Source organism: Pseudomonas sp. WSY_20 (genome assembly GCF_043104335.1).
GTDB lineage: Bacteria > Pseudomonadota > Gammaproteobacteria > Pseudomonadales > Pseudomonadaceae > Aquipseudomonas > Aquipseudomonas parafulva_B.
Window position 1 is genome coordinate 227,717 of the sequence record NZ_JBICKP010000022.1, and the last position, 55,058, is coordinate 282,774.

55 protein-coding genes (2 of these 55 running past the window's edge) are annotated in these 55,058 nt (G+C 62.3%); 22 read left to right on the forward strand and 33 right to left on the reverse strand.

Annotated elements, in window-relative coordinates; all coding sequences use genetic code 11:
- The 3 genes from ACF8E5_RS07700 to ACF8E5_RS07710 form a co-directional block, all read right to left on the reverse strand.
- Positions 1 to 344 carry the 5' portion of a thiazole synthase gene (locus ACF8E5_RS07700; protein WP_023532295.1) on the reverse strand. Its footprint begins 451 nt before the window's first position, so 344 of the gene's 795 nt are visible here — the first part of the coding sequence; it begins with the start codon at positions 342 to 344; its stop codon lies beyond the left edge, outside the window.
- 53 nt (positions 345 to 397) lie between these two features.
- On the reverse strand, positions 398 to 598 hold the full coding sequence (gene thiS, locus ACF8E5_RS07705) for a sulfur carrier protein ThiS (protein WP_058603078.1): 201 nt from the start codon (positions 596 to 598) through the stop codon (positions 398 to 400).
- A 102-nt stretch (positions 599 to 700) separates the two neighbouring features.
- Positions 701 to 1,072 (reverse strand): DUF423 domain-containing protein, encoded by a 372-nt coding sequence (locus ACF8E5_RS07710; RefSeq protein ID WP_027913492.1) that lies wholly within the window; start codon positions 1,070 to 1,072, stop codon positions 701 to 703.
- 63 nt (positions 1,073 to 1,135) lie between these two features.
- Between ACF8E5_RS07710 and mtgA the strand changes: the two genes are divergently transcribed.
- Complete coding sequence (mtgA, locus tag ACF8E5_RS07715; protein ID WP_058602896.1) at positions 1,136 to 1,846, forward strand: monofunctional biosynthetic peptidoglycan transglycosylase; 711 nt, start codon at positions 1,136 to 1,138, stop codon at positions 1,844 to 1,846.
- A gap of 82 nt (positions 1,847 to 1,928) precedes the next feature.
- Here mtgA and rpoH read toward each other — a convergent pair whose 3' ends face one another.
- From rpoH to ftsY, 4 genes are all read right to left on the reverse strand, one after another.
- Entirely contained in the window at positions 1,929 to 2,783 is an 855-nt protein-coding gene (gene rpoH, locus ACF8E5_RS07720) for an RNA polymerase sigma factor RpoH (protein ID WP_023532728.1), read from the reverse strand.
- A gap of 112 nt (positions 2,784 to 2,895) precedes the next feature.
- The gene (ftsX, locus tag ACF8E5_RS07725) at positions 2,896 to 3,924 is read right to left on the reverse strand and encodes a permease-like cell division protein FtsX (protein WP_058602895.1); all 1,029 of its coding nucleotides are present in this window, start codon (positions 3,922 to 3,924) and stop codon (positions 2,896 to 2,898) included.
- Positions 3,921 to 4,592 carry a cell division ATP-binding protein FtsE gene (gene ftsE / locus ACF8E5_RS07730; protein ID WP_023532835.1) on the reverse strand — a complete coding sequence of 224 codons (672 nt, stop codon included), beginning with the start codon at positions 4,590 to 4,592 and terminating at the stop codon, positions 3,921 to 3,923. Before ftsE ends, ftsX begins: the two co-directional genes overlap by 4 nt.
- A 2-nt stretch (positions 4,593 to 4,594) precedes the next feature.
- The gene (gene ftsY / locus ACF8E5_RS07735) at positions 4,595 to 6,088 is read right to left on the reverse strand and encodes a signal recognition particle-docking protein FtsY (protein WP_196185515.1); all 1,494 of its coding nucleotides are present in this window, start codon (positions 6,086 to 6,088) and stop codon (positions 4,595 to 4,597) included.
- 230 nt (positions 6,089 to 6,318) lie between these two features.
- Between ftsY and ACF8E5_RS07740 the strand changes: the two genes are divergently transcribed.
- From ACF8E5_RS07740 to ACF8E5_RS07765, 6 genes are all read left to right on the forward strand, one after another.
- A complete protein-coding gene (locus ACF8E5_RS07740; RefSeq protein ID WP_392475091.1) occupies positions 6,319 to 7,674 on the forward strand; it encodes a M16 family metallopeptidase in 1,356 nt (451 codons plus the stop codon).
- Positions 7,667 to 9,157: a pitrilysin family protein gene (locus ACF8E5_RS07745; protein ID WP_078479283.1), complete on the forward strand. Its 1,491-nt coding sequence runs from the start codon at positions 7,667 to 7,669 to the stop codon at positions 9,155 to 9,157. Before ACF8E5_RS07740 ends, ACF8E5_RS07745 begins: the two co-directional genes overlap by 8 nt.
- The gene (rsmD, locus tag ACF8E5_RS07750) at positions 9,157 to 9,759 is read left to right on the forward strand and encodes a 16S rRNA (guanine(966)-N(2))-methyltransferase RsmD (protein ID WP_058638137.1); all 603 of its coding nucleotides are present in this window, start codon (positions 9,157 to 9,159) and stop codon (positions 9,757 to 9,759) included. The genes ACF8E5_RS07745 and rsmD overlap by 1 nt, the downstream gene beginning before the upstream one ends.
- Positions 9,760 to 9,829: 70 nt before the next feature.
- Positions 9,830 to 11,173 (forward strand): pitrilysin family protein, encoded by a 1,344-nt coding sequence (locus ACF8E5_RS07755; protein WP_058638138.1) that lies wholly within the window; start codon positions 9,830 to 9,832, stop codon positions 11,171 to 11,173.
- Positions 11,170 to 12,570 (forward strand): M16 family metallopeptidase, encoded by a 1,401-nt coding sequence (locus ACF8E5_RS07760; RefSeq protein WP_392475092.1) that lies wholly within the window; start codon positions 11,170 to 11,172, stop codon positions 12,568 to 12,570. The genes ACF8E5_RS07755 and ACF8E5_RS07760 overlap by 4 nt, the downstream gene beginning before the upstream one ends.
- 87 nt (positions 12,571 to 12,657) lie before the next feature.
- Positions 12,658 to 13,665: a hydrolase gene (locus ACF8E5_RS07765; protein WP_392475093.1), complete on the forward strand. Its 1,008-nt coding sequence runs from the start codon at positions 12,658 to 12,660 to the stop codon at positions 13,663 to 13,665.
- Here ACF8E5_RS07765 and ACF8E5_RS07770 read toward each other — a convergent pair.
- Together ACF8E5_RS07770 and ACF8E5_RS07775 are read right to left on the reverse strand one after the other, a co-directional pair.
- On the reverse strand, positions 13,659 to 14,516 hold the full coding sequence (locus tag ACF8E5_RS07770; protein ID WP_196185512.1) for a sulfurtransferase: 858 nt from the start codon (positions 14,514 to 14,516) through the stop codon (positions 13,659 to 13,661). The two genes, ACF8E5_RS07765 and ACF8E5_RS07770, sit on opposite strands and share 7 nt — an antisense overlap.
- Positions 14,517 to 14,553: 37 nt before the next feature.
- Positions 14,554 to 15,219 carry a TetR/AcrR family transcriptional regulator gene (locus ACF8E5_RS07775; RefSeq protein ID WP_058638142.1) on the reverse strand — a complete coding sequence of 222 codons (666 nt, stop codon included), beginning with the start codon at positions 15,217 to 15,219 and terminating at the stop codon, positions 14,554 to 14,556.
- A 199-nt stretch (positions 15,220 to 15,418) separates the two neighbouring features.
- Here ACF8E5_RS07775 and coaD point away from each other — a divergent pair, with 199 nt between their 5' ends.
- Positions 15,419 to 15,898, forward strand: a complete 480-nt coding sequence (gene coaD, locus ACF8E5_RS07780) for a pantetheine-phosphate adenylyltransferase (RefSeq protein ID WP_023532462.1) — start codon at positions 15,419 to 15,421, stop codon at positions 15,896 to 15,898.
- Positions 15,899 to 16,007: 109 nt separating this feature from the next.
- Positions 16,008 to 16,259 (forward strand): YfhL family 4Fe-4S dicluster ferredoxin, encoded by a 252-nt coding sequence (locus ACF8E5_RS07785; protein WP_058602885.1) that lies wholly within the window; start codon positions 16,008 to 16,010, stop codon positions 16,257 to 16,259.
- Between the two features lie 67 nt (positions 16,260 to 16,326).
- On the opposite strand, the gene mutM is transcribed toward ACF8E5_RS07785, so the two are convergent.
- Both mutM and ACF8E5_RS07795 read right to left on the reverse strand, forming a co-directional pair.
- Positions 16,327 to 17,139, reverse strand: a complete 813-nt coding sequence (gene mutM / locus ACF8E5_RS07790) for a bifunctional DNA-formamidopyrimidine glycosylase/DNA-(apurinic or apyrimidinic site) lyase (protein WP_058602884.1) — start codon at positions 17,137 to 17,139, stop codon at positions 16,327 to 16,329.
- Between the two features lie 3 nt (positions 17,140 to 17,142).
- Positions 17,143 to 17,961 (reverse strand): HDOD domain-containing protein, encoded by an 819-nt coding sequence (locus ACF8E5_RS07795; RefSeq protein WP_392475099.1) that lies wholly within the window; start codon positions 17,959 to 17,961, stop codon positions 17,143 to 17,145.
- A 190-nt stretch (positions 17,962 to 18,151) separates the two neighbouring features.
- Here ACF8E5_RS07795 and ACF8E5_RS07800 point away from each other — a divergent pair, with 190 nt between their 5' ends.
- The gene (locus ACF8E5_RS07800; RefSeq protein WP_058638143.1) at positions 18,152 to 18,688 is read left to right on the forward strand and encodes a type 1 glutamine amidotransferase domain-containing protein; all 537 of its coding nucleotides are present in this window, start codon (positions 18,152 to 18,154) and stop codon (positions 18,686 to 18,688) included.
- 66 nt (positions 18,689 to 18,754) lie between these two features.
- A complete protein-coding gene (locus ACF8E5_RS07805; protein ID WP_058638144.1) occupies positions 18,755 to 19,951 on the forward strand; it encodes a class I SAM-dependent rRNA methyltransferase in 1,197 nt (398 codons plus the stop codon).
- A 34-nt stretch (positions 19,952 to 19,985) separates the two neighbouring features.
- Here ACF8E5_RS07805 and ACF8E5_RS07810 read toward each other — a convergent pair whose 3' ends face one another.
- A complete protein-coding gene (locus tag ACF8E5_RS07810) occupies positions 19,986 to 20,642 on the reverse strand; it encodes a magnesium transporter (protein ID WP_081321296.1) in 657 nt (218 codons plus the stop codon).
- Between the two features lie 475 nt (positions 20,643 to 21,117).
- On the opposite strand from ACF8E5_RS07810, the gene ilvD reads away from it, so the two are divergent.
- Positions 21,118 to 22,959, forward strand: a complete 1,842-nt coding sequence (gene ilvD, locus ACF8E5_RS07815) for a dihydroxy-acid dehydratase (RefSeq protein ID WP_058638145.1) — start codon at positions 21,118 to 21,120, stop codon at positions 22,957 to 22,959.
- Between the two features lie 93 nt (positions 22,960 to 23,052).
- Here ilvD and ACF8E5_RS07820 read toward each other — a convergent pair whose 3' ends face one another.
- Positions 23,053 to 24,108, reverse strand: coding sequence for a haloacid dehalogenase-like hydrolase (locus ACF8E5_RS07820; RefSeq protein WP_197844092.1), 1,056 nt, complete (start codon positions 24,106 to 24,108; stop codon positions 23,053 to 23,055).
- Between the two features lie 241 nt (positions 24,109 to 24,349).
- Here ACF8E5_RS07820 and ACF8E5_RS07825 point away from each other — a divergent pair, with 241 nt between their 5' ends.
- A complete protein-coding gene (locus ACF8E5_RS07825; RefSeq protein ID WP_058638147.1) occupies positions 24,350 to 25,741 on the forward strand; it encodes an L-cystine transporter in 1,392 nt (463 codons plus the stop codon).
- A gap of 47 nt (positions 25,742 to 25,788) precedes the next feature.
- On the opposite strand, the gene ACF8E5_RS07830 is transcribed toward ACF8E5_RS07825, so the two are convergent.
- The gene (locus tag ACF8E5_RS07830; RefSeq protein ID WP_058638148.1) at positions 25,789 to 26,304 is read right to left on the reverse strand and encodes a dihydrofolate reductase; all 516 of its coding nucleotides are present in this window, start codon (positions 26,302 to 26,304) and stop codon (positions 25,789 to 25,791) included.
- A gap of 54 nt (positions 26,305 to 26,358) precedes the next feature.
- Between ACF8E5_RS07830 and ACF8E5_RS07835 the strand changes: the two genes are divergently transcribed.
- Both ACF8E5_RS07835 and ACF8E5_RS07840 read left to right on the forward strand, forming a co-directional pair.
- Complete coding sequence (locus ACF8E5_RS07835) at positions 26,359 to 27,750, forward strand: DUF2868 domain-containing protein (protein ID WP_196121343.1); 1,392 nt, start codon at positions 26,359 to 26,361, stop codon at positions 27,748 to 27,750.
- Positions 27,743 to 29,107 (forward strand): GTPase/DUF3482 domain-containing protein, encoded by a 1,365-nt coding sequence (locus tag ACF8E5_RS07840; RefSeq protein ID WP_392475094.1) that lies wholly within the window; start codon positions 27,743 to 27,745, stop codon positions 29,105 to 29,107. The genes ACF8E5_RS07835 and ACF8E5_RS07840 overlap by 8 nt, the downstream gene beginning before the upstream one ends.
- Before the next feature lie 21 nt (positions 29,108 to 29,128).
- Here the strand turns inward: ACF8E5_RS07840 and ACF8E5_RS07845 are convergent, their stop codons facing one another.
- Positions 29,129 to 31,387, reverse strand: coding sequence for a heavy metal translocating P-type ATPase (locus ACF8E5_RS07845; protein ID WP_392475095.1), 2,259 nt, complete (start codon positions 31,385 to 31,387; stop codon positions 29,129 to 29,131).
- A gap of 81 nt (positions 31,388 to 31,468) precedes the next feature.
- Here ACF8E5_RS07845 and cadR point away from each other — a divergent pair, with 81 nt between their 5' ends.
- A complete protein-coding gene (cadR, locus tag ACF8E5_RS07850) occupies positions 31,469 to 31,912 on the forward strand; it encodes a Cd(II)/Pb(II)-responsive transcriptional regulator (protein WP_058638152.1) in 444 nt (147 codons plus the stop codon).
- A 127-nt stretch (positions 31,913 to 32,039) separates the two neighbouring features.
- Here cadR and ACF8E5_RS07855 read toward each other — a convergent pair whose 3' ends face one another.
- Genes ACF8E5_RS07855 through ACF8E5_RS07865 form a run of 3 tightly spaced genes read right to left on the reverse strand, consistent with a single transcriptional unit; the run spans position 32,040 to position 34,666 of the window.
- A complete protein-coding gene (locus ACF8E5_RS07855; protein ID WP_058638153.1) occupies positions 32,040 to 33,011 on the reverse strand; it encodes a thymidylate synthase in 972 nt (323 codons plus the stop codon).
- A gap of 49 nt (positions 33,012 to 33,060) precedes the next feature.
- Complete coding sequence (lgt, locus tag ACF8E5_RS07860; RefSeq protein ID WP_058602872.1) at positions 33,061 to 33,867, reverse strand: prolipoprotein diacylglyceryl transferase; 807 nt, start codon at positions 33,865 to 33,867, stop codon at positions 33,061 to 33,063.
- A gap of 16 nt (positions 33,868 to 33,883) precedes the next feature.
- Positions 33,884 to 34,666 carry a sulfite exporter TauE/SafE family protein gene (locus tag ACF8E5_RS07865; RefSeq protein WP_058638154.1) on the reverse strand — a complete coding sequence of 261 codons (783 nt, stop codon included), beginning with the start codon at positions 34,664 to 34,666 and terminating at the stop codon, positions 33,884 to 33,886.
- 127 nt (positions 34,667 to 34,793) lie between these two features.
- Here ACF8E5_RS07865 and ACF8E5_RS07870 point away from each other — a divergent pair, with 127 nt between their 5' ends.
- Entirely contained in the window at positions 34,794 to 35,540 is a 747-nt protein-coding gene (locus tag ACF8E5_RS07870; protein ID WP_392475096.1) for an NRDE family protein, read from the forward strand.
- Between the two features lie 57 nt (positions 35,541 to 35,597).
- Here the strand turns inward: ACF8E5_RS07870 and ptsP are convergent, their stop codons facing one another.
- The 4 genes from ptsP to ilvA form a co-directional block, all read right to left on the reverse strand.
- Positions 35,598 to 37,877, reverse strand: coding sequence for a phosphoenolpyruvate--protein phosphotransferase (gene ptsP / locus ACF8E5_RS07875; RefSeq protein ID WP_023532652.1), 2,280 nt, complete (start codon positions 37,875 to 37,877; stop codon positions 35,598 to 35,600).
- 22 nt (positions 37,878 to 37,899) lie between these two features.
- Positions 37,900 to 38,379, reverse strand: coding sequence for an RNA pyrophosphohydrolase (locus ACF8E5_RS07880; protein ID WP_023532670.1), 480 nt, complete (start codon positions 38,377 to 38,379; stop codon positions 37,900 to 37,902).
- A 150-nt stretch (positions 38,380 to 38,529) separates the two neighbouring features.
- Complete coding sequence (locus ACF8E5_RS07885) at positions 38,530 to 38,955, reverse strand: DUF2269 family protein (protein WP_058638156.1); 426 nt, start codon at positions 38,953 to 38,955, stop codon at positions 38,530 to 38,532.
- Between the two features lie 112 nt (positions 38,956 to 39,067).
- Positions 39,068 to 40,582, reverse strand: coding sequence for a threonine ammonia-lyase, biosynthetic (gene ilvA, locus ACF8E5_RS07890; RefSeq protein WP_058638157.1), 1,515 nt, complete (start codon positions 40,580 to 40,582; stop codon positions 39,068 to 39,070).
- Between the two features lie 133 nt (positions 40,583 to 40,715).
- On the opposite strand from ilvA, the gene rpiA reads away from it, so the two are divergent.
- Positions 40,716 to 41,390: a ribose-5-phosphate isomerase RpiA gene (gene rpiA, locus ACF8E5_RS07895; RefSeq protein WP_058638158.1), complete on the forward strand. Its 675-nt coding sequence runs from the start codon at positions 40,716 to 40,718 to the stop codon at positions 41,388 to 41,390.
- Positions 41,391 to 41,453: 63 nt separating this feature from the next.
- Here rpiA and ACF8E5_RS07900 read toward each other — a convergent pair whose 3' ends face one another.
- The 4 genes from ACF8E5_RS07900 to ACF8E5_RS07915 all read right to left on the reverse strand — a co-directional run bounded on the left by ACF8E5_RS07900 (position 41,454) and on the right by ACF8E5_RS07915 (position 45,614).
- The gene (locus tag ACF8E5_RS07900; protein ID WP_392475097.1) at positions 41,454 to 42,362 is read right to left on the reverse strand and encodes an SdiA-regulated domain-containing protein; all 909 of its coding nucleotides are present in this window, start codon (positions 42,360 to 42,362) and stop codon (positions 41,454 to 41,456) included.
- An 86-nt stretch (positions 42,363 to 42,448) separates the two neighbouring features.
- Positions 42,449 to 43,363: an SdiA-regulated domain-containing protein gene (locus ACF8E5_RS07905; RefSeq protein ID WP_196185506.1), complete on the reverse strand. Its 915-nt coding sequence runs from the start codon at positions 43,361 to 43,363 to the stop codon at positions 42,449 to 42,451.
- 163 nt (positions 43,364 to 43,526) lie between these two features.
- A complete protein-coding gene (locus tag ACF8E5_RS07910; RefSeq protein ID WP_326383330.1) occupies positions 43,527 to 44,192 on the reverse strand; it encodes a fumarylacetoacetate hydrolase family protein in 666 nt (221 codons plus the stop codon).
- Positions 44,193 to 44,216: 24 nt separating this feature from the next.
- Complete coding sequence (locus ACF8E5_RS07915) at positions 44,217 to 45,614, reverse strand: FAD-binding oxidoreductase (RefSeq protein WP_078479321.1); 1,398 nt, start codon at positions 45,612 to 45,614, stop codon at positions 44,217 to 44,219.
- A 171-nt stretch (positions 45,615 to 45,785) separates the two neighbouring features.
- Between ACF8E5_RS07915 and serA the strand changes: the two genes are divergently transcribed.
- Both serA and ACF8E5_RS07925 read left to right on the forward strand, forming a co-directional pair.
- Entirely contained in the window at positions 45,786 to 47,015 is a 1,230-nt protein-coding gene (serA, locus tag ACF8E5_RS07920) for a phosphoglycerate dehydrogenase (RefSeq protein WP_058638161.1), read from the forward strand.
- 202 nt (positions 47,016 to 47,217) lie between these two features.
- On the forward strand, positions 47,218 to 47,706 hold the full coding sequence (locus tag ACF8E5_RS07925) for an ABC transporter substrate-binding protein (RefSeq protein ID WP_058638162.1): 489 nt from the start codon (positions 47,218 to 47,220) through the stop codon (positions 47,704 to 47,706).
- Positions 47,707 to 47,753: 47 nt separating this feature from the next.
- Here the strand turns inward: ACF8E5_RS07925 and ACF8E5_RS07930 are convergent, their stop codons facing one another.
- On the reverse strand, positions 47,754 to 48,377 hold the full coding sequence (locus ACF8E5_RS07930) for a 2OG-Fe(II) oxygenase (RefSeq protein WP_058638163.1): 624 nt from the start codon (positions 48,375 to 48,377) through the stop codon (positions 47,754 to 47,756).
- Positions 48,378 to 48,497: 120 nt separating this feature from the next.
- Between ACF8E5_RS07930 and ACF8E5_RS07935 the strand changes: the two genes are divergently transcribed.
- Entirely contained in the window at positions 48,498 to 49,250 is a 753-nt protein-coding gene (locus ACF8E5_RS07935; protein ID WP_058638164.1) for a DUF2059 domain-containing protein, read from the forward strand.
- Here ACF8E5_RS07935 and ACF8E5_RS07940 read toward each other — a convergent pair whose 3' ends face one another.
- Entirely contained in the window at positions 49,251 to 50,177 is a 927-nt protein-coding gene (locus tag ACF8E5_RS07940) for an alpha/beta hydrolase (RefSeq protein WP_326383332.1), read from the reverse strand.
- Positions 50,178 to 50,299: 122 nt separating this feature from the next.
- Between ACF8E5_RS07940 and ACF8E5_RS07945 the strand changes: the two genes are divergently transcribed.
- A complete protein-coding gene (locus ACF8E5_RS07945) occupies positions 50,300 to 50,869 on the forward strand; it encodes a DUF6436 domain-containing protein (RefSeq protein WP_392475100.1) in 570 nt (189 codons plus the stop codon).
- On the opposite strand, the gene ACF8E5_RS07950 is transcribed toward ACF8E5_RS07945, so the two are convergent.
- The 5 genes from ACF8E5_RS07950 to ACF8E5_RS07970 all read right to left on the reverse strand — a co-directional run.
- A complete protein-coding gene (locus ACF8E5_RS07950; protein WP_078479324.1) occupies positions 50,848 to 51,414 on the reverse strand; it encodes a sugar O-acetyltransferase in 567 nt (188 codons plus the stop codon). The genes ACF8E5_RS07945 and ACF8E5_RS07950 overlap by 22 nt on opposite strands.
- Before the next feature lie 160 nt (positions 51,415 to 51,574).
- On the reverse strand, positions 51,575 to 52,360 hold the full coding sequence (locus ACF8E5_RS07955; protein WP_058638167.1) for a MetQ/NlpA family ABC transporter substrate-binding protein: 786 nt from the start codon (positions 52,358 to 52,360) through the stop codon (positions 51,575 to 51,577).
- A gap of 175 nt (positions 52,361 to 52,535) precedes the next feature.
- Entirely contained in the window at positions 52,536 to 53,366 is an 831-nt protein-coding gene (locus ACF8E5_RS07960) for a sigma 54-interacting transcriptional regulator (protein ID WP_058638168.1), read from the reverse strand.
- A 61-nt stretch (positions 53,367 to 53,427) separates the two neighbouring features.
- On the reverse strand, positions 53,428 to 54,009 hold the full coding sequence (locus tag ACF8E5_RS07965) for an alpha/beta hydrolase (RefSeq protein ID WP_058638169.1): 582 nt from the start codon (positions 54,007 to 54,009) through the stop codon (positions 53,428 to 53,430).
- 156 nt (positions 54,010 to 54,165) lie between these two features.
- A protein-coding gene (locus ACF8E5_RS07970) for a sulfate/molybdate ABC transporter ATP-binding protein (RefSeq protein WP_058602853.1) crosses the window boundary here: on the reverse strand, positions 54,166 to 55,058 show its 3' portion. Its footprint extends 97 nt past the window's final position; only the last 893 of its 990 coding nucleotides appear in the window; its start codon lies off the right edge, out of view — the gene reads right to left on this strand; it ends in the stop codon at positions 54,166 to 54,168.

The following is a 55,058-nucleotide window of genomic DNA, read 5'->3' on the forward strand; positions in this document are numbered from 1 at the left end:
GTTTTCTGGTCGGCCAGCACTTCCAGCTTGACCAGGTTATGCCCATCGAGCAGCTCCCGGGCCAGGCGGCAGGTACGCACCGCTTCGACGGCGTCATAGCAGCCGGCAGTATTGGGCAGAATGGTGTAGCGGTCCGGTGGCAGTACGTCCAGCAGGTTCGGCTCGCCCGGGTTCTGACCAATGTTCGTGCGGCGCACCGCCACAGTCACGATCTCGGCACCCGAGGCCTCGATGGCCTGGCGGGTTTGCTCCATGTCACGGTACTTGCCGGTGCCTACCAGCAGGCGCGACTGGAAGGTACGCCCGGCCAGGGTGAAGGGCTTGTCGCTGCGAACGTTGCTCATCGTTGTTCCTCGGGAAAAGGTTGCGGGGCCTGCCGTTGGGTTGCCGACAGCGGTCAGCCGCCGCCAATCGCGTGCACCACTTCGACCTGGTCGCCATCGCTCAGCGCGGTGGTGACATGCTGACTGCGCGGCACGATGTCCTGATTCAGCTCTACCGCCACGCGGCGGCCAGCCAGCTCAAGGCGTGCCAGTAGCCCGGCGACGCTTTCGCCAGCAGGCAATTCGTAGGGTTCACCGTTCAGTTGGATACGCATGCTCACGGCCACCATTGTTCTTTGGGGCCCGCATTCTAGCGCCGAAAGGCCGCGCAACCCAAGGCCACCGCACGCCATTAGTCGTTAATGTGGACTGGGCAGTCAGCCCAGTCGCCACGCGGCGAGCCCAAGGCAAAGCCACCCTGCCAGGAAGCACAGGCCACCGATGGGCGTGATCATGCCCAGCTTGCTGATGCCGGTCAGCGTCAGCAGGTACAGGCTGCCGGAGAACAGCACGATACCCAGCACGAACAGATAACCCGCCCAACCCACCAGCCGACCAGGCAGATGGACCGCCAGCAATGCCACGCCAAACAGCGCCAGCGCGTGAACCAGTTGGTAGGTGACACCGGTGTGGAAGATAGCCAGGTAGTCAGCGCTGAGTCGATTTTTCAGGCCGTGGGCTGCAAAGGCGCCCAGGGCCACGCCGGTAAAGCCGAAAAAAGCGGCAAGCATCAGGAAGCTGCGAAGCATGAGACGACTCCTCCAATCGGGTCTGTATAATGGCCCTTCCCAAACGTCCGGCCAAGCCACCCTATGCTGCGAAACCTTCTCCGACGTCTTCTGCGCGCCCTGCTCTGGTTTGCTGCCGTCAGTATCGTGCTGGTTTTGGTGTTTCGCTGGGTGCCCCCGCCCGGTACGGCGTTGATGCTCGAGCGCAAGGTGCAATCGTGGGTGAGCGGCGAACCGATTGATCTGCAGCGCGAATGGGTGGGTTGGGACCATATCTCCGATGACCTCAAGGTGGCGGTCATCGCTGGCGAAGACCAGAAGTTCGCCAGCCATTGGGGGTTCGACATACCCGCCATCCAGGCAGCCCTGGCTTTCAACGAGCGTGGCGGTAGCGTGCGCGGAGCCAGCACCCTGACCCAACAGGTGGCCAAGAATCTGTTCCTGTGGCCGGGGCGCAGCTGGCTGCGCAAGGGGCTGGAAGCATGGTTCACCGGCTTGATCGAGCTGTTCTGGACCAAGCAGCGCATTCTTGAGGTCTACCTGAACAGTGCCGAGTGGGGCCAGGGTGTGTTCGGCGCCCAGGCAGCCGCTCGCCATCACTTTGGTGTGGAGGCCAGTCAACTCAGCCGGCAACAAGCCGCGCAACTGGCCGCGGTGCTGCCCAGCCCTCTCAAGTGGAATGCTGGGAAGCCAAGCACCTACGTGGCCAGCCGTGCTGGCTGGATTCGCCGCCAGATGAGCCAGCTGGGTGGGCCAAGCTACTTGATGCAATTGGACACATCACGCAGGCCCTGAGCCTGGCACCGCGTACAGGGCAGACATGAAAAAGCCGCTGTTCCTTTGCGGGGCAGCGGCTTTCTTGTCGAACAGAGAACGATCAGGCTGCGATCAAGGCCTTGACCTTGTTCATCGCGTTCTTCTCCAACTGGCGAATACGCTCGGCCGACACGCTGTATTTCTCGGCCAGCTCATGCAGGGTAGCTTTCTCTTCGGCCAACCAGCGCTGGTACAGAATATCCCGGCTACGGTCATCCAGACCCTGCAAGGCCTCATGAAGGTTGCTGGTGGAGTTGTCGCTCCAGTCTGCATCTTCAAGCTGTACTGCCGGGTCGTAACGGTGGTCTTCCAGGTAATGCGCAGGCGACTGGAAGGCACTGTCGTCATCGGCTTCGGCTGCCGGATCGAACGCCATGTCGTGACCGCTCAGACGGCTTTCCATCTCGCGGACTTCACGAGGCTCGACCCCCAGGCTTTCGGCAACCCGGTGCACTTCGTCGTTATTCAACCAGGCCAGACGCTTTTTCTGGCTGCGCAGGTTGAAGAACAGCTTGCGCTGGGCCTTGGTGGTCGCCACCTTGACGATACGCCAGTTGCGCAGGATGAACTCGTGAATCTCGGCCTTGATCCAGTGCACGGCGAACGACACCAGGCGCACGCCCATTTCAGGGTTGAAGCGCTTGACGGCCTTCATCAGGCCAACGTTGCCTTCCTGGATCAGGTCGGCCTGGGCCAGCCCATAACCGGCATAGCTACGGGCGATATGCACGACGAACCGCAGGTGGGCCATTACCATCTGCCGAGCAGCTTCGAGGTCCTGCTCGTAATAGAGACGCTCAGCCAGATCACGCTCCTGCTCGACAGTCAGCAGCGGGATGCTGTTGACCGTATGCACGTAGGACTCCAGGTTTGCACCGGGGACCAGGGCATACGCAGGTTGCAACGATGTGGTCATTCAAGAACCTCCGACTTACTGAACTCGCGCTTTTCAGGCGCTGCCTACATAGACCTGGGGCCCAGGTACAAGTTCCAACGGGCACGCCCAGGCCAATGCTGGCCAATAAAAACTATCGCGGCGCCAGCTCGTTCAAGTGGCGGGCGACTGCAATCCATGCACCGATATACCCCAACAGCACCGCTCCGATCAAGAGCGACAGACCATCGGAGGCAGGTACGCCACCCAAGGCGAAATCGCTGCCATACAGACCGGACAGGCTCACCACGGCCTCGTTCAGCCACCCTAGGCCAAACGCCAGGATGGCCCAGGCCAACAGGCCCGCGCCCAGGCCGTACAAGGCCCCCATGTACAGGAAAGGCCGGCGTACGTACGCATCGGTGCCCCCCACCAGCTTGATCACTTCGATCTCGACACGGCGGTTCTCGATATGTAGACGAATTGTGTTGCCAATTACTAAAAGCAGCGCAGAAATGAGCATGACGGCCAGCCCGAAAACGAACCGGTCCCCAAGCTTGAGGATGGCCGCCAGCCGCTCGACCCACACCAGGTCCAGCTGCGCTACATCGACGCGCGGCAACTCCGACAGGCGCTGACGCAACGCTTCCAAGGCCGGCTTGTCGACTTCGGTCGGGGTCACCACGACCACGCCGGGCAGTGGGTTGTCGGGCAACTCACGCAGCGCCTCGCCCAGGCCCGATTGCTGCTGGAACTCCTGCAGCGCCTGCTCGCGACTGACATACTGCGCCTCTGCTACGCCAGGCATGCCCTTGATTTCATCGCGCAACGCCTCGCCGTCACGGCTGCTGGCATCGAGCTTGAGGTACAGGGATATCTGCGCGGCGCGCTGCCAGGACCCGCCCAACTGCTCGATGTTCTTGAGCAACAACGACAGCCCCATGGGCATGCTCAGCGCCACGGCCATCACCATGCACGTGAAGAAGCTGCCAATGGGCTGCTTGCCCAGTCGCCGTAAGCTATCCGCCAGGCTGGCGCGATGGCTCTCGAGCCAGGCATGCATGAGCGATCGCAGGTCCGGACCGTCATCGTCGGAGCCTGCGCCACGTTTCTTCGCAGGCTGTGGGTCGGCAGGTTTAGGCGCGACGCGCTCGGAGACCTTCGGTGATCGTGTCGTACTCATTGTCCGGCCTCCCCGTCGCCGATCAGACGCCCGCGCTGCAAGGTGAGCATGCGGTGACGCATGCGCGCGATCAGGGCCAGGTCGTGGCTGGCGATCAAGACCGTTGTGCCCAATCGGTTGATGTCCTCGAACACCCCCATGATTTCCGCAGCCAGGCGCGGGTCCAGGTTACCCGTTGGCTCGTCGGCCAGCAGCAGGGCTGGCTGGTGCACGATGGCGCGGGCGATACCCACGCGCTGCTGCTGGCCGGTCGACAGGTCGGCAGGGTACAGCTCGCCTTTGTCGACCAGAGACACCCGCTCCAGCGCCGAGTCCACGCGCTTGGCGATCTCGGCCTTGGACAAGCCCAGTATCTGCAGGGGCAAGGCAATGTTGTTGAAGACCGTGCGGTCGAACAGCAACTGGTGGTTCTGGAACACCACGCCTATCTGGCGGCGCAGAAACGGGATCTGCGAATTGCTGATCTGGCCCAGGTCCTGCCCGGCCAGCATCAGTTTGCCGCTGGTAGGACGCTCCATGGCCAGCAGCAGGCGCAGCAGCGTACTTTTACCTGCGCCCGAGTGCCCGGTGACGAACAGGAATTCGCCCCGACGCGCCCGGAAACTCAGCTCGTGCAGCCCCACGTGGCCGTTGGGGTAGCGCTTGGCAACCTGTTCGAATCGAATCATGGTCAGTCTCGCTCGGCGAACAGGGCCTTGACGAACGGCTCGGCCTCGAAGGTGCGCAGGTCATCGATCCCTTCACCAACACCGATGAACCGGATAGGCAGCTTGAATTGCTTGGCCAGGGCGAAGATGACACCCCCCTTGGCGGTACCGTCGAGCTTGGTGAGCGCAAGGCCGGTCAGCTCCACGCTCTGGTGGAAATACTTGGCCTGGCTGATGGCGTTCTGGCCAGTACCGGCGTCGAGCACCAGCAGCACTTCGTGCGGTGCATCGGGATCGAGCTTGCCAATGACGCGACGGACCTTCTTCAGCTCCTCCATCAGGTTGTCCTTGGTGTGCAGGCGCCCGGCGGTATCGGCGATCAGCACATCCACGCCCCTGGCCTTGGCTGCCTGCACCGCGTCGAAGATCACCGAGGCGGAGTCGGCGCCGGTGTGCTGCGCGATCACCGGGATGCGGTTACGCTCACCCCACACCTGCAATTGCTCGACCGCCGCGGCCCGGAAGGTGTCGCCTGCAGCGAGCATCACTTTCTTGCCTTCCATTTGCAGCTTCTTGGCCAGCTTGCCGATGGTGGTGGTCTTGCCAGCGCCATTGACGCCTACCACCAGGATCACATAAGGCTTGTTCTGCGCCGCCACGACCAGCGGCTGCTCGACAGGCCTGAGCAACGCGGCCAGTTCTTCCTGCAAGGACTTGTACAGCGCATCGGCGTCGGCCAGCTGCTTGCGAGCCACCTTCTGCGTCAAGTTCTGAACGATGGTGGACGTGGCCTCCACCCCGACGTCGGCGGTCAGCAGGCGAGTCTCGATCTCGTCGAGCAAGTCGTCGTCGATGACTTTCTTGCCCAGGAACAGGCTGGCCATGCCTTCGCCAATGCTGGCGCTGGTTTTCGACAATCCCTGCTTGAGGCGGGCGAAAAAGCCTGCTTTCACAGGCTCGGCCTGGGCGGCCTCGACGGGCGGGGCAGCCTCGGCCTCGACGTGCAGATCGACCTTGGCCGGCTCTGCAATGGGCTGGACCGCTGGCGCAGGCGCCGGGCGATCCGGAATGACCGGTGGCGCCTTGGCTTGCAGATCGGGCACCAGCGCCACGGGTTCTTCTGCAACCGGCAGCACCAGGTTGCTCACGGGGGCAGGGATTTCGGCTTCAGGCGCGACCGCTTGAACAGGCGCGGGCACGTGCGGTGCAGGATCGACTACCGGCGCCGGTGCCTCGGGCACGGCGACCTCTGGCAAGGGCTCAGCCGTCACGGGAGCAGGGGGTATAGGCTCCGCACGCGGCGCAACGACCGGGGCCGCAGCGGCGTGCTCGTCCAGCGGCGCAGGCACCTCCGCTCGCTCGGAATCAGCTGGTGCGGGCGCTTCGACAGCTGGGGATTTTTCCGCCGGCACGTCCGCTTGCGCAGGTGGCTGCGGCTTCTTGCGGAACCAGCCGAACAGGCCTTTCTTCTCGCCAGCCTCGGCCGGCGCTTTTTTGTCGTCGTTGGAACCAAACATGGAAGACGGCTATCTCAGGGTAGCGATGGCCCGCTAGGGCGCATCAGGAATTCTTTCTACGCAGAACAGACTATCTAGAAGCCGGCTGGTTCATGCGCAACGTTTTGTCTTGATGTCCTGCAGGCCAGAACGGCGACAGGCATGGTCGCCAGGCAACCGGATCAGTATCCTAGCACCTCCTGGCCTGCCGACGCTAAACCCAGCGGGCCGCCGAACAGGTTAAACACCGTATGAATGCTCTAGCCCGCCGCGCCGCTGGCCTGTTGCTCGGCACGCTGTGCCTCCCGCTTGCGGCCTTCGCCGCCGATGTGCAACCCACTCACGAATTCATCCTGGATAACGGCCTCAAAGTGGTCGTGCGCGAAGACCATCGCGCGCCAGTGGTGGTCTCGCAAATCTGGTACAAGGTCGGCTCCAGCTACGAGACGCCTGGCCAGACCGGCCTTTCCCATGCGCTCGAGCACATGATGTTCAAGGGCAGTGCCAAGGTCGGCCCCGGCGAAGCCTCGCGTATCCTGCGGGACATGGGCGCCGAAGAGAACGCGTTCACCAGCGACGACTACACCGCCTACTACCAGGTGCTGGCGCGTGATCGCTTGCCGGTTGCCTTCGAGCTGGAGGCCGATCGGCTGGCCAGCCTGCGTCTGCCAGCCGACGAGTTCAGCCGTGAAATCGAGGTCATCAAGGAAGAGCGCCGCCTGCGCACCGATGACCAGCCCAATGCCAAGGCGTTCGAGCTGTTTCGGGCCATGGCCTACCCGGCCAGTGGCTACCACACCCCGACCATCGGCTGGATGGCCGACCTGGAGCGCATGAAGGTCGAGGAGCTGCGCCACTGGTACACCTCCTGGTACGCGCCCAACAACGCCACGCTCGTGGTGGTGGGCGATGTCACCGCCGAGGAAGTCAAGGGCCTGGCCCAGAAGTACTTCGGCGCTATCCCTCGCCGGGACACACCTGCGGCCAAGCTGCCGCTGGAGCTGGCTGAGCCCGGCCAGCGTCAGTTGACCCTGCACGTGCGCACCCAGCTGCCAAGCCTGATCTACGGCTTCAACGTACCCGGCCTGCCCACGGCCAAGGACCCTCGCACGGTGCATGCCTTACGTCTGATCTCGGCCTTGCTCGACGGCGGCTACAGCGCACGCATGCCCGCACGACTGGAGCGCGGGCAGGAACTGGTGGCCGGCGCCTCGTCCAGCTACAACGCCTTCACGCGCGGCGACAGCCTGTTCCTCATTTCAGCCACACCCAACGTGCAGAAGCAAAAAACCCTGGCAGACGTAGAAAAGGGCATCTGGCAACTGCTGGATGAACTCAAGACTACTCCGCCCACGGCAGAAGAGCTCGAGCGCGTGCGCGCCCAGGTCATCGCCGGGCTGGTGTATGACCGCGACTCAATCAGCAGTCAGGCAACCACCATCGGCCAGCTGGAAACCGTCGGGCTGTCCTGGAAGCTGATCGACAGCGAGCTGGACGAACTCAAGCGCGTTACCCCTCAGGACATCCAGCAAGCTGCCCGTACCTATTTCACCCGCGAACGCCTGAGCGTTGCCCATGTTCTGCCCGAGGAGTCCGCTCATGAGTGACCGTCGCTTGCACCGCCCCCACTGGCTGGCCACGGGTATCTGTACCTGGGCATTGACGGCTGCGCTGGCCGTACCGGCACTGGCCCAGGACGCTGCCAAGGCTGGCAATGCACAAGCCCGGCAGGCCAACACTCTACAGTCCCTGGCCGAGCTTGATGGCAAGGCGCCCACCACCCGCCAGTTGAACATCCAGCACTGGAACACGGCTGAAGGCGCGCGGGTGCTGTTCGTCGAGGCCCGCGAGCTTCCGATGTTCGACCTGCGCGTGACCTTCGCTGCCGGCAGCAGCCAGGACGGTGACACACCAGGCCTGGCGGCGCTGACCAACGCCATGCTCAACGAAGGCGTACAGGGCAAGGATGTGACGGCCATCGCCCAGGGCTTCGAGGGCCTGGGCGCAGATTTCGGTAACGGCTCGTACCGCGACATGGCCGTCGCCTCGCTACGTAGCCTCAGTGCCAAGGACAAGCGCGACCAGGCCTTGAAGCTGTTTACCGAAGTCACAGGCAAGCCCACCTTCCCGGAGGATGCGCTCAAACGGCTCAAGAACCAGATGCTGGCCGGCTTCGAATACGACAAGCAGAATCCCGGCAAGCTCGCAGGCAAGACGCTGTTCGCCAACCTGTACGGCGAACACCCTTATGCGCATCCCAGCGATGGAACACCGCAAAGCATCACTGGCATTACCCTGGAGCAGTTGCGAGCGTTTCACGCCAAGGCCTACACGCCTGGCAATGCCGTCATCGCACTGGTGGGTGACCTGAACCGCAGCGAAGCCGAGGCAATTGCCGCGCAGGTTTCAGCCGGTCTGCCCAAAGGCCCGGCCTTGCCTGCTCCAGCCCAACCGACGGAGCCCAAGGCAGGCTTCACCCACATCGAGTTTCCGTCTCAGCAGACCCACCTGATGCTCGCAGAGCTGGGTATCGATCGCCAGGACAAGGATTGGCCAGCCCTGTCACTGGGCAATCAGATCCTCGGTGGCGGCGCGTTCGGGACGCGGCTGATGAGCGAGGTGCGGGAAAAGCGCGGCCTGACCTACGGGGTCTATTCGGCCTTCAGCCCAATGCAAGTGCGCGGCCCGTTCATGATCAACCTGCAAACCCGCGCCGAGCTCAGCGAAGGGACATTGAAGCTGGTTCAGGGTATTCTGGCCGACTACCTGCGCAGCGGTCCTACCCAGCAAGAACTGGACGATGCCAAGCGCGAGCTGGCCGGAAGCTTCCCGCTCTCCAATGCCAGCAATGCCAGCATTGTCGGCCAACTGGGCGCCATCGGCTTCTACAACCTGCCATTGAGCTGGCTGGAAGATTTCATGCAGCAGTCCCAGGCCCTGACCGTCGAACAGGTTAAAGACGCCATGAACAAGCACCTGTCTGCCGACAAGCTGGTCATCGTCACGGTTGGCCCGAAGGTGCCGCAGAAGCCACTGCCAGCCCCCACTGATAAACCCTCCGGGCAACCGCTCGGGGTACCGGAGCACTAATGCCAAGATCCAACCCTCCCGCTCGCCAGCAACCGGGCCAGAGCAAGGGCCAGGGCCACCTGCGTATCATCGCGGGCCAATGGCGCAGCCGTCGCCTGGCCGTGCCCGACGGCGAGGGCTTGCGCCCTACGCCTGACCGGGTACGCGAGACGGTTTTCAACTGGCTGGCACCCTACATCGAGGGCGCGCACGTGCTCGATGCCTTCACCGGCAGCGGAGCCTTGGTGCTGGAGGCCCTGTCTCGCGGGGCTGAAGATGCCGTGGCGCTGGACAGCAATCCTGCGGCCATCGCCAACCTCAAGAACAACCTCGAGCTCCTGCGCTGCCCACGGGGGCAGATCCTGCAGACCGATGCCTTGCGTTATCTGCAAGGCCCTGCAAAAAAGCAGTTCGACCTGGTGTTCCTTGATCCACCCTTCCATCAACAGTTGCTGGCAGACACCTGCAATCTGCTTGAACAGCACCAGTGGCTGAGCGAGCAAGCATGGGTATACACCGAGAGCGAAGCGGCTCCATCGACCTTGCAGTTGCCTGCCAACTGGCGCCTGCACCGGGAGAAAAAAACCGGACAGGTGTACTACGCGCTGTGGCAACGGGGCTAGTTATATAGCGCAGGCCAGGTCTTGCATTGACTGATGCTGCTCGGGTCTCTAGCCACCCGAGCACCTCAGCATGACCGTATCACTCTCTGCGCCTTCACTGGCCGATGATGTCTCGGCGGCGCTTGCCTCTCTTACAAGCGCCAGCCCCTCCCCTCTCCAGCATTTCACGCTTGAAAACGGTCTGTCCGTCTACCTAAGGCAGCAGAGCCGAAATGCCCTCGCCGCCGTCCAGCTCTGGTACAACGTCGGTACCCGCCATGAGCCGGCAGGGCAGACCAACCTCTCGCACTTGCTCGAACACGTCATATTCGAAGGCAGCCGCAAGCTGGAGCCTGGGCAGTACGCCAAAGTCGTTGCCCGCCTTGCGGGACAGGCCAATGCCAGTACTCACCTCGACGCCACCTCTTTCGACATGCTGCTGCCTGCATCGCGCCTGCCCGTTGCGCTCGAACTGTTGGCAGATGCCATGACCACAGCCACATTCGGGTTGCCCGAGTTGGCACGAGGCGCCAAGGCAATCGCTGACGAACGACGCCTGAAGGTAGACGCCCAGCCCGTCCAGCAAGCCTACGACCGTCACTTGGCTTTGGCACACGGCAGCAGCCCTTATGCCACCCCAAGCTTCGGCTCGCCGGTGGATCTACAGAACATCGACCTTCCAACGCTGCGGCAGTGGTACATCACCCATTACCGGCCTAACAACGCCACGCTCGTCGTGGTGGGCAACGTAGAACTGGAAACGTTGAAACAGCAGGTCGAAAGGTACTTTGCGCACGTGGAGCGCGGCCAGCTGACAGACTCGCCTTTTCCTCGCTCAGACGCGCCATTGGCTGAACGCAGCCAGACCGTCAGCTTGCCGGGGCTTAGCCATGGTCTGTTGATGTCCTTCAACGTCCCCAGCTGTGCCACAGCCATCAATGCACTCACGAGCAAGACCCTCGAACTGATCTGTGAAGTACTGGCCGAGGGCTCCAGCGCTTGGTTGTATGCCGAACTTGTCAGGGGCCGGGGTCTGCTGACAGGCGTTGCCGCAACCTACGACCTCCTCGTACGTGGCGACACCGTAATCACCTTCTCAGCCTATGTGAACACGCTGAATGCGACCCTCGAACAAGCTGCTGATGCTATCTACAAGCAGATAGCACGCCTGCATACCGAAGCCTTGTCCGACGAGCAGTTGCAGCGGATAAAACTGCGATTGCTCGCCCGCCAGCTTTTCTCTCTCGACAGCCCAATTGCCCAAGCCTCACAAATCGGCGCCATGGCCGCGACAGGGCAGCCAGCAACCCTGATCGACGAACATGCGCGCCTGATCTCGATCATCGATAGCGCTCAGGTGCAGCAGGTAGCGCGCACTTATCTGGGCCGTGAGCGGCTGACCACCACCTCTCTTTTACCAGGAGCGCAAGCATGACCGACGATCAGATACGCCAAGCAGCACCTGTGCTGTGCCAGGGGCCTGCCATCGATGCTGCGCGTCAAGCGATGGCAAGGCTGACCTCGACCCAAACGGTCGAGCTCGACCAGCCTCCTGCCCTCCTGGCCACGGCTGAGCGATGGGAGACGGCGCAAGGTACGAAGGTCAGTTTCATAGCTGCGCACGATCGGCCCATGATTGATCTGGTGCTGCGATTCCGGGCAGGTAGCGCTCTTGATGGCGATCACCCAGGGCTGGCTGCGCTGACGCTCTACAGCCTTGATCAGGGTACCGAAACCCTCAGTGCGGCGCAGTTTGCCGAGCACATGGCTGCAAGGGGCGCCATCGTGGGACGCTCGTTGAGCGAAGACAAAGCCACGATCACGCTAAGGTGCCTAAGCACATCCGGCTTGCTGCGAGCTGTTTCGCAAACGCTGGCGCAGATGCTGGCCCGCCCAGCGTTTCGCGCAGAGGACGTGGCGAAGATACGTGATCGAATAGCGCTCTACCAAGGCCGGCAAAACCTCAATCCGCTGGCACGCCTGATCAATACGACCACCGGTCATGTATTCAGCGGCCATCCGTACGCTTCGCACGCCGATGCAGCGATCATCGGCCCCTTGACCACTGATCAGGTGCGGGCCTTTCATGCAAAGGCTTACTCGGCCAGTAACCTCGCTATAGGACTGGTTGGCGACCTGAGCCGAGACGAGGCGGAACAGCTGGTCAATGACCTGATACGTGATTTGCCGCAGCAGTGGGCATCGCAACCACCGTCCATGTTAGGTGAGCAGTCGCCTCTGTCACGCCATATTGCGCACCCTGGCAGTGCAACTCAGGCAATGCTGACCCTGGCCATCCCCGTGCTACCCAACGCCCCGGTCTATGCTGCACTGGAGTTGCTGACCGAGATTCTTGGCGGCAACTACGAGGCGCGCTTGCCTCAGGAACTGCGCCATGTGCGAGGGCTGACCTACACGGTCACTACCAAACTGAGGCACTTGGATGCGGGAGCACTGTTGCACGTACACTGGGACGTCGCCCCGCAATACCGGGAAGCTTCACATGCCCTTGTCGCAGGCATGCTGGATTGCCTCCATGAACTTGGACCAACTCAGGTGGAGTGCGACATGGCCGTTAACCAGATCGCTGCTCGGCTGCACCGGGAACTGGCCGACAGCGCAAAGCTGGCAGCGACATTGGCCACGCACAGTCATCAGGGCCTGCCCGCCGATTACCTGACCACCCATCTGGACAGGCTTGCTTCATTGACCCCTGCCCACCTTCGTGAAGTAGCGCAGGTGTGGTGGCGCAACGCACCTCAGGTATTCGTCACCCTCGGCCCCGACGCCGAGCAGTCCCCCTTGCCTACGCCGGAGCCAGCACAGCGATAGGCGAGCAGGAGCACAGGCGAGTCAGTGAGAGCTGATACAGGCGCTGTTTCATGGCACTCTAGCCGGGCACATCACGAGTTACCCAGCATGCCAAGCTCCAGCGCCCTGTTTAATCCTGCCAAAGGCCTTTCCAACCCCCACCTGCAAACATTGTGGGGTCCCCTCTGGCGCAAAATCCCAGCGCTGCAACGCGACCGCGAACGCATCTGGCTGGCGGACGGGGATTTCATCGACCTCGACTGGCATGGCCCGCACCAGCCCCATGCGCCGCTGGTGCTAGTGCTTCATGGGTTAACGGGGTCATCGTCCTCACCCTATGTCAAAGGCCTGCAACAGGCGCTGCACGCACTGGGCTGGGCCAGCGTCGCAGCGAACTGGCGGGGCTGTTCTGGGGAGCCGAACCTGCTGCCGCGCAGCTACCACTCTGGCGCCAGCGAGGATCTGGCTGAAATCATCAGCCACTTGCGCGCCAAAAGGCCCCTGGCCCCCCTGTACGCGGTCGGCTACTCCCTGGGAGGCAATGTCCTGCTTAAATACCTGGGCGAACAGGGTGACGACAGCCAGTTGCAGGCAGCAGTTGCCGTCTCCGTGCCTTTTCGCCTGGACCAGTGTGCCGATCGTATCGGCCTAGGGTTTTCGAAGGTGTACCAGGCACATTTCATGCGCGAGATGCTCGCCTACGTGCAGATCAAGCAGCGCTTGTTCAAAGACCAAGGCCACCCAGAACGTCTGGCGAAGCTGGAGCAGCTCGGGCCACTGCGTGGCTTGCGCACGTTCTGGGATTTCGACGCCAAGGTCACTGCACCGCTGAATGGTTTTCAGGATGTGCACGACTATTATCGCCGCGCTTCAAGTGGCTTCTACCTGGGCCAGAACCGTACCCGGACCCTGATCATCCAGGCCAGCGACGACCCCTTCGTCTCGCCCCTGAGCTTACCAACGGCAAACGAGCTGGCCCCGGGGACCGAGCTGGAGTTGCACGCCCATGGCGGCCATGTCGGGTTCGTCGACGGCAGCCTGCGAAAACCGGGCTATTACCTGGAGCGCCGGATTCCGCAGTGGTTGCGCGAAGGTATGCAGAGGACGGCTTACTGATCGCCCGTTGCCACTGCATGCTCAGGGCGGGTGATCCATTCACTCCATGAGCCTGCATACAGTTTGCCGAGCGGGTAGCCTGCTAACGCCAACGCGAACAGGTTATGACACGCCGTTACCCCCGAACCACAGTACGCAACCAGTTGCTCAGGCGCACGCCCCTGCAGTTGCTGCTCGAAACGTTGTCTGAGTTGCTCGGGCGGCAGAAAACGGCCATCGCTGCCAAGGTTTTCGGTGAAAGCGGCGCAGCGTGCTCTAGGGATATGCCCTGCCACTGGGTCGATGGGTTCCATGTCGCCACGAAAACGTGGCAATGCGCGCGCATCCAGCAGGGTCAGGTCTGCGCTGTCCAGGCGCTGATCCAGGCCATCGGCATCGATCAACATCGCATCATCGGGCTGGCCGCTGAAGTTGCCTTCGCGCCGGACTGGGGGATCCAGGCTTAATGGCAGGTGCGCGGCGTGCCAGGCGGTCAGGCCGCCGTCCAGGAGGGCAACGCCACTGCGTTTGCCCAGCCAGGCCAGCAGCCACCAACCTCGCGCGGCATAGGCGCCGGTACCGTCGTCGTACAGCACCACTTCGCTCTCGTTATCCACGCCCCATTCGCGCAGGCGGGCTACCAGCTTTTCTGGATCGGGCAGCGGGTGACGCCCTGTCACTCCCTTGCTGACCGAGCCGCTGAAGTCTCGTTCAAGGTCGGCAAAGTGCGCCCCTTCGATATGACCCAGGGCGTAACTGCGCTGACCGTAATCCACATCCTCAAGGGCGAAGCGACAGTCGAGAATGACAAGGTTTGGTGAATCCAGCCGCTCAGCCAACTGCTGCGGGGTGATCAACTGCGCAAGTGACATGACAATCTCCTGATCGATGTAATCCCAGGCCCTGGCGCTAGTGCTCAAGCGCCTGAATGAACGGTACGTGAAACTCGCGGCACAAGGCTTGCACCGCATTGCGCGCAGGCTCGGTGACGAACCCCAGCTCAAGGGCCAGCACTTGATACACGCCCCGCTTGAACGCTTCTTCACCCAGGTGCGCTGCATGCTCCCGGGTCGTGCTGAGAAAGCGCACCCATGAGGTGAGCACGATCCAGGCGTTGATGGTCAGCGACTCCTGCTGCGCGGGGTTCATCGCCAGGATACCCGCCTCGACGAAACCGCGGTAAATGGCCTTGCCCTGACGCATGCAGCGCGCGGAGAAGCGTCGATAACGGGCTGCCAGCTCAGCATCGCTGCCCAGCAGATGCTCCAGATCGCGGTGCAGAAAACGGTAGTTCCACATCGCAGCCAGCAGTGCCTGCAGGTAGAACCGCTTGTCCTGCACCGCCAGCGGGCGCCCCTGCGGCGGGCGCAGAAAGCTGTCTACGTGCGCTTCGTAATGGCCGAACAAAACCGCAATAATCGCCTGCTTGTTGGGGAAGTGGTAATACAGATTGCCGGGTGAGATGCCCAGATGCGCCGCGATATGGTTGGTGCTGACGCTGCGCTCGCCCGACTGATTGAACAGCTCGAGGCTGCTCTGGACGATTCTCTCGCGGGTCTTGATGGGCCGGGCCATGTCCAGCTTCCTGTATACGGAGCAGTGAAAACCGCCATGGTACGAGGTATTGCCGAGGTGTTGCACGGTACCCAAGCGCTGCGGCCTCGCACCATCGGCTGGCCCAAAGTATAGTGCCTTGGCCGGCCGCATGACTTGGCCGGGCGCAGTCGCTGCGCTACCATCCGACTCCCCAACGCACTCCAGCCAGGATGACGCGATGAACCGAGTGTTGTACCCGGGTACTTTCGACCCCATTACCAAAGGCCATGGCGATCTGGTCGAGCGCGCCTCGCGGCTGTTCGACACCGTGATCATTGCAGTGGCCGCCAGCCCCAAGAAAAACCCTTTGTTCCCGCTGGAACAACGCGTGGAGCTGGCCCGTGAGGTCACCAGGCACCTGCCCAATGTCGAAGTCATCGGCTTTTCCTCGCTGCTGGCGCATTTCGCCAAGGAGCAAGGTGCCAATGTGTTCCTTCGTGGTTTGCGTGCAGTGTCGGACTTCGAATACGAGTTCCAGCTGGCGAACATGAACCGTCAACTGGCCCCCGACGTCGAGAGCCTGTTTCTTACGCCGTCAGAGCGGTACTCGTTCATCTCGTCGACCCTGGTTCGCGAAATCGCCGCACTGGGGGGCGATATCAGCAAATTTGTGCACCCGGCCGTGGCCGATGCGCTGACTGAGCGCTTCAAGAAATAAAGCCGCTGTTCCAGATCGTCGCGCCTGCGTGCACTGCAGGCGCGAATGCGGCACAATTGTGCCCATTGCGTTGAACATGCCCGGGCGTTGAGCCCCGGCCGGAGCCCCCATGTCCCTGATCATCACCGACGATTGCATCAACTGCGACGTCTGCGAACCCGAGTGCCCCAACGAGGCCATCTCCCAAGGCGAAGAGATCTACGTGATCGACCCCAACCTGTGCACCCAGTGCGTGGGTCATTACGACGAGCCGCAGTGCCAACAGGTCTGCCCGGTCGACTGCATCCCGCTGGATGAGGCGCACCCGGAAAGCCAAGAGCAGCTGATGGCCAAGTACCTGAAGATCACCGGCAAGGCCTGACGCTGCCGGCCATCGGCATGCCCGCGCCTTGCTCCTCCGTGGCGATCATCCCGAAGCGCGCAAGGCCTCAGCGCTGGCAGCGCGGGCAGAACACGCTGGCGCGTTGACCCAGCTTCACATCCCGTAGTTCGGTGCTACATACCTTGCAGGGCAAGCCGCCGCGCCCGTAGGCGAACAGTGTCTGCTGGAAATACCCTGGCTGGCCGTCACCGCCGATGAAATCGCGCAGCGTGGTGCCGCCCAGCTCGATGGCCGCCGCCAGCACGCGCTTGATCTCGATGGCCAGCTTCAGGTAACGCGCCCGCGAAATGCCACCGGCCGCGCGGCGCGGATCGATGCCGGCAGCGAACAGCGCTTCGGTCGCATAGATGTTGCCTACGCCAACGACCACGGCGTTGTCCATGATGAAGGGCTTGACCGCCATCGACCGACCGCGGGACAGCTGGAACAGTCGCTCACCGTCAAACAGGTCGGTCAGTGGCTCGGGGCCAAGTCGCAGCAGCAACGCATGATTGAGCGGGTCCTGGCTCCAGAGCATGGCGCCAAAGCGGCGCGGGTCGGTGTAGCGCAGCATCAGACCGGATTCGAGCTCGATGTCCACGTGCTCGTGCTTGCCAGCCGGCAAGCCCGCCTCCACCAGCCGTAGATTGCCCGACATGCCCAAGTGGCTGATCAGGGTCCCTACTTCGGCATTGATCAGCAGGTACTTGGCCCGGCGTTCGACCGTGACGATGCGTTGCCCGGAGAGCCGCACGTCCAGGTCCTCCGGGATCGGCCAGCGCAAGCGGCGGTCACGCACGACCACGCGGCTGACGCGCTGACCTTCGACATGCGGTGCAATGCCGCGCCGGGTGGTCTCTACCTCGGGTAACTCAGGCATGTATCAGTGCCCACCTAGTTCTCGGATGTTCTGTTTGAGGTTATCGAAGTCGTATTCCGACAAGCCTATGTAATCGAGCACCAGCGGCCCCACTACGTTCCATTCCTGATCCACCGTCTGGTTGCCCAATACCCGGTAGGAGGCACAGATGTGCTCGGCCATCTTGAGCACCGCCAACAGGTTTTTCATCTGGCTTTGGTTGTTGCGGGCGCTGTCATCGCGAAACACTGCCAGCGCGTTGTGGTGGTTGGCGATGGCGCCGGTCAGGTGTTCGGGCAGGCGCCAGGACTTGGCCGTGAAATAGCCGACGACGGCATGATTGGTGTTGAAGGCGCGGTTCTCGGTGTCCACCACGCGGGTCTGCTCGTTGGTTTTTGCATAGGCCTCTTCGAGCACATCCATGTACGTGGGGAAGCGCTTGAGCATCAGCGGAACGCCGCAATCGTGGAACAGCCCAAGGGTATAGGCTTCGTCGGCGGGCTGGATACCCGTGCGCTTGGCCAGCGTCAGACAGGTCATTGCCACATCCTGCGCGGTATCCCAGAACCGGTTGAGGGTGACGATGGTTTCATCGCTCATTTCACCCTTGATCGACTGCGCGTTGATCAGGTTGATGATCGAACGACTACCCAGCAAATTCACCGCACGCTGGATCGAGCCAATCTTGTTGGACAGGTCAAAGTGCGCCGAGTTGACCAGCTTGAGCAAGGCCCCCGACAACCCGGGGTCCTGAGCGATCAGTTTGGCGATGGTTTCCAGGTCCGGGTCAGGCATGTACTGCTCGAACTGCAAATCGACCATGATCTGCGGCTGCGGCGGAATGGTGATGCCTTGCAAGGCTTGCTGGATCTGTTCGGCGGTGAGTTCTTGGGACATGCGTGCACACTCGTATGGGACTGCCGATTCTACCGCGATGCACCCCACAGAACTAACCGCTGGATCAGTGAACTTGAACTTTCATGAGCGCGGGTGGGCCTGTTTCTCATATTCATCAAGTAAAGGAGCAAGGCCCATGGGTACTGAACTGAACGGCAAGCGCGTGGCTATCCTGGTGACTGATGGCTTCGAGCAGGTGGAATTGACAGGCCCGCGTGACGCCCTGCAGCAGGCGGGCGCCCAGGTGCACGTGCTGAGCGAGAAGCAAGGCACGGTGCGCGGCTGGAACCACGACGAGCCCGCGGACGAATTCAAGGTCGACGGCACCTTCGACAGCGCCAGCGAACTCTACGATGCCGTGGTCCTGCCAGGCGGCGTACAGAACTCGGACACCATCCGCCTGGTTGAAGGCGCGCAGAAAATCGTCAAAAGCCATGACGCGGCCGGCAAACCGATTGCCGTGATCTGCCACGGCGGCTGGTTGCTGATTTCGAGCGGCTTGACCCAGGGCAAGCGCATGACCAGCTTCAAGACCCTGCAGGATGACCTGCGCAACGCTGGCGCCGAGTGGGTCGACGAAGAAGTAGTGGTTGACGGGAACCTGATCAGCAGCCGGCAGCCCGATGACATCCCTGCCTTCAACAAGGCACTGATCCAGGCCCTGTCGTCCTGACAGCTGGCGCTCAGCATTAAGGTTGGGTAGGGGTTATACTCCCGCTCTTTTTTCCGGAGCGACGTCATGTCCCTGCCCAGCCTTCGCCTCAAAGCCAATGCCGACCGCCGCCTGCGCGCAGGCCATCTGTGGGTCTACAGCAACGAGGTAGACGTTGCCACCACCCCGCTGCAAGGCTTGCAGGCCGGCCAGCAAGCCGTGCTCGAAGCCGCCAACGGCAAGCCACTGGGCATCGTTGCCCTGAGCCCCAATAACCTGATCTGCGCCCGCTTGCTGTCACGCGACGTCAAGCTGCCACTGGACAAGTCACTGCTGGTGCACCGCCTGAACGTGGCCTTGTCACTGCGCGAGCGCCTGTTCGACAAGCCATGCTATCGCCTCGTCTATGGCGATTCCGATTGGCTGCCGGGGCTGGTCGTCGATCGCTTCTTCGACATCCTGGTGGTGCAACTGGCATCGGCAACCATGGAAGCGCACAAGGATGAGGTGATCGCGGCGCTGGTCCAGGTGCTCAAGCCAAGCGGCATCCTGTTCAAGAACGATTCGGCGGCCCGTGATGCCGAAGGCCTGCAGCGCTATGTCGAAACCGTTTACGGTGAAGTCCCGGATTGGGTTCCGCTGGAAGAAAACGGTGTTCGTTTCGAAGCCCCGGTCCGTGAAGGCCAGAAAACCGGCTGGTTCTATGACCACCGCATGAACCGTGCACGCCTGGCCCCCTATGTTCAGGGCAAGCGCGTACTCGACCTGTTCAGCTACATCGGCGGTTGGGGTGTGCAGGCGGGTGCCTTCGGCGCCAGCGAAGTGTTCTGCGTCGATGCATCGGGCTTTGCCCTGGATGGCGTTGAGCGCAACGCCGCGCTCAACGGTATTGGTGAGAAGCTGACCTGCGTCGAGGGCGACGTCTTCGAAGCCTTGCGCGAACTCAAGGCAGCCGAGGAGCGCTTCGACGTGATCATTGCCGACCCGCCCGCCTTCATCAAGCGCAAGAAAGACCTGAAGAACGGCGAGGCGGCTTACCGCAGGCTCAACGAGCAGGCCATGCGCATGCTGAACAAGGACGGCATTCTGGTCAGTGCTTCTTGCTCGATGCACCTGCCCGAAGACGATCTGCACAACATCCTGCTGACCAGTGCCCGTCACCTGGACCGCAACATGCAGCTGCTCGAGCGCGGTGGTCAGGGCCCTGACCATCCGGTGCACCCGGCGATTGGCGAAACCCGCTACATCAAGAGCATCACCTGCCGGTTACTGCCCAACAGCTGAGCCATGACGGGGGCCTGGGTGGCCCCCGATCGTTTCAGAGTTCAAGCACCTGGGTCGCGATACCGAAGTACACCAACACGCCTGCTGCGTCGGCAATGGACGTGATCAATGGCCCGCTGGCCGTGGCGGGGTCCAGCTTGAGCCGGCTCAGCAGAAACGGCAGGCTCATGCCGATCAGGCTGCCGACCAGCACGATCACCACCATGCTGCTGGCCACGATCAAGGCGATCTGCGGGCCGCCACGCAACAGCCCAAGCGATGCCACGGCTACCGCCATGGTGCAGCCCAGCAGCAGCGCGACGCCAAATTCGCGCCCCAGCATTCGCCCCCAGTCGCTCAGCGTGACTTCGCCTGTGGCCAGGCCCCTGACCATGAGGGTTGCCGACTGGGAGCCTGCATTGCCGCCGCTGTCGACCAGCAGTGGCAGAAAGAACACTAGGGCGATATGCGCGGCAATGGTTTCTTCGAAGGCCGCGATGCCTGCCCCTGAGAACAGGTTGCCGAACACCAGCAGCACCAGCCACAGCACCCGCTTGCGGTACAGCAATCCGAGGGTCGCGTGCCGCAGGTCACCGATGGTAGTGGTGATGGAGGCGCCTTTGTGGAAGCTTTCGGTGGTTTGCCGCCGTTGCGCATCGAGCGCAGCGTCGACGGCACCAGCAGCGATGGTTTTATCGATAGGGTTTTGCATGAAGTTCTCCAGGCGCCGACCAGGCGCCTGCAGGCTTCAGCCTCGCAGACTCAAGCCCTCGGCAGCCCTGGCGGCGGCGCGCTCAGTGCCAGGTTGCAGTTCGTGACGAACCGGTAACTGGGAAGGTCCATTGAGGGTTATCTCGTCAAGCCGCACATGCGGCGGCCGAATGATAATGGCAAGTCAGGCGCAGGTCAGCCTCACACGGATCGTTTCAGACGGTTCCTACAACTTCGGGTTTCCGCCCAAAACCGCCGCCCGGACACATCGTCATGCCTTCCCGGCGCCAGCGGTGTAGAATCGGGCTATTCATCGCCAGTCATCCCCCGGCGGGTTTATGAGCTCTGGCCAAGCACGCGGCGATCCCGCGCGGTCTTCGGCCCCATCCGTGCCAGTGGCAACCGGCCTGCGGTACAGAGGACAAGAGAAGCTCACTCCCCTTTCTGTGACCTGATTAAGCCGCCAGGAGTGTTTCATGCCTGATTATCGTTCCAAGACTTCCACCCACGGCCGCAACATGGCAGGTGCACGCGCCCTGTGGCGTGCCACCGGCATGAAGGACGAAGACTTCAAGAAGCCGATCATCGCCATCGCCAACTCCTTCACCCAGTTCGTGCCGGGCCATGTGCACCTCAAGGACCTGGGCCAGCTGGTCGCTCGCGAGATCGAGCGCGCCGGTGGCGTGGCCAAGGAATTCAACACCATCGCGGTCGATGACGGCATCGCCATGGGTCACGACGGCATGCTGTACTCGCTGCCCAGCCGTGAAATCATCGCCGACGCGGTGGAGTACATGGTCAACGCGCACTGTGCCGATGCCATCGTCTGCATCTCCAACTGCGACAAGATCACCCCCGGCATGCTGATGGCTGCCTTGCGCCTGAACATTCCGGTGATCTTCGTCTCCGGCGGCCCTATGGAAGCCGGCAAGACCAAGCTGGCAAGCCATGGCCTGGACCTGGTCGACGCCATGGTCATCGCCGCCGACAGCACGGCCTCCGATGAAAAGGTCGCCGAATACGAGCGCAGCGCCTGCCCTACCTGCGGCTCGTGCTCTGGCATGTTCACCGCCAACTCGATGAACTGCCTGACCGAGGCGTTGGGCCTGGCCCTGCCGGGCAACGGTTCCACCCTGGCCACCCACTCGGACCGCGAGCAGTTGTTCCTGACGGCCGGCCGCACCATCGTCGAGCTGTGCAAACGTTACTACGGCGAGAACGACGCATCGGTCCTGCCGCGCAGCATCGCCAACTTCAAGGCGTTCGAGAACGCCATGATGCTGGACATCGCCATGGGGGGGTCGACCAACACCATCCTGCACCTGCTGGCTGCGGCGCAGGAAGGCGAAGTGGCATTCGACCTGCGCGACATCGATCGTCTGTCGCGCAAGGTGCCGCAGCTGTGCAAGGTGGCGCCCAACATCCAGAAGTACCACATGGAGGACGTGCACCGCGCCGGCGGTATCTTCAGCATCCTGGGCTCGCTGGCCCGTGGCGGCCTGCTGCACACCGACCTGCCCACCGTGCATAGCCGCAGCATGGAAGAAGCCATCGCCAAGTGGGACATCACCCAGACCGACGACGAGGCAGTGCACACCTTCTTCAAGGCTGGCCCAGCTGGCATCCCGACCCAGACCGCGTTCAGCCAGTCGACGCGTTGGGAAACCCTGGATAACGACCGCGAGAACGGCTGCATCCGCAGCTTCGAGCACGCGTATTCACAAGAAGGTGGTTTGGCCGTGCTGTACGGCAACATCGCCCTGGACGGCTGCGTGGTGAAAACCGCCGGTGTCGACGAATCGATCCACGTGTTCGAAGGCACGGCCAAGATCTTCGAAAGCCAGGACAGCGCCGTGCGTGGCATCCTCGCCGACGAAGTGAAGGCCGGCGACATCGTGATCATCCGCTACGAAGGCCCGAAAGGTGGCCCGGGCATGCAGGAAATGCTGTATCCCACGTCGTACCTCAAGTCCAAGGGCCTGGGCAAGGCGTGCGCCCTGCTCACCGACGGCCGATTCTCGGGAGGCACCTCGGGCCTGTCCATCGGTCATGCCTCGCCGGAAGCGGCAGCAGGCGGCGCCATCGGCCTGGTGCGCGACGGCGACAAAGTCCTGATCGATATCCCCAACCGCTCGATCAATCTGCTGGTGAGCGATGACGAGCTGGCCGAGCGCCGCGCCGAGCAGGACAAGAAGGGCTGGAAACCGGCTGAGGTACGCCCGCGCAAGGTGACGACAGCCTTGAAGGCCTACGCCCTGTTGGCGACCAGTGCCGACAAAGGTGCCGTGCGCAACAAGGCGATGCTCGAAGGGCTGTGATACCCATCCAGCATGACGAGAACCGGCGCTTCGAGCGCCGGTTTTTTATTGCCAAGACAGCGGCCTCGCGCATCCATCACGGATGCAACCTGCTCACTGAATCTGTTCAGGCGTCACGATCACCCAGTTCTTGTCTGCCGTCACCGGCAACCCTTCCTTGGCCTGGGCCGCTGCCTGCCTGGCGATCATTCCTTCGAGCTGCTCCATGTACTTGGGCTTGCGGTTTATCCACAGGTGGATCCCGCCCTTGCCGACATCCACGCCATGAAACTGCATGTAGCCATCGCTGGTCGGGGTATCGCCGCCCACCAGCACGGGCTTCTTCCATTCATCGATGTAGGTCAGGATCGCCGCTTGCTTGCCCGCCATCCACGTGGCGGGCGTCCACAGGTAAGGGGTCAGTTCGAGCCCTTCATTAGCCTTGGCATCGTAGTGCCCAGCGCTGATCTGCTTGCGTGCCGTGGTCAATTGCCCCGTGGCACGATCCTTGAGCAGCAGGCTGACCCCGATGACGTTCTGCGGCTTCACGTTGTAGCCGTACTTGGGGTCGGAGGCGACCATGCGCACCAGCTCTTCGGAAGCGGCTGACACCACGTAGACTTCAATGCCGTTCTCCATCAACTTGTTGTACAGCTCGGCCTGGCCCTTGAAGACCTTGGGCGGCTGCACTTCGATGGCCTTGACCTGATCCCCGTCGTAGTAGGTGCTGGGCACAGGCTTGCCGGATGCCATGAGCGCGTCTACCTGTTCTTTCAGTTCCTTGAGGGTGAAGCCGGAAAACACTTGCGCCACCCAGGGGTAGCAGACCATGTCGTCGATCTCACACAGCCGGTAGTAGTAGCTGAACAGGCTTTCCTTGTGCTCGGCGCTGTCCTTGAAGGGGATGAGTTTCAGCGAAGGGTCCAGCTTGTCACGGCTCAGCAGCCCTTTGTTCTCCATGAATGGCAACAACGCTTCTTCAAGGTCGTAGCGGTAGCTGGTGTTGTCCATGTCGAACACCGCATAGTTACCCTTATGGGCATTGGCGATGATCATGCGGTCGAGCTGTGTGGCGGCTTCGGCTGGCCAGTGGTCAAGCTCGGTAGCGGAGGTTTGCCAGCTGAACAGCAGGGACAGGCCGATGGCGGCGGTTTTGAGCGCAACGTTCATGTACGAATCTCCTGAAACGACTGACAGACGCTATTCGAGTGAGCCCTGTCAGCACCGCTCGATTGCGACCTTTACACCCCAGTAAACGCCTCGCTCATTACAATCCACGACGCCTCTTTATTCCATTTGCGACTATATAAATTCGATTTGGATATAAATTCGTTTGTTTTCAGGCTGTTAGCATTTCCGTTCGCAATCGCACATAGAGGCGGCGCCTCATCTTCTCGTTTTCGGAGCTTCAATGAACCTGCCACTGCTGCTAAACCTGCTGGCGTTCCTGGCCTTGTTGCTAGGACTGGCGCAGACCCGCCGTACCGACTGGAGCCTGGCCAAGAAAGTGCTGCTGGGCCTGGCACTTGGCGTGGGCTTCGGCCTGGCCCTGCATACGATCTATGGCGCAGGGCACCCCGTGCTCAAGACCACCATCACCTGGCTGGACCTGGTCGGTAACGGCTACGTAGGCCTGTTGCAGATGATCGTCATGCCGCTGATCTTCGCCTCCATCCTCAGCGCCGTGGCGCGTCTGCACAATGCCTCTTCCCTGGGGCGCATCAGCGTCTTGAGCATCGGCACGCTGCTGCTGACCACGGCCATCGCTGCCCTGATCGGCATCCTGTTGACCAACCTCTTTGGCCTCAGTGCCGAAGGCCTGGTGGCAGGCGCCCAGGAGAGCGCACGCATGCAGGTGATCCACAGCGACTATGCAGGCAAGGTCGCCGACCTCAACATCCCGCAACTGCTGCTTTCGTTCATCCCCAGCAATCCGGTTGGCGACCTGGCGCGGGCCAAGCCGACATCGATCATCAGCGTGGTCATCTTTGCCGTCTTCGTCGGCCTGGCCGCCTTGCAGTTGATCAGGGACGACGCCGAAAAGGGTCAGCGTGCACTCTCGGCCATCGATACCCTGCAAGCCTGGGTGATGCGCCTGGTGCGCGTGGTCATGAAGCTCACGCCTTACGGCGTGCTGGCATTGATGACCAAGGTGGTGGCCAGCTCGAACATGGAAGACATCCTCAAGTTAGGCAGCTTCGTAGTGGTGTCCTACCTGGGCCTGGCGCTGATGTTCGTGGTCCACGCCATCATCCTGGCGGCGATCGGGGTCAGCCCGCTGCGCTTCTTCCGCAAGGTATGGCCCGTGCTGACCTTCGCCTTCACCAGCCGTTCAAGCGCTGCCAGCATCCCGCTGAACATCGAGGCCCAGACGCGTCGCCTGGGCGTGCCGCAGTCTATCGCCAGCTTCAGCGCCTCATTCGGGACCACCATCGGTCAGAATGGCTGTGCCGGGCTTTACCCTGCCATGTTGGCGGTGATGGTCGCGCCAGCGGTTGGCATCGACACCTTCGATCCGCTATGGATCGCCACGTTGGTGGCCATCGTCACGCTCAGTTCGGCCGGTGTGGCCGGAGTTGGCGGCGGCGCTACCTTCGCCGCGCTGATCGTGCTGCCGGCCATGGGCTTGCCGGTGGAGCTGGTGGCCCTGCTGATTTCGGTGGAGCCGCTGATCGACATGGGCCGTACGGCGTTGAACGTGAACGGTTCGATGACGGCTGGCGTGGTAACCAGCCAGCTGCTCAAGGAAACCGACAAGCAGGTACTGGCCGATGATGAACACGCAGCATTAAGCCATACCTGAGTTCACGGGGGGCCGCACGGCGCGGCCCTTTCCTCGCGCAACAGGCGTCAGGCCTTGTCCCACACCTCGAAGTGATACAACGGCTTACCTTCCTCAGCCTGCGCCTGACTGGACAGCAGCGTCCACTGCTTGCGATCGAAATCCGGGAACCAGGCATCGCCCTTGGGCGACAGCTCGACCCGCGTCACGTACATCCGGCTGACGAGTCCTTGCTCCAGCGCCTGCCCGTAGAGCTGCGCACCACCGATCAGCATCAGCTCGTCGACACCTTGCTCGCGCGCCCACTGATCAGCCCGCACCAGCGCGTCTTCCAGCGAAGCGAAAACTTCGGCACCGGCCAGTTCTAGCCCGGGCTGCCTGCTGACCACGATATTCAACCGCCCAGGCAGCGGCCGTCCCAGCGAGTCCCAGGTCTTGCGGCCCATGATGATGGGCTTGCCCAAGGTGGTGGCCTTGAAATACTTGAAGTCCCCCGGCAAATGCCAGGGCATGGAATTGTCGATGCCTATCACGCGGTTGTCGGCGCAGGCCACGATCAGGCTTAAGGGCAGTAATGTCTTCATGCCGGCGAGAATAGCACCGCGCGGGTGAGTTATGCTGCTGCCACGACCTGTGCAATGGAACACCCTGTGACTGCACCTTCTTTGCTGGACAAGCGCTGGCTCACCGAGGCGATACGCCTGCGCGAAGAACATGCCGGCCCTCTCGAGGACCAGGAAGCGAACCGCCGTGCCCGCCAGCAAGGCGGCAGCCTGGCCCTGCGCATCGAGACCCGCGCGCTGCTGCTGGCCGAACGCGACGGCTTGACCGCCGCGTTGCGGCGTTGGAAGCAAGGGGCACGCCTGGCGCTGGTGGCGATGGTGTTGATGGCCGTGCTCAGTGGCGGCGGCCTGGCGTTGGCCGCACTGGGTGACGGGCAGCGGCCGGTGAATGTGTTCTGGGCGCTGGGCAGCCTGCTGGGGCTGAACCTGGTCATGTTGCTGGGCTGGTTGATCGGCTTGTTCCTGAGCGGTGAGCACGGCGCGCTGCTGGGGCGGCTTTGGCTGTGGTTGAGCGAACGCTTTGCCCGCGACGCCCGTGCCGCCCACCTGGCGCCGGCCCTGCTGGTGCTGCTGCAACGCCAACGCCTGGGCCGTTGGTTGCTGGGTTTGCTGGTCCACAGCCTGTGGGTGGCGGCCATGCTGAGCGCGGTGGGTGTGCTGCTGACATTGCTGGCCACCCGGCGCTATGGATTCGTCTGGGAAACCACGTTGCTGGCGGCCGAGCCTTTCATCGCCATGACCCAGGCCCTGGGCGCCCTGCCCGCGCTGCTGGGCTTTGCGGTACCTGACCCGGCCATGATTCGGGCCAGCGGTGACACCGCACCGGCCCTGGCCATGACGCGCCAGGCATGGGCCAGCTGGCTGCTGGGCGTGGTAGTGGTCTATGGCGTGCTGCCGCGTCTGCTCCTGGCTGGCGTGTGCCTGTGGCGCTGGCAGCAAGGGCGCCAACGCCTGGCGCTGGACACGGACCTGCCAGGCTACATGCCGCTGCGCGACAGGCTGATGCCCAACAGCGAGCGCCTGGGCGTGCAGGACGATGCGCCCGACACACTGCCGCAATTCAAGGCTCAGCCGTCACTCATTGAAAATGCCGGCGCACTGCTGGTCGGCGTCGAGCTGGATGATCAGCGCCCTTGGCCGCCGTCATTGCCCGCCAATGTCGCTGATGCCGGTGTGCTGGACAGCCGGGAGTCGCGGCATCGTCTGCTTGAGCAACTGGGGCGTTTTCCACCCGCGCGCCTGGCCATTGCCCTCGACCCTGAGCGCTCGCCGGACCGCGGTAGCCTGGCCTTGCTTGCCGAGCTGGCGCGCAATGCAGGCAGTACGCGTATCTGGCTGTTGCCTGCTGTCGCTGATCAGCTTCGCGACGAACGGCGCCTGAATGACTGGCGTGAAGCCCTGGATCGCCTGGGGCTCCCTCATGCTGACACTTTACCGTTGGCTTGGTTGGAGCACGGTCATGACTGAGCCCTTGAAGCTGGCCGTGGTAGGCCACACCAACGTGGGCAAGACCTCGCTGCTACGCACCCTCACGCGTGACGTCGGTTTCGGGGAGGTCTCGCATCGCCCCAGCACCACACGCCATGTGGAAGGGGCTCGCTTGTCCGTGGACGGGGAGCCTCTGCTGGAGCTCTACGACACACCGGGCCTGGAAGACGCCATCGCCCTGCTCGACTACCTCGAACGTCTCGAACGCCCTGGCGAGCGCCTGGATGGCCCGGCGCGGCTGGAGCGCTTTCTGCAGGGCAGCGAGGCGCGCCAGCGCTTCGAGCAGGAGGCCAAGGTGCTGCGCCAGCTGCTGGCAAGCGATGCCGGGCTCTATGTCATCGACGCCCGCGAGCCGGTGCTGGCCAAGTACCGTGACGAACTCGACGTGCTGGCCAGCTGTGGCAAGCCACTTCTGCCGGTGCTCAACTTTGTCTCCAGCCCCCAGCATCGCGAACCGCAGTGGCGTCAAGCCCTCGCCCGGCTTGGGCTTCATGCATTAGTGAGATTCGACACCGTAGCCCCACCAGAAGATGGCGAGCGCCGCCTGTATGAGAGCCTCGCCCTGCTGCTGGAAGATGCACGCCCTAGCTTGCAGCGCCTGATCGACGATCAGCAGGCCCAACGGGTGGCCCGCCAGCAAGGTGGCAAACGCCTGATCGCCGAATTGCTGCTGGACTGCGCCGCCTGTCGTCGCAGCGTGGAAGGTGAACCTTCTGCCCAGGCACAGGCCATCGAGGCGCTCCACCAGGCCGTGCGCCAGCGTGAACAGCGCTGCGTGGAGGCTCTGCTCAAGCTCTATGCGTTCCGGCGCGACGACGCGCATGCCAGCGACCTGCCGTTGCTGGACGGGCGCTGGGGGGACGATCTGTTCAATCCTGAAACCCTGAAGCAGCTTGGAGTGCGTGTAGGCGGCGGTGTAGCGGCAGGCGCGGCGGCCGGGGCCGGCGTGGACCTGCTGGCAGGTGGGCTTACCCTGGGCGTCGCCGCCTTGGCCGGGGCCATCGCCGGCGGCGCCCTGCAGACGGCACGCGGCTATGGCGCGCGCCTGATGGGCAAGCTCAAGGGCAAACGCGAGCTGACCGTCGACGATACCGTCCTGCGCTTGCTAGCCTTGCGTCAGCAACAGCTGATGGCGGCACTGGACCACCGTGGGCACGCCGCTCAGGACAGTATTCGCCTGGGCCCCTTGGATGAAAAGACCTGGCGTCAGGGCAAGCTGCCCGAACCGCTGGTGCGGGCTCGCGCGCACCCGCAATGGTCCACGCTCAACCCAGGTGCTAAACCGAACCAGGCCCAGCGTCAGGAGCAGCTCGAAGCGCTGGTGCAGCAACTCTAGGCCTGGCCTTTCAGGCGGTGGTCACTTGCGCAACAAGCGCAGACCGTTGAACACCACCAGCAGGCTCACGCCCATATCGGCGAATACGGCCATCCACATGGTGGCCAGCCCGGCGAAGGTAATGCCCAGGAAAATCGCCTTGATCGCCAAGGCCAGCACGATATTTTGCTTGAGGATCGCTGCGGTGTGCCGCGACAGCCTGATGAACGCAGGGATCTTGCGCAGGTCATCGTCCATCAGCGCCACATCGGCCGTTTCGATGGCAGTGTCGGTGCCAGCCGCCGCCATGGCGAAGCCGATTTCGGCCCTGGCCAGCGCCGGCGCGTCGTTGATGCCGTCCCCGACCATGCCGACGCGATGACCTTGGTCGTACAGCGCCTGGATGCTACTGAGCTTGTCGGCTGGCAGAAGGTTACCTTCGGCCCGATCAATGCCTACCGTACGCGCGATGGCCGCGGCGGTGTGCGGGTTGTCACCGGTCAGCATGGCTGTCTGGATGCCCAGTGCATGAAGCTCGGCAATGGCTTGCCGGCTGCTTTGCTTGACGGTATCGGCCACCGCAAACAATGCCAGGGGGCCTGATGCGTTGAGCAGCAACACCACCGTCTTGCCCTGCTGTTCAAAGGCATCGAGCTGGGCTTCCAGTTCGGGTGAACACAGCCCCAGCTCCTCGACCAGGCGATGGTTGCCCAGGTGCAACACCTCACCCTCGATGGTGCCACGCACGCCACGGCCCGCGATCGCGGTGAAATCCCGGACCTCACTGTGGGGCAGGTCGTTGTCCTGGCCGAACTGGGCTATCGCTCGCGACACGGGGTGATCGGAGCGTGCAGCCAAGCTCGATGCCAGGGCCTGCGCACGATGCTCGAACGCCGGTTGCAGGGCCTTGAAGTCTGTCTGGACGGGCTTGCCGTGGGTGATCGTGCCGGTCTTGTCCAGGGCCAGGAAGTCCAGGTGGCGCCCGCCTTCGAGGTACACCCCGCCCTTGATCAGGATGCCTTTGCGCGCCGCAGCCGCCAGGCCACTGACGATGGTGACGGGGGTCGAGATCACCAGTGCACAGGGACATGCCACTACCAGCAGCACAAGCGCACGATACACCCAGTCGAACCAGGTGCCGTCCAGCAGAAGCGGCGGGACGATCGCCACGGCCAGCGCAAGGGCCAGCACCGCCGGCGTATAGATCCGCGAAAACCGGTCGACGAAGCGCTGGGTTGGCGCCCGCGCCCCTTGCGCCTGCTCGACAGCCTTGATGATGCGAGCCAGTGTGGACTGACCGGCCACGGCGGTGGCTTTGATTTCCAGGGCACCTGCCTGGTTGATGGTGCCGGCGAAGACCTTGTCGCCCAGGCCCTTCTCCACCGGCAGGCTTTCACCGGTGATCGGGGACTGATCGACGCTGGACTGCCCGCTGATCACCTGGCCATCGAGCCCGATACGCTCGCCTGGCCGTACGCGCATCGTCGCGCCGACAACGACTTCACGTACGTCCATTTCGCGCCATTGGCCGTCGGCCTGTTGCACGGTCGCCATGTCCGGCGCCAACTGCATGAGCCCGCCAATGGCATTGCGTGCACGGTCCAGCGAGCGGGCTTCGATCAGTTCGGCCACGGTAAAGAGCACCATCACCATGGCTGCTTCCGGCCATTGGCCGATCAGCAACGCACCGGTGACCGCGATGCTCATGAGGGCGTTGATGTTGAGGTTTCGGTTTTTTAGCGCAATCCAGCCCTTCTTGTAGGTACCCAGACCACAACCCAGGATCGCCGCCAGTGCCAGCGCAGCCACCAGCCATTGCGGCGCGAGCTGGGCGAAGTGCACGATTTCGGCGCCCAGGGCTGCCAGGCCGGACAGCGCCAGCGGCCACCAACCCTGCTGGCGCGGCGGCGCTGGCACGGTAGCGCTGTCCGCATCACCCACGAGCGGCTCGGCTTTCATCCCCAGGCTGTCGATGGCCCGTTCGATGTCGGACGTGCCATCGAGCGTGTGCCTGACCCCCAGGATGCGACTGATGAGGTTGAATTCCAGCGCCTCGATGCCAGCCATCTTGCCCAGTTTGTCCTGGATCAGCGTCTGCTCGGTCGGACAATCCATGGCATCGATACGGAAACGGCTGAGCTGGGCCTGCTCGCTGGGAATGGACGTCAACTGCACGTGGGCAGGCGCGGCCTGCGTGCTGCAACAGGTATGACCCTGATCGCCATGGCGCACGTCGTCATGGGCATGGTCATGATTGTGCTCATGATGATGCGTGTGTTCAGGGCTGACAGACTTGTTCATGGGTCATCCTTAATTGAGTCTGTTGCCAAGTGAACACCCTGTAGCCACTATAGGGTCAAGCGAATGCCAGGAGTTTTCAACATGAAGATCGGCGACCTTGCCAAGGCGACGGACTGCGCTGTGGAGACCATTCGTTACTACGAACGCGAAAAGCTCCTGCCTGAGCCTGCGCGCAGCGAGGGCAATTACCGGATGTATACCCAAGAGCATGTCGAGCGCCTGACATTCATACGCAACTGCCGCACGCTGGACATGACGCTCGATGAAATCCGCAGCCTGCTGCAGCTGCGTGACAGCCCTCAGGCCTCGTGCGGCAGCGTGAATGCCTTGATCGACGAGCATATCGAGCACGTCCAGGCCCGGCTCGATGGGTTGGTGGCATTACAGGCGCAACTGATGGATTTGCGAAGACGGTGTAACGAGGAAGGCGCGCAATGCGCCATTTTGCAGCAGCTAGAAACCAACGGCGCTGTGACGGTGCCAGACATCGAGCATTCACATGTTGGGCGTAGCCATGGGCATTAGTGGGCGTGACTAGCCTGCCGGAACAATGGTCTTGCGCCGCATCCAAGGGCTAGCGGATTTCGGGTAGGAGCGTCCCGGCTAGGCCGCTCCTGTGGGGATCGTACACTGGGGGTATGAAAGGGATCCCTCAGACCGCCATCGGCGCCGTCATCGGGGCATGATGCTCATACCCTTCGAGCCAGAAATCACTCGGCTCGATCTGCTCAAGCCACTGCGGCTCGTACTTGCCTGTGTCGGCGAACGCCGGGACCCGATCGCTTATCACCAGTTTGGGCGCTTCCAGCGGCTCGCGCTTGAGCTGCTCGTTGAGCATGTCCAGGTGGTTCTCGTACACATGGGCGTCGCCGATGAAATAGGTGAACCAGCGCGGCGTGTAGCCGGTCAGCCGGCCGAACAGCGCCAGCAATGCCGCTCCTTCGGTGAGGTTGAATGGTGTACCCAGGCCAAGGTCGTTGGAGCGGATGTAAAGCGTCAGTGAAAGCTCGCGCGTTTCCACGTTGGGGTGGAACTGGTAGAGCAAGTGACAAGGCGGCAGGGCCATTTCATCCAGCTGGGCGCAGTTCCAGCCGTGGAACAGGATGCGTCGGCTGCCAGGATCGTTGGCGATGGTGTCCAGGCACTGGCGGACCTGATCGATGGCCTTGTAGAGGATGACAAACGCCACGCCACCCTCTTCATCCTGGGCAATCTGCCGGAAGCCGGCCTTTTCCGCCATCTCGATCGCGGCCTGATTGCTCAGGGCGATGCGCTTGTAGCCCGGCCATTGCCGCCACTGTACCCCGTAGATCTCGCCCAGGTCGTCATGGCCCTGGCGGAACGGGTTGGCCAACCACTGGGCATTTTCGTTGGCGTTCTGGTCCCAGACCTTGCAACCCAACTCACGGAATTGGCCGGCATTGCGAACCCCGCGCAGGAAGCCCACCATTTCGCCGATGGCCGACTTGAACGCGAGCTTGCGCGTGGTGATAGCGGGGAAGCCCTTCTGCAGGTCGAAGCGCAGCATCGCCCCTGGCAGGCTGATGGTGCGGATGCCGGTACGGTTTTCCTGCAACGTGCCGTTTTCGATAACGTCGCGGACCAGGTCCAGATACTGTTTCATGGCTTACCTGTAGCTAGACGGCAGGGGATCGCCCCTGCCGGGAGAGTGATCAGGCGGGTGTCGCCGTAGGCTTGCGATTATAAGCCCACCAGATGAGCCCAAGGCCAGCCACGATCATGGGGATGCACAGAATCTGACCCATGGTCAGCCATCCCCACGCCAGGTAACCGAGCTGGGCATCCGGCACCCGCACGAACTCGACGATGAAACGGAAAATACCGTAGAACAACGCGAACATTCCGGAAACTGCCATGGTTGGCCGGGGTTTGCGCGAGTACAGCCAGAGAATCACGAACAGTGCCACGCCTTCGAGGGCGAACTGATACAGCTGCGAAGGGTGACGCGGCAACTGCGCCGGGTCGCTGAACGGCGGGAAGATCATCGCCCATGGCACATCGGTCGGTTTGCCCCACAGTTCAGCATTGATGAAATTGCCGATACGCCCGGCACCCAGGCCGATCGGCACCAGCGGGGCGACGAAGTCCATGAGTTCGAAGAACGACTTGTTGTTGCGCTTGCCGAACCACAGTGCAGCCAGCATCACGCCAATGAAACCGCCGTGGAACGACATGCCGCCTTTCCAGACCTCGAAGATCAACGTCGGGTTGGCCAGGTACGCGTGCAGGTCGTAGAACAGCACATAGCCCAAACGTCCCCCTACGATCACGCCCATCGACAGCCAGAAGACCAGGTCGGAAAGCTTTTCGCGGCTCCAGGTAGGGTCGAACCGGTTGAGGCGGCGGGTGGCCAGTAACCAGGCCCCGCCAATGCCGATCAGGTACATCAGGCCGTACCAATGGATTTTCAGCGGTCCGATGGCCAGTGCCACGGGGTCTATCTGCGGGTAAGGCAGCATTTAACATCCTCTCGATTCAAATCAGAAAGCTCAGGCCTACACAGAACAACAGGGCCGCAAACAGGCGCTTCAACAGGCGCGGTGACAGTCTGTGAGCCAGCCGCGCCCCGTAACGTGCGAAAAACATGCTGGTCACGGCGATGCCGACCATCGCCGGCAGGTAGATGTAACCGACGCTGTGCGGCGGCAGCTGGGGTTCATGCCAGCCCAGCACCATGAAACCCGCTGCACTGGCGATCGCAATGGGCAGGCCACACGCTGACGACGTCGCCACGGCCTGCTGCATGGGCAGGCTGCGCCAGGTCAGGAAGGGTACAGTCAGCGAGCCGCCACCGATGCCGAAAATGGCCGACGCCCAGCCGATTACGCCACCCGCTGCCACCCGTGCAGCCTTGCCGGGCACACCGCGGCTGGCCTTGGGCTTGAGGTCCAGTGCCATCTGCGCGGCAATCACCAAGGCGAAGACGCCAATGATCTTCTGCAGCATGGGCCCCTGGATCAGCGACGCCGTCTTGGCCCCGACACCAGCACCCAGCAGGATCCCCAAGGTCATCCAGGCAAAGATCGGCCATTGCACCGCGCCTTTGCGGTGATGCTCGAGCACGGCGTTGATGGAGGTGAAGACGATGGAGGCCAGGGATGTGCCTACCGCTAGGTGCGTCAACACCGAGGCGTCAAAGCCCTGCAATGTGAAGCTGAACACGAGCACAGGCACGATGATGATGCCCCCGCCCACGCCGAACAAGCCGGCCAGCACCCCCGCACATGCACCTAATACCAGATAGAGCACGAATTCCATTCGGCTTCCCCGAGAAATCAATCCGGCATGGTAACGGAAGCTGGGTTCGCGGCTCTAGTGAAGTCTGTGTCAGGTTGGATCTGTCCCGCTGCCTGGGTACAGTGGAAGAAAACACAGGACCCGAAGAATGTGCCTGATCGTATTCGCGTGGCGGCCAGGGCATGCCCTGCCCCTGATCGTGGCGGCCAACCGTGATGAGTTCTACGCCCGCCCTACCCTGGCGTTGGCACCGTGGGAAGAGGCGCCGCAGGTGTACGCCGGTAGAGACCTGGAGGCTGGCGGGACTTGGCTGGGGATCGGCCCGCAGGGACGTTTCGCCGCGTTGACCAATATCCGCGACCCCAGGCAGGCACTGGGATCGCGTTCGCGTGGCGAATTGGTGGCCGCTTTTCTGAAGGGAGAGCAAACCGTGGAGGCGTATCTGGCTCAGGTGGCCAGCCAAGCCGACCAGTATTCAGGGTTCAACCTGCTCATCGGCAATGACCATGCCCTGGGTTACGTCAACGCCAGGGAAGCAGCGCCACGCCTGCTTGAGGCAGGGGTGTACGGGCTTTCCAATGCGCAGCTTGATACCCCATGGCCAAAACTGGTCAAGGCGCGCAGCCGCCTGGAGGGGTTATTGGAAAAGCCCGATCCAGAGCAACTGCTGGCACTGTTGGCCGATGACGAGCCTGTAGCCGACGCCCAGTTGCCGGAAACAGGTGTTGGCCTGGCAACCGAAAAACTGTTGTCGAGCGCGTTCATCGCCAGTCAGAACTACGGCACACGCGCCAGTACCGTGCTGATCGTCGATGATCGAGGACAAAGGCAGTTCATCGAACGCAGCTTCGGCCCGTTCGGGTCCCTTATCGGGGAGGTGAAACGCTCGGTTTGATCACCCAGGCCGGCCTTGTGCGCAGGTCAACTGCCAAGGCGCCAGCACACGCGGCGCTCAGAGCGGCTTGTTGGCTCCAGGCCCGATCATCCGTGCAAGCCCGAGGTTCTTCAGCGCCAGCTGCAGCGAGCTATGGATGACCTGCGGGTTGTCATGGCTCAGCGCCTCTTGCAGCAGCTCCTTGGCCTTGCTCATGTTCACCTGGCGCAGCATCCACTTCACCTTCGGCAGGTTAGTGGCGTTCATCGACAGGCTGTCGAAGCCCATGGCCATGAGCAGGATGGCAGCGGCCGGGTCGCCCGCCATTTCGCCGCAGATACTTACCGGCTTGCCTTCGGCATGGGCATCACGGACCACAGTGTTGACCGCCTGCAGTACGGCTGGATGCAGGTAGTCGTAGAGGTCGGCCACCCGTGGGTTGTTACGGTCCACAGCCAGCAGGTACTGGGTAAGGTCGTTGGAACCCACCGACAGGAAGTCCACTTGCCGCGCCAGTTCTCGGGTCTGGTACACCGCGGCCGGGATTTCCACCATGACGCCCACCGGCGGCATTGGCACATCGGTGCCCTCGTCACGCACCTCGCCCCAGGCGCGGTGAATCAGGTGCAGCGCTTCCTCGAGTTCGTGAATGCCGGAAATCATCGGCAGCAAAATCCGCAGGTTGTTCAAGCCCTCGCTGGCCTTGAGCATGGCGCGCGTCTGCACCAGGAAGATCTCGGGGTGGTCGAGTGTGACGCGAATGCCACGCCAACCCAGGAAGGGGTTTTCTTCCTTGATCGGAAAGTAGGACAGCGCCTTGTCGCCCCCGATGTCCAGCGTGCGCATGGTCACGGGCAGTGGATGGAAAGCCGCCAGTTGTTCGCGGTAAATCGCCAACTGCTCTTTTTCGCTGGGGAAGCGCTGGTTGATCATGAACGGCACTTCAGTGCGGTACAGGCCTACCCCTTCGGCGCCACGCTGCTGGGCGCGGGCCACGTCGGCCAACAGGCCGGTATTGACCCACAGCGGCATGCGGTGCCCGTCAGGGGTAACGCAGGGCAGCTCGCGCAAGGCGTCCAGGCCCTGGGCCAGCTGGCGCTCTTCCTCGACCACGTCGCTGTACTGCTTGCGCAGCACCTCGCTGGGGTTGGTAAAGACCTCCCCTTTGTAGCCATCGACGATCAGCTCGATGCCATCGACCTTCGAATAGGGCAGGTCGACTAGGCCCATGACGGTCGGAATGCCCATGGCGCGGGCCAGAATGGCCACGTGCGAGTTGCCCGAGCCTAATACCGAGACCAGGCCCACCAGCTTGCCTTCGGGCACTTCGCCCAACATGGCCGGGGTCAGCTCTTCGCTGACCAGAATAGTGTTGTCGGCATAGACCAAAGACTGCGAGCGTGCCTGTTGCAGGTAGGCGAGCAAGCGTCGGCCCAGGTCCTTGACGTCGGAGGCCCGCTCGCGCAGGTAATCGTCATCCATCAGTTCGAAGCGGTTGACGTGCTCGCCCACCACCTGGCGCAGTGCGCCCTGCGCCCATTGACCCGTCTTGATGACCTCGCGCACCTCGCCGCCCAGGGCAGCGTCCTCGAGCATCATCAGGTAGACATCGAATAACGCCCGCTCTTCGGGACGCAGTTGGGTGGCCAGCTTGGCCGACAACTTGCGCATGTCGGCGCGCACCCCTTCGAGGGCCGCATGGAACAGGTGCAGTTCGGCGTCGATGTCCTCGACCGTCTTGTCCGGGACCACTTCCAGGTCGGCCGGTGGCAGCATCACCACGGCCCGCCCTACGGCAGCGCCAGGGGAGCCAGGCACACCGACGAATCGCGCTTCCTGGATGCCTTTGCCCTGGCGACCCAAACCGCGAATCGAGCCAGTGGCCTCGGCGTGGGCGATCACCCCAGCCAGTTGCGCACTCATGGTCACCAGAAACGCTTCTTCGCCCTCATCGAACTGGCGACGCTCGCGCTGCTGAATGACCAGCACACCCACCACGCGGCGGTGGTGAATGATCGGGGCGCCCAGGAAGGAGGCGAAGCGCTCCTCGCCGGTCTCGGCGAAGTACCTGTAGCGCGGGTGCGCGGCGGCATCTTCGAGGTTAAGGGGTTCTTCGCGGGTGCCTACCAGCCCGACCAGGCCTTCGTTGGGGGCCATGCTGACCTTGCCGATCGAGCGCTTGTTCAACCCTTCGGTGGCCATCAACACGAACCGGTTGGTTTCCGGGTCCAGTAGGTAGACCGAGCAGACCTGGCTGGCCATGGCCTCTTTGACACGCAAGACAATGATCCCCAACGCCGACTTGAGATCTTTGGCGGAGTTTACTTCCTGGACGATCTTGCGCAGCGTATTGAGCATGGCTCGGGGTCGAACTCCGTCGTCAGTCGCGCGTCAGAAGACGCGGTGCTAGCTCTTTCAGGGCGCGCCGATAGACCTCGCGCTTGAATGTCACAACCTGGCCCAGCGGGTACCAGTAGCTCACCCAGCGCCAGCCATCGAACTCCGGCTTGCCGGTCAGGTCCATGCGCACCCGTTGTTCATTGCTGATCAGACGCAACAGGAACCACTTCTGTTTCTGGCCGATGCACAACGGTTGGCTGTGGGTGCGCACCAGTCGCTGAGGTAAACGATAACGCAACCAACCACGGGTGCAGGCAAGAATTTCCACATCGTCGCGTTCAAGGCCAACTTCTTCGTTCAGCTCGCGGTACAGGGCATCTTCTGGCGTCTCATCAGGGTTGATACCGCCCTGTGGAAATTGCCAGGCATCCTGGTTGATCCGTCGAGCCCATAGCACCTGCCCGGCATCATTCGTGAGAATGATCCCGACATTGGGGCGAAAACCATCCGGGTCGATCACGGCAGCAACCTCGCAAACGCATGTCACCGCATTGTTCCACAAAGCCTGCGAGCGCAGCAACGCGCCTGCGGTGCTTATATACCGTCAGCGCTATGCAAGTGTGTGAACCAGGCTTTGCCGGCAGACAATCAGTGGATGCCTTGGCGAAGATCAGACGGGCTTGGCGCCCATCAGCCCGGCGATGGACAGCAGGCACACGGCACTGAATACGGCCAATGCCAGCGTTAGCCGCATACTCTGTGCAGGTGTCCTGCGCAGCCGGTTCAGGCGCACGACTAGCCATACCCAGGCCAACGCGCTCATGGTATACAGCGCAGTCGACGCCAGTAGCCAGGTCTGACCCAGCGGCCAACCTACTAGGTGCACCAGCCACCAGCCGGTAAACGGCAGGCTGAACAGGCTGATACCCATCACCAGCCAGACGAAGACCAAGGGCCGTTGCATCAGCCTGCCATACACCGCCCTGTCGCCCTGCCGGCGGGCACGCATCGTCCAGATCGCCACGCCCAGCGCACCGAGCAACAACAGTGCGGTGCCGATCACGTGCAAGGCTTTGAGGGTGTTGAGGTGTTCCATGTCACTCGTCCTGGGCCGGTGGCGTTACAAGGGCTGCGAGCGGAAAAGCCCGCCAGGCTGCGCCGCCTGTTCATTGCAAAGCGGCGCGCCCCCTGGGCAAGAGCTTAGCCGTTCAGCCAAGGAACAGCGTGTAGGCCGGGTTTTGGGTTTCATCCCAGTAGGGGTAGCCAATCTGGGCCAGCGCGGCCGGCACCAGGTGGCGCTCGTCCTCAGGCACCTGCAACCCCGCCACCACACGGCCATCTGCCGCACCATGGTTACGGTAGTGGAACATCGAGATGTTCCAGCGCCCGCCCAGTTTGTCGAGGAAGTTGAACAGGGCCCCTGGCCGCTCGGGGAATTCGAAGCGCAGCACCATTTCATCGCTCGCCCCGGCCGAGTGCCCACCCACCATGTGGCGAATGTGCAATTTGGCCAGCTCATTGTCGGTCAGGTCCGTGACCGGGAAGCCCTGGTCGATCAACTGTTGCACCAGTGCCGCGCGGGGGTCGTTTTCCGGATGGGTCTGCACGCCCACGAAGATGTGCGCCTCATCGGAGGTGTGCTTGCGGTAGTTGAATTCGGTGATCTGGCGCTTGCCCACCGCCTCGCAGAAGGCCTTGAAGCTACCGGGACGCTCCGGGATGGTGACCGCGATGATGGCTTCGCGCTTTTCACCCAGTTCTGCCCGCTCCGCGACATGGCGGAGGCGGTCGAAATTGACGTTCGCCCCGGAATCGATGGCGACCAGTGTCTGGCCGCTGACCCCGTACATCTCCACGTATCGCTTGATGCCCGCCACGCCCAGTGCCCCCGCAGGCTCGGTGATCGAACGGGTATCGTCGTAGATGTCCTTGATCGCCGCGCAGATTTCGTCGGTGCTGACGGTGATGACTTCGTCCACGTGATGGCGGCAGATGTCGAAGGTGTGCTGGCCAATCTGAGCCACCGCCACGCCATCGGCAAACAACCCTACCTGTGGCAGCACCACCCGCTCGCCAGCGGCCATGGCGGCCTGCAGGCAGTTGGAGTCGTCCGGCTCAACGCCAATGACCTTGATTTCCGGGCGCAGGTACTTCACGTAGGCGGCGATGCCGGCGATCAGGCCGCCGCCGCCGACCGGCACGAAAATCGCGTCCAGCCGACCGGGGTGCTGGCGCAGGATTTCCATGGCCACGGTGCCCTGGCCAGCAATGGTATGAGGATCATCGTAGGGGTGGATGTAGACGAAGCCTTTTTCATCGACCAGTTTCAGCGAATAGGCCAATGCCTCGGGGAACGAATCACCGTGAAGGACCACTTTGCCGCCGCGCGAGCGCACGCCTTCGATCTTGATTTCAGGCGTGGTCTTGGGCATCACGATGGTGGCCTTGATGCCCATTTCCCGTGCGGCGAGAGCCAGCCCCTGGGCATGGTTGCCAGCCGAGGCGGTGACCACGCCGCGGGCCAGCTCTTCTGCGGTCAACTGCGCCAGCTTGTTGTAGGCCCCGCGGATCTTGAACGAGAACACCGGCTGCAGGTCTTCGCGCTTTAGCAGGATCTGGTTGCCCAGGCGTTTGCTCAACTGCCCGGCGCTGTGCAAGGGGGTTTCGACGGCAACGTCATAGACGCGCGAGGTGAGGATCTTCTTGACGTACTGTTCGAGCATCGGGAAAGCATCACTGGCCGCAGGACAAGGGCTCGGAGTCTACCCCAGCGTTACGTCGGACGACCACAGCCAAGCCGCGCTTGCCGTTATACTGGCCGCCTTTACATCCGCCCTGCCCCATCTCGGAGCCCGCATGACCCAGGACCAACTCAAACAGGCCGTTGCCCAGGCTGCCGTCGACTTCATTCTGCCCAAGCTCGATGACAAAAGCGTCGTTGGCGTGGGCACCGGTTCGACCGCCAATTTCTTCATCGACGCCCTGGCGCAGCACAAGACGGCCTTCGACGGCGCGGTCGCCAGCTCCGAAGCCACGGCCCAGCGCCTCAAGGGCCATGGCATCCCGGTCTACGAGCTCAACAGCGTCAGCGAGCTGGAGTTCTATGTGGACGGCGCCGATGAAAGCGACGAACACCTGAACCTGATCAAAGGCGGTGGCGCGGCCCTGACCCGGGAAAAGATCGTTGCTGCCGTGGCCAAGACGTTCATCTGCATCGCCGATGGCAGCAAGCTGGTACCGGTTCTGGGCAACTTCCCGCTGCCGGTGGAGGTCATCCCGATGGCCCGCAGCCATGTTGCTCGTCAGCTGGTGAAGCTTGGCGGCGACCCGGTTTACCGTGAAGGCGTGATCACGGACAACGGCAACGTTATCCTCGACGTGTACAACCTGCAGATCACCGACCCGGTAGCGCTGGAAGCCCAGATCAATGCCATCGTGGGCGTGGTTACCAATGGCCTGTTCGCCGCACGGCCTGCCGACCTGCTGCTGCTGGGCACTGCCGAGGGCGTGAAGAGCCTGAAGGCCGAGTAACCATGCAAGCCGGCAAGCCCGGGTACGGTTGCGCCGACCGGGGCTTGCCGAACGCCGACAAGGTCACGGCGCCGGCTGCTTGAATACGTAGAACAGGTTCGGCTCACTGACCATATAGATGGTCCCGGCCTCGTCCATCGCAATGCCCTCCGCCTGCGGGACTGTCGCTTTGAGCCCCTGGAACCCTTTGCGTAATGACAAGGTGCTCAGTGGCCGCCCCTGCACATCCAGCTCCAGCACCAGGCGCGACTCATCCGACAGCGCCAGCAGGTGCCCACTGCGCTCGTCGAACTGCAGGCTCGACAGATCGCGCACGAACAGGCGCGAATCACGCTTGCGGTCCTGGACCACGTTCACGGCATAGGGTTGTTGCGGATCGTCATGAGGAAACCCGTGCACTTCGTAGATGAGCATCGGGTCGCGCTCCTTGGCCACGAACAGCCGCTTGCCCACCGAATCGAAGGCCAGCCCTTCGAAACCCTTGTTACCGTTAAGGCCGATGCCCAAGGTCAATTGCTCTGCCTGGGCAGCATCCAGTGACAAGGTGTCGTCGGTGAGCCGCACACGGATCAGCCGCTGTTGGCGCTCGTCGGTGATCACGTAGCTATTCGGACCGATGTACTCCACCGCCTCGGGGTCACCGAAACCGTGCAGCGCGATGCGTCGCAGGATTCGCCCATCCAGCGACAACTCGATCAGCTCAGAGCGGGCGTTGGTCACGGTGAACAGGCTCTTGCGGTCAGGGTCGTAGGTCAGCGCCGAGACATCGTCATCCAGCCCTTCGATTGGCCGCCCCTCGATCACCACCTGGTAGCGATTCAGGCCAATGCTTTGCTCGGCCGGCTGCCACCACGTGGTGAGGTTGAACCAGGCACGTTCGAACAGACGAAATTCCTGCCCGACCCAGCCCAGCAGCAGCAGCAGCAGGCATAGGACGACAGGGACCAGTGACAGACGCAAATAACGGTGCATGAAGGCAGACTCGACGGAGGATGGCGAATCTAACCACAAACAACTGAAATAAAGCTTAATGCCATCATGCAAATAGCAGGAAAAACCTACCCTTTGGTGAAGCGATAGAACAATGCCGGTTCGCTGACCATGTACAGGGTGCCCTGGTCATCCATTGCCACGCCTTCGGCCCTAGGAATAGTGTGCTGCAGACCATTGAAGCCCCCCAGCAAGGTCATGAAGCTGACCTGTTCACCCTGCTCATCCAGTTCCAGCAGCATGTTGGAATCGGCAGACAGCGCCAGCAGGTGCCCCGTTCGCGGATCAATGCCCAATGCCGACAGGTTTCGCAGGTCGAGCGAATCACTGGGCAGCGGTGTTTTTTCGCCCGTCAGTTGGCCTTGCCCATTGGACTTCCATTCATACAGGCGCGGCGGCCGCTCCTCGCCGATGACCAGCCGCTGTTTCGAGGCGTCCCAGACCACGGCTTCGTAGCCCTTGTTGCCATTTTGCGACGCCCCCAGGTCGTGGCTGGGGAAGTCCGCATGGTTGAGCGCGGTGGTGGTGGCATCGACTTTCACCACGGTCAGGTCATGCAGCCGCTCGTCCGTGATTGCCAGGTAGCCGCCGTCCATGACGGTGACGCCTTCCGGGTTTGCCCAGCCATTGAGGGGAATATTGCGCAGCACGTCGCCGTCCAGGTTCAGCTCGGTGAGGAAGGGTTGCTTGCCCATGACGGCGAATAGCGTGCGGGTGCTGGGGTTGTACGTGAGGTCCGATGCTTCGTAGTCGGCCATTTCCGGCAAGGGCTTGGCGTCGATATCCACCGTGTAGTCCGGCAGCCACACGCTTTCACTGCGCTCGGCCGTGCTTTCGAAGCCTTCCTTGACCCACAGCGCTGCCCGATCGTCCCAATGCATGGCGAAGGCCACGCCATAGGCAATCATCACTGCCACGGCCAGGCCGAACGGCCAGCGCAGGTAGAACGGGCGCTTGAAGGAGGCAGGGGCGTTTGATTGCATCGAGACGTCCTGGGGAGAAAGGCGAAGGTCTGCGCATTATCCAGAAGACGTGTGAAAAAACAGTCAACCCGCTAGGGCCATTCGCAGATGACGCGGGGATGGGCCGCCTGACCGGAGCCTTGGCCAAGGCGGATCATCTGCGAAAAATCAGGTGGGTACTGGTTTAGAGCACCCGGCTCTCGAACCGGCTAACCCCTGGCAGCTCCAGGACCACGTCATCGCCCACGTTGAAGGGGCCTACGCCTGCTGGTGTGCCGGTCAGGATGACGTCGCCGGCCTGCAGCGAAAACTGCGCAGCCATGTGCTGGATCATCGGCACGATCGGGTTGAGCATCATTGCACTGGAGCCGTCCTGGCGGACTTCGCCGTTGACCGTCAGGCGCACCGGGATGGCCGTGATGTCTTCGAAGCTGGTGGCAGACACAAAGGGCGGCAACACGCAGGCGCCGTCGAAACACTTGGCCAACTCCCAAGGCAAGCCCTTTTCCTTGAGCTTGGCCTGCACGTCCCGCAGGGTCAGGTCCAAGGCCGGCGCAAACCCGGAAATGGCATCGAGCACCTCCTCCTGGCTCGGCCGCGTGGACAGCGACTTGCCCAGCAACACCGCGATTTCCACCTCGTAATGCACCGACCCACGTTCGGCAGGAATCTTGAAACCGCCCTCGGCCGGCACCACGCAACTGCCCGGTTTGATGAACAGGAGGGGTTCGGTCGGTATGGGATTATCCAGCTCCTTGGCATGTTCGGCGTAGTTACGCCCGATGCATACCACCTTGCCCAGTGGAAAATGAATGCGCGTGCCGTCTGCATACTGGTGCTGGTAGTTCATGGCCACTCCTCTGGATACTGCTTTTTATTCAGGTGCGAAGATCTTACCCGGATTCATGATGCCCGCAGGGTCGAACACGGCCTTGATTGCTTTCATGCAGGCGATTTCTTCACGGGACCTGCTGTAGCCCAGGTAATCGCGCTTGGTCATGCCCACACCGTGCTCGGCGGAGATCGAACCGTCGTAGCGCTGGACGATCTCGAACACCCACTGGTTGACCTCGGTGCAGGACGCGAAGAAGTCATCCTTGCTCATGTGCTCGGGCTTGAGGATGTTCAGGTGCAGGTTGCCGTCGCCGATGTGCCCGTACCAGATCACCTCATAGTGGGGGTAATGCGCCTGGACGACGGCATCGATGTCGCGCAGGAATGCCGGCACTTTCGAGACGGTCACGGAGATGTCGTTCTTGTACGGTGTCCAGTGCGAAATGGTTTCGGACAGGTATTCGCGCAGCTTCCACAAATTCTTCAGCTGCGTCTGGCTCTGGCTCATCACGCCATCGAGCACCCAACCTTGCTCGACACAGTGTTCGAAGGTAGCCAAGGCTTCGTTGGCCACCGCATCGGTGCCGGCCTCGAACTCCAGCAAGGCGTAGAACGGGCATGGCGTTTCGAAAGGCGCAGGCACATCACCACGTGCCAGGATCTTGGCCAGGCCCTTGTCGGAGAAAAACTCGAACGCCGTCAGGTCCAACCTGCCCTGGAAAGCGTGCAGTACAGGCATGATCGAGTCGAAATCAGGCGTGCCCAACACCATGGCGGTGAGGTTGCGTGGGGCGCGGTCCAGGCGCAGGGTGGCCTCGACCACGAAACCCAGCGTACCTTCGGCGCCAATGAACAGCTGGCGCAGGTCGTAGCCGGTGGCGTTTTTGATCAGGCCCTTGTTCAATTCCAGCAACTCGCCGCTGCCGGTGACCACCTTGAGGCCCGCGACCCAGTTGCGGGTCATGCCGTAGCGGATCACCTTGATGCCACCGGCATTGGTGCCGATGTTGCCGCCTATCTGACTGGAGCCACTGGAGGCGAAGTCCACCGGGTAATACAGGCCCTGCTCCTCGGCGAACGCCTGCACCTGCTGGGTAATGACCCCTGGCTGGCAGACCACGGTACGGTCGAAGGCGTTGAAATCCAGGATGCGATTCATGTAATCGAAGGCGACCACCACCTCCCCATTGGCGGCCACGGCGCCCGCGGACAACCCGGTACGCCCGCCGGAAGGCACGAGCGCCACACGATGGGCATTGGCCCAGCGCACGATGGCCTGCACCTGTTCGATCGTACGGGGCAGGACGATGGCGCTGGGCGCAGGCGGGTAATGGCGCGTCCAGTCCTTGCCATAGGCTTGCAGGGATTCGGGGTCGGTCAACACCTTGCCGGGGTCGACCAGGGTCTTCAACTCATCCAATACAGCGGGCTGGGTCATCGCCTGAACTCTCGCTTTATTCATGGTCACCCTGAGCACGCTTCACCTGTCGGGATAAGCTCAGATTGTGTCGCGTATGCTAGCATAGCGCCCCCGCTGTTCATGCTAGAGCTGCCCACGGGCACCTGGCATCACCCTCGCCACTTTTCTCCGGGATACAGGTTTACGCAGATGAGCAAGACTTCTCTCGACAAGAGCAAGATCCGGTTCCTTCTTCTTGAAGGTGTACACCAGAACGCAGTCGATACCCTGACGGCTGCCGGCTACACCAACATCGAATACCTCACTGGTTCGTTGCCCGAAGCAGAGTTGAAGGAAAAGATCGCCGACGCGCACTTCATCGGCATCCGCTCACGTACCCAATTGACCGAAGAAATCTTCGACTGCGCCAAGAAACTGGTCGCCGTCGGTTGCTTCTGCATCGGTACCAACCAGGTCGACCTGGAAGCTGCCCGTCAGCGCGGTATCGCAGTGTTCAACGCACCGTACTCCAACACCCGTTCTGTAGCCGAACTGGTGCTGGCCGAAGCCATCCTGCTGCTGCGCGGCATTCCGGAAAAGAACGCCTCGTGCCATCGTGGCGGCTGGATCAAGAGCGCAGCCAACTCCTTCGAGATTCGCGGCAAGAAGCTGGGCATCGTCGGTTACGGCTCCATTGGTACCCAACTGTCTGTACTGGCCGAAAGCCTGGGCATGCAGGTGTACTTCTTCGATCCGCTGACCAAGCTGCCGCTAGGCAATGCTGTCCAGGTGACCAGCCTGCACGAATTGCTCGGCCTGGCCGATATCGTCTCGCTGCACGTGCCTGAGCTGCCCTCCACCCAGTGGATGATCGGCGAGAGGGAAATCCGCGCGATGAAAAAAGGCGCCATCCTGATCAACGCTGCCCGCGGCACCGTGGTCGAACTTGATCACCTGGCCGCGGCCATCAAGGACAAGCACCTGATCGGCGCTGCCATCGACGTGTTCCCGGTCGAGCCACGCTCCAACGATGAAGAGTTCGAAAGCCCGCTGCGTGGCCTGGATAACGTGATCCTCACGCCGCACATCGGCGGCTCCACTGCCGAGGCCCAGGCCAACATCGGCCTGGAAGTGGCCGAGAAGCTGGTCAAGTACAGCGACAACGGCACCTCGGTGTCGTCGGTCAACTTCCCGGAAGTGGCCCTGCCTGCTCACCCTGGCAAGCACCGCCTGCTGCACATCCACGAAAACATTCCGGGTGTGCTCAGCGAAATCAACAAGGTGTTTGCCGAAAACGGCATCAACATCTCGGGTCAGTTCCTGCAGACCAACGAGAAAGTGGGCTACGTGGTGATCGACGTCGACGCCGAATACTCGGACCTGGCGCAGGAGAAGCTGCAACAGGTCAAGGGCACCATCCGCTCGCGCGTACTGTTCTAATACGCAGCAAGCGTGGATCGAGGGAGGCCCAGGTGGCCTCCCTTTTCGTTATGGCCCACCACGGCGGCGGGCGGCGAGCACGAAAAAATCCAGGCTGCACATCAAACAATGCCGCGACTTCAGGGTCATAGGCTGCGCTCGACCATGGCGAGGAAGAAAGCCATGGCGACGGTTATTCATGGGTAAACGAAAAGGGGCATTCATGCGTTCGACCATAGGGGTACTGCTGGCGGTACTGATCAGCCCATTGGCTCAGGCAGAGCTGCTGGACGAAATCGCCGATCGCGGTGAACTGCGTATCGCCGTCCAGGGCGACAACGCGCCATACGCTTTCAAGCAGGATGATCACCTGACAGGGTTCGATGTGGAGTTCGGCCAGGCCCTGGCCTCAGAGCTCGACCTGCGCGTGGAATTCGTCGAAACACCCGAGGCGCAAACCCTGCCCGGCGTCGAAAGTGGCAAATACGACATCGCGTTGCTGCCTGTCACGGCAATAGCGCAAGGTGATAGCCCGCTCGACACCAGCCTGCCCTTTGGCAAGCACCAGCTTGTGGTGCCGTTCCAGAAGGACAACCCCGCCTTCGAAAGCGCCGTGAACAATGCGCTGCAACGCCTGAAGGACAGCGGTCGTACGGCCGAACTGGAACACAAGTGGCTTGCCGACGAGCAGCAGGCCGCAGCGACTCAGTAGCGTGCCGCAGTCAAACGAGGCACGCGCTGATCAGCACGCACGGCCGTTCAGAACGGGTCATTGCCGCGGCGTCTGAACCAGCCAGTCAAGGACAGGCGTTCACGACCGGCCGGCAGCACCTCGTGAGGGACTTCGCCGGACAGGAAGACCACCAGGCACCCTGCGACGGGCTGAACATCGTGCTCCACCCCATCGGCCAGGAACATGCGCAACTGCCCACCGTCTGCGGGCGTCCAGTCTTCGTTCAGGTAGAACACGGCCGACACCATGCGCCGGTCGTCATCGCGAAAACGGTCCAGATGCCGTTTGTAGAAAGCGCCGGGTGGATAAAGGGCAAAGTGACATTCGAAGTCTTCCAGGCCCAGGAAAAGCCCTTGGTTGATTGCCAGGCGCAGTTGATCCATGGCTGCCAGGTACTGGTCGCAGGCGTGCGCCTGGCCTGGATCGATCCACTGAATCTGATCCCCACGGATGGCCTCGCGCACCTCTTGGGAAGGGCCTCGTCCAATACCTGCGGGGTTAAGCTCCCCTTGGGCATAACGGCGTCGGCATTCGTTCGCCAGCGCGCCGACCAGGTCCGCCGGCAGGAACAGTGCCTGTTGGGACCAGCCATGGGTTGCCAGATCGTCGACGACGGCCGCAAGCATCGGGTGTGGGGGGGAAATGTGCATGGCGCATCATATCCATTCGCCCTCTCGGCGCCCAGCGCCACTTGGCTGAGAAGCGCGTGGATATCTCGACAAACCGACGCCGCCCCACAGACAATAGCCATCTGCCGACAGGAGTCCTGAATGCGCCGTCTGTTTTCCCTGATTCTGCTGATGAGCTGTACGTTGCCTGTCTGGGCAGACAACCTGGATCAGCTGTACAAGACCGCTGGCTGGCCCGAGCAACGCGCTCATTTCACCGACGCCTTGAACGCCGCCCAGCAGCGCTACCGCAACAGCTTGCCACCTGCCGTCTACCAGGCACTGGTGAGCAACAGCAACCAGCGTTTTCAGGCTCAGGCCGTGGACCGTCGTGCGCTTGCACAACTGCGCGCCGCATTACCCAACCCATCGCCGGCGCTGGCCTTTTTCCAGTCGCCATTAGGCCGCAAGATTGTCGCGGCCGAACTGCGGGCGACCCGCAAGGATGAATTGGCCAAAAATGCCGATGGCCTGCCCAAGATTCAGGCCAGCGACGATCGCGTGTTGATCATTGGCCACCTGGCCCAGGCCCTGCCTGCCCGGGAAGCGGGGGCGGAGGTAAGCCTGGCCATTGCCGGTATGGCCGCCGACAGCCTGAGCGCCATGATTCCGGGGCTGTTGGGCGGTGGCCAGGCGCAAGGCCTGCTCGACGGCCAGCGCCAACGCCTGATGAACCAGATAGGCCAGGACCTGAACAATACCTTGCTGTACGTGTACCGTGACCTCACGGACGCAGAGCTCGAAGAATTCGCGACCTTTGCCGAATCCAACGACGGCAAAGCCTACTACCGCGCAGCGCTGGCGGCCATTCGCGCCGGCCTGGCGGTCGGCCAGAGCACGGGCGAGCTGAAGTGATCAGCCCAGGTGCTGGTCGATGAAGTCGAAATAGCGCTGTCGAATGGCAGGCAGTTCGTTGGCCAGGTGATGACGGGCCCCTGGTAGCATAAGCACCTGCGGTTCGGCGAACTTGGCCTTCAACACGCGAAGGTTGTAAGACCAGTCGACCGTGCCATCCGCCTCTCCCTGCACGATCACCGGACGCCGAGTGCTGACGGGCGCCGCCTCGATGCGTCTGATCCAGTCGATCAGCGCCCCGACCCATGCCGTGGGGAGCCGCCGCGGCTGAAGCGGGTCAGCTTCAAGAAACGGCAGAAATGCAGGGTCCGTGCTGTTTTCAGTGAACCGCCGCTCGATGCCGTTCACGAAATGGCGCAACACGTGATAGCTGAGCTTCGACCAGTGCCAGGCACAAGGCCGCACCAGCGGGGCGAGCAGCAGTACCTGCCCATCGACGGGGCTGGTCCCTTCACTGTGCAGCAAGTGGTCCACGGCAATCGCCCCGCCCGTACTCTGCCCGCACAGGTGCCAAGGGTGCGGCAGTTGCAGGCTGTGCGCCTGTTCGAACAAGCCTTGGAGCACCTGCTGGTACACGGCGAAGTCATCAATGCTGGCACGCTCACCGCTGGACAGGCCGTGACCCGGCAAATCGCAGCTGACAACGGCGTAACCGCGCTTCAATGCCCAGGCCACCAGGTGCCTGTACAGCCCCATGTGGTCATAGTAGCCGTGCAGCAGTAGCAAAGTCGCCGTAGGCTGTAGCGGAGCCCACACCTGCGCGACCACCTCGAAACCGGCAACTGCAAACCGTCCAAGCCAGCTGTGAACCGGCAGGTCGAGGCCGTAGAAGCGTTGATAAGCCTGCGCGTGGGTGGATAGGCGTTCGCGCGCGCTCAGCGGGGCCAGGCTGGTGCGCAGGAGGTCTGGATGAAAGCTTGCGGGCATTGGCTGGATCCGGCGTGAAGCAAGTATTGATCTGGGATATTCAGCTGATCGACGCGCCGTGGCAAGCTGGCTGCATCCGCCACCACCTTCGAACTGCCTACGGGAGCTGCCATCGGCCCTTCATGAACCTGCCAACCCTCAAACTATTGGGCACCCTGCTCGGCCTGGTGGCCGGAGCGGTCTTCATCTGGCAGGCCTACACAACCTTCCAGGCTCGCTATGTGCGACCGTTCGACAACCAGACGACATTCTTCGACGGTGCCCGGTTACAGCTACCCCGCGAACTGGCCGGCCCTGGGCCGGTTCGGGTCGTGCACTTCTGGGACCCGGCCTGCCCGTGCAACGTCGGCAACCAGCAGCACCTGGCTGACCTGATGCAGCGCTTCAAAGACCGGGGTGTCACCTTCCACGTCCTGCAAAAACGCGGAACGCGCGGCTACCTGCCCGATGACCTCGCCGGGCTCAAGCCACTGGGCAACCTACCGGGCAGCGAGCACCTGCCCGCCTCGCCTGCGGTAGCCATCTGGGATCGCCAGGGGCAGCTGGCGTATTTCGGCCCCTACAGCGAAGGTGCGGTGTGCAACGCCGCCAACAGTTTCATCGAACCGATACTCAACGCGCTACTCGAAGGCCGCCCAGTCAGCGCCTCCAACACCCTGGCAGTCGGCTGTTATTGCCCCTGGGCAGGTTGACGTATGCGGGCCGGGTTGCCCACCACCGTCGCGCCAGGTGGCACATCGCGGGTGACGACACTGCCCGCGCCAACCACGGCGTCATCACCGATACGCACCCCCGGCAGGATGATGGCCCCGCCCCCGATCCACACGTTATTGCCGATGCTGACCGGTCGCCCGCTTTCCAGGCCCGTACGCCGCACCTGTGGATCGAGCGGGTGATCGGCCGTGTAGATCTGCACGTTCGGGCCGATCTGGCAGTCCTCGCCGATCTGCACAGGCAGCACATCCAGGATCACGCAATTGAAGTTCATGAAGGTATTGCGGCCCACATGGATGTTGTAGCCGTAGTCGCAATAGAAAGGCGCACGCAACGTGACACCTTCGCCTGCATGGCCAAAGTGCTCGGCCAGCAACGCATGCCGCGCCTCGGCCGTCAGCTCGACGCTGTTGTTATAGCGGTGCATCCACCGTTTGTTGGCGGCCTGTTCGGCTTGTAATTCAGGGCAGGTGGCGAGGTAGAGCTCGCCTGCGAGCATCTTCTGTTTTTCGCTCAGGGACATGGCAACTCCTCATCAGAACTATGCGCGTAGCGGGGATAGGCTTATCATCGGACCACACACAGGGCTCAATCTCTCAGCCGCAGGCAGCATTGTCCTGGGGTATACCTGAAACGAAAACGCCGACACACAAGGCGTCGGCGTTTGGGCAGCGGTGCGCTGGTCAGAATGCAGGCAGCACGGCACCCTGATACTTCTTGGCGATGAATGCCTTCACTTCCGGGCTGGTCAGCGCCTTGGCCAGCTTCTGGATGGCATCGCTGTCCTTGTTGTCAGGACGTGCGACGAGGAAGTTGACGTAAGGCGAGTCGCTGCCTTCGATGACCAGGGCGTCCTTGGCAGGGTTCAGGCCCGCTTCCAGCGCATAGTTGGTGTTGATCATGTCCAGGTCGACCTGATCCAGCACGCGGGGCAACATTGCCGATTCCAGCTCGCGGAACTTCAGCTTCTTAGGGTTCTCGGCGATGTCCTTCGGCGTGGCCAGGGCATTTTTCGGATCCTTCAGGGTAATCAGCCCTGCCTTCTGCAACAGCAGCAGAGCACGCCCGCTGTTGCTGCCCTCGTTAGGGATGGCGACGGTCGCGCCTTCCTTAAGCTCATCCAGGCTCTTGACCTTCTTCGAGTAGCCACCGAAGGGCTCGACGTGGACGCCGACAACGGTCTCCAGGTGGGTGCCCTTGCCCTCGTTGAAGCTCTGCAGGTACGGGAGGGTCTGGAAGTAGTTGGCATCCAGACGCTTCTGGTCAACCTGCACGTTGGGTTGCACGTAGTCGGTGAACACTTTGATCTGCAGATCGACACCTTCCTTGGCCAGGGTCGGCTTGATCAGCTCGAGGATCTCGGCGTGCGGGATGGGCGTTGCGGCAACCAACAGCTTCTCGGCGGCGCCGGCCAGGCCAGCGAAGGACAGGGCAGCAGCCAGGGCGGTGGTCAGCAGGGTCTTCTTCATGGTGATCCTTGTTCTGCATCTGAGCCATCGACGATGGCGAACGGGGTGGCCGAGGCACTGCGGTCCTGGGCGTGGAGCGGACAATACCGATAATTTTTATGCCGGAACAATATCTTTTATTTCGCTGCTTATTCCAAAAGCAAAATGCCACCAGCGCGTTTGCTTATGAGCGCCTCTACTGTGGAGTATTGGGCAGGTCCAGGTCTTCGGGCAGGAGTTCGGGCCCGTCATTGACCAGCAAGGCGAAGTGGATGACGTTTTCCAGCTCGCGGGTATTGCCGGTCCAAGGGTGGTGCTCGAGCAGGCGCTGTGCAGCCTCGCTTATCAACGGCACGGGCCGCTGCAAACGCCCGCTGTAGATGCCAACGAAGTATTCCGCCAATGCCAGGATGTCCCCCGGGCGCTCGCGCAGCGGCGGCAGTTCAAGGGCGCCCTCGCGCAAGTATTGATACAACCGCTCGCTGAAGCGTCCTGCCTTCACCACCCGCCCCAGGTCAATGCTCGTGGCTGCCACCAGTCGCACATCCACCGGCTGCGCCTGGTGTGCGCCTACGCGGGTGACTTCGCGGTTTTCCAGTGCCGCCAGCAGCTTGGCCTGAATGGCCGAGGGCAAGTCGGCGATTTCGTCCAGATAAAGCGTGCCGCCGTTGGCCGATCCGAACCAGCCAGCGCGGCTGCTGGCGGTGCCGCCATGGCTACCGGCGCTATAGCCGAACAGCTCTGCATCGGCATAGGTTGGGCTGATGGCGGCGCAATTGACCGACACGAACAGGCCGGGGCGGTCGCTGGCGCGGTGAATCTGGCGGGCCAGCAACTCCTTGCCGGTGCCGGTTTCACCGCGGATCAGCACCGGCAGCGGCAGCGGCGCCAAGTGCTCCAGCTCCGTGCGCAATCGCTGGGAGCGCGGATCGATGAAGACCAGCGCCTTGGCGCGAATGCTCAGCGGGCTCTTGTCGAGTTCGGGGAATGTCAGCAATGGCTGGCCGAAGGGATTCTGATACGTCATGACGAGCTCCCGCCCCTGGCCTGCGGCGGCTGGGCGTGTGACGGATGGAAACGGACGCCGTTCAGGCGCGGCGCAGCGCGCGTTGTTCGATGCGGCCTTGCAGGCGATACAGGTAGGCGAATCCCTGCTCCCAGCACTCATGCCCGGATTTCACGTTGATGTGACCGGCGCCGGTCAAGAGCCCTGCTTCTGCCCCCCACTGCTGGGCCATGTGCAAAGCGCGCGGGACGCTGACAGCGGGATCGTTGTCCGAGCTGACCACCTGGCTTGGAAAGGGAAGCGCCGACTGCGGGATGGGCGAAAAATTGCGCAGCGCCGGCGCGCACCCTGGTCGCTCGACATCCGCTGGCGCTACCAACAAGGCGCCGCGCACGCGACCGAGCAGACCGGCTGCGGCCTGTTCGGCCCAATGCGCCACCGTGATGCAGCCCAGGCTATGGGCAATGAGGATAACCGGGTCGGGCTCGGCAGCAATGGCAGTATCCAGCGCCTTTACCCAGTCCTGGCAGAGCGGTGTCAGCCAATCGCGCTGCTCCACGCGTGCGCTGTTGGGCAGGGTGCGCTGCCAGTGGCTTTGCCAATGATTGTCCGGCGATCCCTGCCAGCCTGGGATGATCAGGTAGCGAACTGATTCGTTACGCATGAAGTGGGTCTCCAGTAGCTTGCGTGCTTGGAAACCCAGTATAAAGCGGCCTATATATACTTAAAGGAATAAAAAGAAATTTATTTATAACCTTTAAGCAGCTAACCGGCGGATGTTTCCTGGCGACACCGCTTTATCCGCCCCAAACCCATCGCCTTAAATGGCTGGTAGTTTCTGCCAGACCTTCGGCCGGAAGAACAACGTCTCGCCCCGGGCCAGCCCTGTCAGGCTGTCGTGGTCCTTGACCACCTCGGCTTCGATCAGCTCACTTTGGCCCTCGACTTTCAAAGTCACCCGCGTGGTGGCCCCCAGCGGGCGAATGTCCCGGACTTCGGCGGCATGGTGGCCCTCGGTTTCGTGACGTGACAACGACACTTCGTGGGGACGGAACAGCACATGCTGACCCTCGCTCAAGGCCAGGCGGTTGGAATCACCCAGGAAGTGGTAGACGAAATCGTTGGCGGGTTGTTCGTACACTTCGCCCGGCGAGCCAATCTGCTCGATCACGCCCTTGTTCATGACCACGATACGGTCAGCTACTTCCATGGCCTCTTCCTGGTCATGGGTCACGAATACCGAGGTCAGGTTGATATCTTCGTGCAAGCGGGCCAGCCAGCGGCGCAGCTCTTTGCGCACCTTGGCGTCCAGCGCACCGAAGGGCTCGTCCAGCAGCAACACCTTGGGCTCTACTGCCAGGGCGCGGGCCAGGGCGATACGCTGGCGCTGACCGCCGGACAACTGCTCCGGATAACGATCGGACAGCCAATCGAGCTGCACCATGTTCAGCAACTCGTGCACTTTCTGGGCAATGCTGCTTTCGCTCGGGCGTTCACCCTTGGGCTTCATGCGCAGGCCAAAGGCGACGTTGTCGAACACGGTCATGTGCCTGAACAGCGCATAGTGCTGAAACACGAACCCGACATTGCGATCGCGTACATCGTGCCCGGAGACGTCCTCGCCATGAAAGACGATGTTGCCCTGATCCGGCGTCTCCAGGCCGGCGATGATCCGCAGCAGTGTGGTCTTGCCGCAGCCCGATGGGCCCAGCA

Coding starts and splice junctions, on each gene's coding strand:
- ACF8E5_RS07900 (WP_392475097.1), bottom strand. CDS start 42,362: ATGCACCGTTATTTGCGTCTGTCACTGGTCCCTGTCGTCCTATGCCTG.
- ACF8E5_RS07840 (WP_392475094.1), top strand. CDS start 27,743: ATGACTGAGCCCTTGAAGCTGGCCGTGGTAGGCCACACCAACGTGGGC.
- serA (WP_058638161.1), top strand. CDS start 45,786: ATGAGCAAGACTTCTCTCGACAAGAGCAAGATCCGGTTCCTTCTTCTT.
- ACF8E5_RS07775 (WP_058638142.1), bottom strand. CDS start 15,219: ATGGCCCGGCCCATCAAGACCCGCGAGAGAATCGTCCAGAGCAGCCTC.
- ACF8E5_RS07760 (WP_392475092.1), top strand. CDS start 11,170: ATGACCGACGATCAGATACGCCAAGCAGCACCTGTGCTGTGCCAGGGG.
- rpoH (WP_023532728.1), bottom strand. CDS start 2,783: ATGACCACATCGTTGCAACCTGCGTATGCCCTGGTCCCCGGTGCAAAC.
- ACF8E5_RS07820 (WP_197844092.1), bottom strand. CDS start 24,108: ATGAACGTTGCGCTCAAAACCGCCGCCATCGGCCTGTCCCTGCTGTTC.
- ACF8E5_RS07810 (WP_081321296.1), bottom strand. CDS start 20,642: ATGCAAAACCCTATCGATAAAACCATCGCTGCTGGTGCCGTCGACGCT.
- ACF8E5_RS07915 (WP_078479321.1), bottom strand. CDS start 45,614: ATGACCCAGCCCGCTGTATTGGATGAGTTGAAGACCCTGGTCGACCCC.
- ACF8E5_RS07960 (WP_058638168.1), bottom strand. CDS start 53,366: ATGACGTATCAGAATCCCTTCGGCCAGCCATTGCTGACATTCCCCGAA.
- rpiA (WP_058638158.1), top strand. CDS start 40,716: ATGACCCAGGACCAACTCAAACAGGCCGTTGCCCAGGCTGCCGTCGAC.
- ACF8E5_RS07945 (WP_392475100.1), top strand. CDS start 50,300: ATGAACCTGCCAACCCTCAAACTATTGGGCACCCTGCTCGGCCTGGTG.
- ACF8E5_RS07930 (WP_058638163.1), bottom strand. CDS start 48,377: ATGCACATTTCCCCCCCACACCCGATGCTTGCGGCCGTCGTCGACGAT.
- ACF8E5_RS07755 (WP_058638138.1), top strand. CDS start 9,830: ATGACCGTATCACTCTCTGCGCCTTCACTGGCCGATGATGTCTCGGCG.
- ptsP (WP_023532652.1), bottom strand. CDS start 37,877: ATGCTCAATACGCTGCGCAAGATCGTCCAGGAAGTAAACTCCGCCAAA.
- ACF8E5_RS07855 (WP_058638153.1), bottom strand. CDS start 33,011: ATGAAACAGTATCTGGACCTGGTCCGCGACGTTATCGAAAACGGCACG.
- ACF8E5_RS07925 (WP_058638162.1), top strand. CDS start 47,218: ATGCGTTCGACCATAGGGGTACTGCTGGCGGTACTGATCAGCCCATTG.
- mutM (WP_058602884.1), bottom strand. CDS start 17,139: ATGCCTGAGTTACCCGAGGTAGAGACCACCCGGCGCGGCATTGCACCG.
- ACF8E5_RS07765 (WP_392475093.1), top strand. CDS start 12,658: ATGCCAAGCTCCAGCGCCCTGTTTAATCCTGCCAAAGGCCTTTCCAAC.
- ftsY (WP_196185515.1), bottom strand. CDS start 6,088: ATGTTTGGTTCCAACGACGACAAAAAAGCGCCGGCCGAGGCTGGCGAG.
- ACF8E5_RS07955 (WP_058638167.1), bottom strand. CDS start 52,360: ATGAAGAAGACCCTGCTGACCACCGCCCTGGCTGCTGCCCTGTCCTTC.
- ACF8E5_RS07740 (WP_392475091.1), top strand. CDS start 6,319: ATGAATGCTCTAGCCCGCCGCGCCGCTGGCCTGTTGCTCGGCACGCTG.
- ilvA (WP_058638157.1), bottom strand. CDS start 40,582: ATGCTCGAACAGTACGTCAAGAAGATCCTCACCTCGCGCGTCTATGAC.
- ftsE (WP_023532835.1), bottom strand. CDS start 4,592: ATGATTCGATTCGAACAGGTTGCCAAGCGCTACCCCAACGGCCACGTG.
- ACF8E5_RS07710 (WP_027913492.1), bottom strand. CDS start 1,072: ATGCTTCGCAGCTTCCTGATGCTTGCCGCTTTTTTCGGCTTTACCGGC.
- ACF8E5_RS07965 (WP_058638169.1), bottom strand. CDS start 54,009: ATGCGTAACGAATCAGTTCGCTACCTGATCATCCCAGGCTGGCAGGGA.
- ACF8E5_RS07885 (WP_058638156.1), bottom strand. CDS start 38,955: ATGGAACACCTCAACACCCTCAAAGCCTTGCACGTGATCGGCACCGCA.
- ACF8E5_RS07905 (WP_196185506.1), bottom strand. CDS start 43,363: ATGCAATCAAACGCCCCTGCCTCCTTCAAGCGCCCGTTCTACCTGCGC.
- ACF8E5_RS07825 (WP_058638147.1), top strand. CDS start 24,350: ATGAACCTGCCACTGCTGCTAAACCTGCTGGCGTTCCTGGCCTTGTTG.
- ACF8E5_RS07770 (WP_196185512.1), bottom strand. CDS start 14,516: ATGTCACTTGCGCAGTTGATCACCCCGCAGCAGTTGGCTGAGCGGCTG.
- ACF8E5_RS07940 (WP_326383332.1), bottom strand. CDS start 50,177: ATGCCCGCAAGCTTTCATCCAGACCTCCTGCGCACCAGCCTGGCCCCG.
- ilvD (WP_058638145.1), top strand. CDS start 21,118: ATGCCTGATTATCGTTCCAAGACTTCCACCCACGGCCGCAACATGGCA.
- ACF8E5_RS07910 (WP_326383330.1), bottom strand. CDS start 44,192: ATGAACTACCAGCACCAGTATGCAGACGGCACGCGCATTCATTTTCCA.
- ACF8E5_RS07805 (WP_058638144.1), top strand. CDS start 18,755: ATGTCCCTGCCCAGCCTTCGCCTCAAAGCCAATGCCGACCGCCGCCTG.
- lgt (WP_058602872.1), bottom strand. CDS start 33,867: ATGCTGCCTTACCCGCAGATAGACCCCGTGGCACTGGCCATCGGACCG.
- ACF8E5_RS07845 (WP_392475095.1), bottom strand. CDS start 31,387: ATGAACAAGTCTGTCAGCCCTGAACACACGCATCATCATGAGCACAAT.
- ACF8E5_RS07835 (WP_196121343.1), top strand. CDS start 26,359: ATGGAACACCCTGTGACTGCACCTTCTTTGCTGGACAAGCGCTGGCTC.
- ACF8E5_RS07950 (WP_078479324.1), bottom strand. CDS start 51,414: ATGTCCCTGAGCGAAAAACAGAAGATGCTCGCAGGCGAGCTCTACCTC.
- ftsX (WP_058602895.1), bottom strand. CDS start 3,924: ATGAGTACGACACGATCACCGAAGGTCTCCGAGCGCGTCGCGCCTAAA.
- ACF8E5_RS07865 (WP_058638154.1), bottom strand. CDS start 34,666: ATGGAATTCGTGCTCTATCTGGTATTAGGTGCATGTGCGGGGGTGCTG.
- ACF8E5_RS07800 (WP_058638143.1), top strand. CDS start 18,152: ATGGGTACTGAACTGAACGGCAAGCGCGTGGCTATCCTGGTGACTGAT.
- mtgA (WP_058602896.1), top strand. CDS start 1,136: ATGCTGCGAAACCTTCTCCGACGTCTTCTGCGCGCCCTGCTCTGGTTT.
- ACF8E5_RS07785 (WP_058602885.1), top strand. CDS start 16,008: ATGTCCCTGATCATCACCGACGATTGCATCAACTGCGACGTCTGCGAA.
- rsmD (WP_058638137.1), top strand. CDS start 9,157: ATGCCAAGATCCAACCCTCCCGCTCGCCAGCAACCGGGCCAGAGCAAG.
- ACF8E5_RS07745 (WP_078479283.1), top strand. CDS start 7,667: ATGAGTGACCGTCGCTTGCACCGCCCCCACTGGCTGGCCACGGGTATC.
- ACF8E5_RS07935 (WP_058638164.1), top strand. CDS start 48,498: ATGCGCCGTCTGTTTTCCCTGATTCTGCTGATGAGCTGTACGTTGCCT.
- cadR (WP_058638152.1), top strand. CDS start 31,469: ATGAAGATCGGCGACCTTGCCAAGGCGACGGACTGCGCTGTGGAGACC.
- coaD (WP_023532462.1), top strand. CDS start 15,419: ATGAACCGAGTGTTGTACCCGGGTACTTTCGACCCCATTACCAAAGGC.
- ACF8E5_RS07830 (WP_058638148.1), bottom strand. CDS start 26,304: ATGAAGACATTACTGCCCTTAAGCCTGATCGTGGCCTGCGCCGACAAC.
- thiS (WP_058603078.1), bottom strand. CDS start 598: ATGCGTATCCAACTGAACGGTGAACCCTACGAATTGCCTGCTGGCGAA.
- ACF8E5_RS07870 (WP_392475096.1), top strand. CDS start 34,794: ATGTGCCTGATCGTATTCGCGTGGCGGCCAGGGCATGCCCTGCCCCTG.